General features: G+C 72.2%; 45 protein-coding genes and 3 pseudogenes (1 of these 48 running past the window's edge). 15 read left to right on the forward strand and 33 right to left on the reverse strand.

What is annotated here, in order from left to right:
- Window positions 1-82: 82 nt before the first annotated feature.
- From SCWH03_RS17320 to SCWH03_RS29915, 3 genes are all read right to left on the reverse strand, one after another.
- Complete coding sequence (locus SCWH03_RS17320; protein WP_173265170.1) at window positions 83-559, reverse strand: DDE-type integrase/transposase/recombinase; 477 nt, start codon at window positions 557-559, stop codon at window positions 83-85.
- Window positions 560-808: 249 nt separating this feature from the next.
- Complete coding sequence (locus SCWH03_RS17325; RefSeq protein ID WP_173265171.1) at window positions 809-1,819, reverse strand: sugar phosphate isomerase/epimerase family protein; 1,011 nt, start codon at window positions 1,817-1,819, stop codon at window positions 809-811.
- 313 nt (window positions 1,820-2,132) lie between these two features.
- Entirely contained in the window at window positions 2,133-2,492 is a 360-nt protein-coding gene (locus SCWH03_RS29915) for a hypothetical protein (protein ID WP_173265172.1), read from the reverse strand.
- A 597-nt stretch (window positions 2,493-3,089) separates the two neighbouring features.
- On the opposite strand from SCWH03_RS29915, the gene SCWH03_RS17335 reads away from it, so the two are divergent.
- Window positions 3,090-4,676, forward strand: a complete 1,587-nt coding sequence (locus SCWH03_RS17335) for a CocE/NonD family hydrolase (RefSeq protein WP_173265173.1) — start codon at window positions 3,090-3,092, stop codon at window positions 4,674-4,676.
- A gap of 252 nt (window positions 4,677-4,928) precedes the next feature.
- Here the strand turns inward: SCWH03_RS17335 and SCWH03_RS17340 are convergent, their stop codons facing one another.
- From SCWH03_RS17340 to SCWH03_RS17360, 5 genes are all read right to left on the reverse strand, one after another.
- The gene (locus SCWH03_RS17340; RefSeq protein ID WP_173265174.1) at window positions 4,929-5,369 is read right to left on the reverse strand and encodes a DUF6278 family protein; all 441 of its coding nucleotides are present in this window, start codon (window positions 5,367-5,369) and stop codon (window positions 4,929-4,931) included.
- 83 nt (window positions 5,370-5,452) lie between these two features.
- Window positions 5,453-6,232 (reverse strand): exodeoxyribonuclease III, encoded by a 780-nt coding sequence (locus SCWH03_RS17345; protein WP_173265175.1) that lies wholly within the window; start codon window positions 6,230-6,232, stop codon window positions 5,453-5,455.
- A 96-nt stretch (window positions 6,233-6,328) separates the two neighbouring features.
- A complete protein-coding gene (locus tag SCWH03_RS17350) occupies window positions 6,329-6,961 on the reverse strand; it encodes an MBL fold metallo-hydrolase (RefSeq protein ID WP_173265176.1) in 633 nt (210 codons plus the stop codon).
- Window positions 6,962-7,109: 148 nt separating this feature from the next.
- The gene (gene pcaDC / locus SCWH03_RS17355; RefSeq protein ID WP_173265177.1) at window positions 7,110-8,576 is read right to left on the reverse strand and encodes a bifunctional 3-oxoadipate enol-lactonase/4-carboxymuconolactone decarboxylase PcaDC; all 1,467 of its coding nucleotides are present in this window, start codon (window positions 8,574-8,576) and stop codon (window positions 7,110-7,112) included.
- A gap of 152 nt (window positions 8,577-8,728) precedes the next feature.
- Entirely contained in the window at window positions 8,729-9,091 is a 363-nt protein-coding gene (locus SCWH03_RS17360; RefSeq protein WP_254076814.1) for an IS110 family transposase, read from the reverse strand.
- Between the two features lie 634 nt (window positions 9,092-9,725).
- Between SCWH03_RS17360 and SCWH03_RS17365 the strand changes: the two genes are divergently transcribed.
- Both SCWH03_RS17365 and SCWH03_RS17370 read left to right on the forward strand, forming a co-directional pair.
- Entirely contained in the window at window positions 9,726-14,879 is a 5,154-nt protein-coding gene (locus tag SCWH03_RS17365; protein ID WP_254076830.1) for a DUF6531 domain-containing protein, read from the forward strand.
- Window positions 14,880-14,889: 10 nt separating this feature from the next.
- On the forward strand, window positions 14,890-15,309 hold the full coding sequence (locus tag SCWH03_RS17370) for a DUF7919 family protein (protein WP_173265178.1): 420 nt from the start codon (window positions 14,890-14,892) through the stop codon (window positions 15,307-15,309).
- A 274-nt stretch (window positions 15,310-15,583) separates the two neighbouring features.
- On the opposite strand, the gene SCWH03_RS17375 is transcribed toward SCWH03_RS17370, so the two are convergent.
- The 3 genes from SCWH03_RS17375 to SCWH03_RS17385 all read right to left on the reverse strand — a co-directional run bounded on the left by SCWH03_RS17375 (window position 15,584) and on the right by SCWH03_RS17385 (window position 18,911).
- A complete protein-coding gene (locus SCWH03_RS17375) occupies window positions 15,584-16,093 on the reverse strand; it encodes a hypothetical protein (RefSeq protein WP_173265337.1) in 510 nt (169 codons plus the stop codon).
- 65 nt (window positions 16,094-16,158) lie between these two features.
- Window positions 16,159-17,346 carry an ROK family glucokinase gene (locus SCWH03_RS17380; RefSeq protein ID WP_173265179.1) on the reverse strand — a complete coding sequence of 396 codons (1,188 nt, stop codon included), beginning with the start codon at window positions 17,344-17,346 and terminating at the stop codon, window positions 16,159-16,161.
- 230 nt (window positions 17,347-17,576) lie between these two features.
- On the reverse strand, window positions 17,577-18,911 hold the full coding sequence (locus SCWH03_RS17385) for a DUF2254 domain-containing protein (RefSeq protein ID WP_254076815.1): 1,335 nt from the start codon (window positions 18,909-18,911) through the stop codon (window positions 17,577-17,579).
- Between the two features lie 112 nt (window positions 18,912-19,023).
- Here SCWH03_RS17385 and SCWH03_RS17390 point away from each other — a divergent pair, with 112 nt between their 5' ends.
- Entirely contained in the window at window positions 19,024-20,907 is a 1,884-nt protein-coding gene (locus SCWH03_RS17390; protein ID WP_173265180.1) for a glycoside hydrolase family 15 protein, read from the forward strand.
- Between the two features lie 358 nt (window positions 20,908-21,265).
- On the opposite strand, the gene SCWH03_RS17395 is transcribed toward SCWH03_RS17390, so the two are convergent.
- The 7 genes and pseudogenes from SCWH03_RS17395 to SCWH03_RS17425 all read right to left on the reverse strand — a co-directional run bounded on the left by SCWH03_RS17395 (window position 21,266) and on the right by SCWH03_RS17425 (window position 27,611).
- Window positions 21,266-22,312, reverse strand: a complete 1,047-nt coding sequence (locus SCWH03_RS17395) for a cytochrome d ubiquinol oxidase subunit II (protein ID WP_173265181.1) — start codon at window positions 22,310-22,312, stop codon at window positions 21,266-21,268.
- Window positions 22,309-23,820 carry a cytochrome ubiquinol oxidase subunit I gene (locus tag SCWH03_RS17400; RefSeq protein ID WP_173265182.1) on the reverse strand — a complete coding sequence of 504 codons (1,512 nt, stop codon included), beginning with the start codon at window positions 23,818-23,820 and terminating at the stop codon, window positions 22,309-22,311. Before SCWH03_RS17400 ends, SCWH03_RS17395 begins: the two co-directional genes overlap by 4 nt.
- A 66-nt stretch (window positions 23,821-23,886) precedes the next feature.
- A pseudogene (locus tag SCWH03_RS17405) lies at window positions 23,887-23,976 on the reverse strand (sugar dehydrogenase); the annotation flags it as partial.
- A gap of 315 nt (window positions 23,977-24,291) precedes the next feature.
- Window positions 24,292-25,698 (reverse strand): chloride channel protein, encoded by a 1,407-nt coding sequence (locus tag SCWH03_RS17410; RefSeq protein WP_173265183.1) that lies wholly within the window; start codon window positions 25,696-25,698, stop codon window positions 24,292-24,294.
- Window positions 25,699-25,710: 12 nt separating this feature from the next.
- The gene (locus SCWH03_RS17415) at window positions 25,711-26,079 is read right to left on the reverse strand and encodes an SHOCT domain-containing protein (protein WP_173265184.1); all 369 of its coding nucleotides are present in this window, start codon (window positions 26,077-26,079) and stop codon (window positions 25,711-25,713) included.
- 184 nt (window positions 26,080-26,263) lie between these two features.
- On the reverse strand, window positions 26,264-26,725 hold the full coding sequence (locus SCWH03_RS17420; protein WP_173265185.1) for a DUF6325 family protein: 462 nt from the start codon (window positions 26,723-26,725) through the stop codon (window positions 26,264-26,266).
- A gap of 211 nt (window positions 26,726-26,936) precedes the next feature.
- Window positions 26,937-27,611 (reverse strand): GAP family protein, encoded by a 675-nt coding sequence (locus SCWH03_RS17425; RefSeq protein WP_173265186.1) that lies wholly within the window; start codon window positions 27,609-27,611, stop codon window positions 26,937-26,939.
- 475 nt (window positions 27,612-28,086) lie between these two features.
- Between SCWH03_RS17425 and SCWH03_RS17430 the strand changes: the two genes are divergently transcribed.
- Entirely contained in the window at window positions 28,087-28,656 is a 570-nt protein-coding gene (locus tag SCWH03_RS17430) for a hypothetical protein (RefSeq protein WP_254076816.1), read from the forward strand.
- A 73-nt stretch (window positions 28,657-28,729) separates the two neighbouring features.
- Here the strand turns inward: SCWH03_RS17430 and SCWH03_RS17435 are convergent, their stop codons facing one another.
- From SCWH03_RS17435 to SCWH03_RS17450, 4 genes are all read right to left on the reverse strand, one after another.
- The gene (locus SCWH03_RS17435) at window positions 28,730-30,043 is read right to left on the reverse strand and encodes an MFS transporter (protein WP_173265187.1); all 1,314 of its coding nucleotides are present in this window, start codon (window positions 30,041-30,043) and stop codon (window positions 28,730-28,732) included.
- Window positions 30,040-30,645 carry an ArsR/SmtB family transcription factor gene (locus tag SCWH03_RS17440; RefSeq protein ID WP_173265188.1) on the reverse strand — a complete coding sequence of 202 codons (606 nt, stop codon included), beginning with the start codon at window positions 30,643-30,645 and terminating at the stop codon, window positions 30,040-30,042. The genes SCWH03_RS17435 and SCWH03_RS17440 overlap by 4 nt, the downstream gene beginning before the upstream one ends.
- A 142-nt stretch (window positions 30,646-30,787) precedes the next feature.
- Entirely contained in the window at window positions 30,788-31,333 is a 546-nt protein-coding gene (locus SCWH03_RS17445; RefSeq protein ID WP_173265189.1) for a recombinase family protein, read from the reverse strand.
- A gap of 52 nt (window positions 31,334-31,385) precedes the next feature.
- Window positions 31,386-31,778 carry a hypothetical protein gene (locus tag SCWH03_RS17450; RefSeq protein WP_173265190.1) on the reverse strand — a complete coding sequence of 131 codons (393 nt, stop codon included), beginning with the start codon at window positions 31,776-31,778 and terminating at the stop codon, window positions 31,386-31,388.
- Between the two features lie 174 nt (window positions 31,779-31,952).
- Here SCWH03_RS17450 and SCWH03_RS17455 point away from each other — a divergent pair, with 174 nt between their 5' ends.
- Window positions 31,953-32,681, forward strand: a complete 729-nt coding sequence (locus SCWH03_RS17455) for a phosphotransferase (protein ID WP_173265191.1) — start codon at window positions 31,953-31,955, stop codon at window positions 32,679-32,681.
- A gap of 103 nt (window positions 32,682-32,784) precedes the next feature.
- Here SCWH03_RS17455 and SCWH03_RS17460 read toward each other — a convergent pair whose 3' ends face one another.
- From SCWH03_RS17460 to SCWH03_RS17475, 4 genes are all read right to left on the reverse strand, one after another.
- A complete protein-coding gene (locus SCWH03_RS17460) occupies window positions 32,785-33,597 on the reverse strand; it encodes an ATP-binding cassette domain-containing protein (RefSeq protein ID WP_173265192.1) in 813 nt (270 codons plus the stop codon).
- Window positions 33,594-34,649, reverse strand: a complete 1,056-nt coding sequence (locus tag SCWH03_RS17465; RefSeq protein WP_173265193.1) for an ABC transporter permease — start codon at window positions 34,647-34,649, stop codon at window positions 33,594-33,596. The genes SCWH03_RS17460 and SCWH03_RS17465 overlap by 4 nt, the downstream gene beginning before the upstream one ends.
- Entirely contained in the window at window positions 34,646-35,659 is a 1,014-nt protein-coding gene (locus SCWH03_RS17470) for a sugar ABC transporter substrate-binding protein (protein ID WP_173265194.1), read from the reverse strand. The genes SCWH03_RS17465 and SCWH03_RS17470 overlap by 4 nt, the downstream gene beginning before the upstream one ends.
- A 433-nt stretch (window positions 35,660-36,092) precedes the next feature.
- Window positions 36,093-36,812: a GntR family transcriptional regulator gene (locus SCWH03_RS17475; protein ID WP_272491080.1), complete on the reverse strand. Its 720-nt coding sequence runs from the start codon at window positions 36,810-36,812 to the stop codon at window positions 36,093-36,095.
- A 155-nt stretch (window positions 36,813-36,967) separates the two neighbouring features.
- Here SCWH03_RS17475 and SCWH03_RS17480 point away from each other — a divergent pair, with 155 nt between their 5' ends.
- A complete protein-coding gene (locus SCWH03_RS17480; RefSeq protein ID WP_173265196.1) occupies window positions 36,968-37,972 on the forward strand; it encodes a Gfo/Idh/MocA family protein in 1,005 nt (334 codons plus the stop codon).
- A gap of 47 nt (window positions 37,973-38,019) precedes the next feature.
- A pseudogene (locus tag SCWH03_RS17485) lies at window positions 38,020-38,422 on the forward strand (ATP-binding protein); the annotation flags it as partial.
- Window positions 38,423-38,525: 103 nt separating this feature from the next.
- Here the strand turns inward: SCWH03_RS17485 and SCWH03_RS17490 are convergent.
- Window positions 38,526-39,407: a diacylglycerol/lipid kinase family protein gene (locus SCWH03_RS17490; protein ID WP_173265197.1), complete on the reverse strand. Its 882-nt coding sequence runs from the start codon at window positions 39,405-39,407 to the stop codon at window positions 38,526-38,528.
- Window positions 39,408-39,554: 147 nt separating this feature from the next.
- Window positions 39,555-41,147, reverse strand: coding sequence for an FAD-binding oxidoreductase (locus tag SCWH03_RS17495; protein ID WP_173265198.1), 1,593 nt, complete (start codon window positions 41,145-41,147; stop codon window positions 39,555-39,557).
- A 71-nt stretch (window positions 41,148-41,218) separates the two neighbouring features.
- Here SCWH03_RS17495 and SCWH03_RS17500 point away from each other — a divergent pair, with 71 nt between their 5' ends.
- From SCWH03_RS17500 to SCWH03_RS17515, 4 genes and pseudogenes are all read left to right on the forward strand, one after another.
- Window positions 41,219-41,818: a TetR/AcrR family transcriptional regulator gene (locus SCWH03_RS17500; RefSeq protein WP_173265199.1), complete on the forward strand. Its 600-nt coding sequence runs from the start codon at window positions 41,219-41,221 to the stop codon at window positions 41,816-41,818.
- The gene (locus tag SCWH03_RS17505; protein ID WP_173265200.1) at window positions 41,815-43,371 is read left to right on the forward strand and encodes a glycerol-3-phosphate dehydrogenase/oxidase; all 1,557 of its coding nucleotides are present in this window, start codon (window positions 41,815-41,817) and stop codon (window positions 43,369-43,371) included. Before SCWH03_RS17500 ends, SCWH03_RS17505 begins: the two co-directional genes overlap by 4 nt.
- Window positions 43,372-43,562: 191 nt before the next feature.
- A complete protein-coding gene (locus SCWH03_RS17510) occupies window positions 43,563-46,880 on the forward strand; it encodes an NACHT domain-containing protein (protein WP_173265201.1) in 3,318 nt (1,105 codons plus the stop codon).
- Window positions 46,881-46,922: 42 nt separating this feature from the next.
- Window positions 46,923-47,105, forward strand: a pseudogene (locus tag SCWH03_RS17515) (DUF418 domain-containing protein); the annotation flags it as partial.
- A 144-nt stretch (window positions 47,106-47,249) separates the two neighbouring features.
- Here SCWH03_RS17515 and alc read toward each other — a convergent pair.
- Both alc and allB read right to left on the reverse strand, forming a co-directional pair.
- Window positions 47,250-48,371: an allantoicase gene (alc, locus tag SCWH03_RS17520; RefSeq protein ID WP_173265202.1), complete on the reverse strand. Its 1,122-nt coding sequence runs from the start codon at window positions 48,369-48,371 to the stop codon at window positions 47,250-47,252.
- Between the two features lie 4 nt (window positions 48,372-48,375).
- Entirely contained in the window at window positions 48,376-49,728 is a 1,353-nt protein-coding gene (gene allB / locus SCWH03_RS17525; protein ID WP_173265203.1) for an allantoinase AllB, read from the reverse strand.
- Between the two features lie 339 nt (window positions 49,729-50,067).
- Here allB and SCWH03_RS17530 point away from each other — a divergent pair, with 339 nt between their 5' ends.
- On the forward strand, window positions 50,068-50,874 hold the full coding sequence (locus SCWH03_RS17530; protein ID WP_173265204.1) for an IclR family transcriptional regulator: 807 nt from the start codon (window positions 50,068-50,070) through the stop codon (window positions 50,872-50,874).
- Between the two features lie 383 nt (window positions 50,875-51,257).
- Here SCWH03_RS17530 and SCWH03_RS17535 read toward each other — a convergent pair whose 3' ends face one another.
- Window positions 51,258-51,971 (reverse strand): class I SAM-dependent methyltransferase, encoded by a 714-nt coding sequence (locus tag SCWH03_RS17535; protein WP_173265205.1) that lies wholly within the window; start codon window positions 51,969-51,971, stop codon window positions 51,258-51,260.
- Window positions 51,972-52,082: 111 nt separating this feature from the next.
- Window positions 52,083-52,394 carry a DUF5955 family protein gene (locus tag SCWH03_RS17540; RefSeq protein ID WP_173265206.1) on the reverse strand — a complete coding sequence of 104 codons (312 nt, stop codon included), beginning with the start codon at window positions 52,392-52,394 and terminating at the stop codon, window positions 52,083-52,085.
- A 613-nt stretch (window positions 52,395-53,007) separates the two neighbouring features.
- Between SCWH03_RS17540 and SCWH03_RS17545 the strand changes: the two genes are divergently transcribed.
- Together SCWH03_RS17545 and aceB are read left to right on the forward strand one after the other, a co-directional pair.
- Window positions 53,008-53,619, forward strand: coding sequence for a nucleotidyltransferase family protein (locus SCWH03_RS17545; protein ID WP_173265207.1), 612 nt, complete (start codon window positions 53,008-53,010; stop codon window positions 53,617-53,619).
- 327 nt (window positions 53,620-53,946) lie between these two features.
- The gene (gene aceB / locus SCWH03_RS17550; protein ID WP_173265208.1) at window positions 53,947-55,569 is read left to right on the forward strand and encodes a malate synthase A; all 1,623 of its coding nucleotides are present in this window, start codon (window positions 53,947-53,949) and stop codon (window positions 55,567-55,569) included.
- 243 nt (window positions 55,570-55,812) lie between these two features.
- On the opposite strand, the gene SCWH03_RS17555 is transcribed toward aceB, so the two are convergent.
- Window positions 55,813-57,287, reverse strand: partial view of a hypothetical protein gene (locus SCWH03_RS17555; protein ID WP_173265209.1) — the 3' portion only. The gene runs 739 nt beyond the window's last position; only the last 1,475 of its 2,214 coding nucleotides appear in the window; its start codon lies beyond the right edge, outside the window; it ends in the stop codon at window positions 55,813-55,815.

A 57,287-nucleotide genomic window follows, 5' to 3' on the forward strand; every position in this document is an offset into this window, starting at 1 on the left:
CCCGCCCGGCCCCGACCACCCCGCTCCCGAGGCCGCCCAGGGCATCAAAATCAGCGACCGCATCGCGGCCCGCGAGGCAGCTCTATCCGCACAATCGCAAAGGAGCGCAGTGTGATGACAACGGTTTGTCGTAGGCGTCGCCGACCGAGCCGATGGAGGCGGCGATACCGGCGGCGTCCAGATGCTCAGCGGGCCTGAACGGCGTGTACTGCGACCCGGCGTCCGAATGACGAATCAACTCACCCGGCTGAATGGCCTGTTGGTCGCAGTCACGTTGCCAGACGGCCATCTCCAGAGCGTCCAGGACGAATTCGGTCTCCTTCACGGCGGCCGCTGACCAGCCGACGATCCGGCGGGAGAAGGTGTCCACGACGAACGCAACGTAGACGGTCGCGGACCAGGTCTTCACGTGGGTGAAGTCCGCCACCCAGCACCGGTTCGGAGCGGCGGCGGCGACGTCGCGGTCGGCGAGATCGGGGGCCCGATCGGCTTGCCCGCCGGGGATCGTGGTGATGACGCGCTTGCCGCGCACCGCGCCCTGGATCCCGAGTTCGCGCATAAGCGCTCGACGGTGCAGCGGGCTACTTCGTGGCCCTGCCGCTTCAGCTCGCGCCAGACCTTCCGGGCCCCGTAGACGCGGTAGGTGGACGGGTAGACCCCTGGATCCGCTCTTTGAGCTCCTCATCGCGCACGGAACGGGCGGAGGGAGTGGAGGGTCGTGCCATGACTCAATCCTTACATGGAATCGAGTCTCCACTTCACACGGGGCGGTTCACTGCCGCTGTGCCAGGTGCGTCACCCGACGGCCTCATTCCTTCTGTGCCAGCGCAGCGGCTGCGGCGGTGAGGTGCTCGGCCGCGAAGGTGAGCCCCTCGACACCCCCCATTTCGTCGTCTTCGTGCTCGATATTGACCGCAATGGTGGGGTTCACCGAGCGGAGCGCCTGGAGGAAGCCGGTCCAGTAGGCATCGTCATGACCGCGTCCGACGGCCACGAAGTTCCAGGAAGGCTGTTCCGGGAAGTGGTTGAGGACGTAGCGCCCGCCAACGCAGATGGTGCCCGGTGCGTCGAGGTCCGGAGCGGTGAAGCGGTCGTCGAGCACCCCATTGATCCGGCAGTTCTCCTCGTTGATCCGGGTGTCCTTTGCGGCGGCGTTGAAAACACGGTCCCCAAGGTGCTTGATGGCCTCGATGGGTTCCATTCCCTGCCAGAACAGATGGCTCGGGTCCATCTCGGCGCCTATGTGCGTGGAGTCGGTACGCTCGATGAGCCGGAACAAGGTGGCCGGATTGTACACCAAGTTGTGCGGGTGCATCTCGATGCAGATGCGAACGTCGAAGCGACGCGCTCGGTCTTCGATGTCGCGCCAGAAGGGCACGGCGACCTCGTCCCACTGGTATTCCAGCACTTCGGTCGCGGCGCTGTTCCAGGGAGTCACCATCCATGCGGGGGCCAGGGCGCCGGCGTGGGCACCGGGTTGGCCCGACATGGTGACGACGTTGCGGACCCCGAGCCTTCCCGCCAGTTCGATCGACGCATGCAGGTCGTGGGTGTGCGGCGTGCTGACGCCGAGATCCGGGTGGAGAGCGTTACAGTTGACGTTGAGAGCGGTGAGTTCCAGACCCGCGTCGTTGATCCTCTTGAGGTACTCTTTGCGCGCCTGCTCGCTGGCCAGCAGGGCGTCGACGTTGATGTGCGGAGTGGGCAGATTGCCCCCGGAGTTGATCTCGATGCTTGTCAACCCGAGATCCGCGAGCAGGGGCAGACATTCGGGAAGGCTCCTGTCGTGCAGACATGCCGTATAGGCGCCAAGCTTCATGGTGCTTCCTCCATATCTCTACCGAAGGGCAATTGCGCTTTGGGCGCAGGCGGCCCGGACACCACGTTCTCTCCGGGCGCGTGTTCCGTTCGCCCACCGCCGCTTCGCGTGCGCCGTCCTACCGCCGGACGCTGTACGCGGGATCTGCGCGGCGGCGTCATGTCCGCCGGTCCCTCTCCGGAGTAAACGCACAAGGGATACAGGTGCTCGATATCACCATGAAACAGTATATATTCATCCCCGAATCGAGACTTCCCCAGGCGACGGTCTGGTCTGAAGGCCCTTGGGTGCAGATCCACTGAGGTGCTGTCGATCAGGCGGTGGGTATGACCTGGTCGCGGTAGCGCGTCTGGTGGTTGCGGATGAACTCCTGCTGCTGGTGCCACGCCCAGTAGGCGTGGAAGTCGCCGTTGGCACGGAGGGCACGCGGCTTGAGAACGACTTCGGCTCCGGACAGGCCCCAGCGGGCGCCGGTGATGTCCAGGCGGTCTTCGACCAGGTGTCGGACTCTGCTGCTGCCCGACCCACTGCGCGAGTGGCGATGGATCAGTGATGATCTCTGCTGCGGCTGTTGCCCCCTCGTGCAGCCGTGGAGGTGGTGCGGGTGCCGATGCGACCGACGGGACAGACCAGCGATCTGCTGCGGAGCGTGACGGGCGACTCGGCGACCCATGCGGACCTCCATCCGGCGGACGTCCGCGCAGCGTAACGTCCCGCGCACCGGCCGTCAGGACCGCCTCGGGACCTCCGACGGGCCGCTACGGGCCGCTGACGAGCCACCGGCCGACCGCGCTGGAGCAGCGCCGAGTGACGGCCGGTGGACCGCCATGGGACCGCCGTAGAACGCCATGGAACCGCTGGTGGACCGCCCTCCTCACCGGCCAGGTGACCGCGTCAGGACGGCCCGGGATCCGTTCACGGCCGCGCCGAGACCGGACAGGAAGCGGACAGGAAAGGCATCCGCGCAGCACTCCGGCCGCGCGCCCCGGCCAGGCCACCGCAGCACCGTGTGGCACCGGAGCAGCGCTCCGGCCGCGCCTGCCGACGGGCTCCGCCGTGGTGCCGGCGGGCGATCCGGCGGCAGGCGCCGCGCCGGCTCCCTGACGATCGGTCAGCGGGTGTTTGCGGCGGCGTCGCAAGGCCGCTGACACCACGTCAACGATTGTTACGCTCGCGTAACCCACCGATCGGTTACCGCGAGTAAAGACAAGAGGTTACCGTCGGGTCACTTTGCCGGCACGAGTCGGCCGGCACGAATCAGGAGTGAGCGATGGGACACCCCCACAAAGCCCTGCGCACCTCGACGACCGGCGCCCTCTGCACGGCACTGCTGGCCGGGACGGCCTTCGGGCTCGCCCCGGCCGCTCCCGCGGCGGCGGCCGGGGCATCGAGCGCACCCGGTATACGGTTCGTCGACATCCGCGGCGACGGCGGCACCGTCCTCAAGGCCAACGTCGTCACCCCGGCCGGCGCCGGCGGTTCGCGCACGTACCCGGTGGTCGTACTGCCCACCAGCTGGGCCACACCCCAGGTCCAGTACCTCGCGCAGGCCCGGAAGCTCGCCGGCTCCGGCTACGTCGCCGTCACCTACAACGTCCGCGGCTTCTGGCAGTCCGGCGGGAACGTCGAGGTCGCCGGCCCACCGGACATCGCCGACGCGCGCAAGGTCGTCGACTGGGCGCTCGCCAACACCCCGGCCGACCCGTCCAGAGTGGGTATGGCGGGCATGTCGTACGCGGCCGGGATCAGCCTGCTCGCCGCCGCGCACGACGACCGGGTCAGGGCTGTGGCGGCGCTCAGCGGCTGGGCCGACCTCACCGGCTCCATCTACAGCGGCCGCACCCAGCATCGCCAGGCCGCGGGGCTGCTCCTCGGCACGGGCCGTCTCACAGGGCGCCCCAGTCCCGAGTTCCGGGAGTTCGCCCGGGACTTCCTCAGCGCGAAGCTGGACAAGGAGGACGAGATGGCCGCGTGGGGGGAGAAGCGTTCCCCTTCCGCCCACGTCGACCGGATCAACCGGAACGGCACGGCCGTCATGCTGGCCAACGCCTGGGGCGACAGCATCTTCCCGCCCAACCAGTACGCCGACTTCTACGAGCGGCTCACCGTGCCCAAGCGGCTGGAGTTCCGCCCGGGCGACCACGCGACCCCGGAGGCGCCGGGGCTCCTCGGACTGCCCAACGACGTCTGGGACGGCGCCCGCCGCTGGCTGGACCACCACCTCAAGGGCACCGACAACGGGGTGGACCGCGAGCAGCCGGTGCGCATCATGTCGCGCACCGGCAGGGGTTACGAGACCTACCCGGACTGGAAGTCGGTGGGCGCCGACACCCGCAGGATCGCCCTGCGCGGCACCGAAAGGATCCGCGCGAACATCGACTCGGGAGCCAACGGCGGCACCGCCATGCTCTCCGGCACCATGGACCAGTTCGTGAAACTGCCCCCCACCGCCTCGATACCGCTGCTCCCCCGGTGGTTCGCCGCGGTCTGGCGGTCCGAGCGCTACGGCACCCCCCAGCGGATCAGGGGCACGGCGACGCTGCACACCACGGTCTCCAGCACCAAGGGGAGCGGCACCCTCGTCGCATACCTCTACGACGTGGGGCCGCTCGGCCTCGGCAAGCTGGTCAGCCATGCGCCGCACACGTTCCACGGCCGGACACCGGGCAAGCCGTTCCGCGTAGACCTGGAGCTGTTCTCCACCGCCTACGACGTCCCGGCCGGCCATCGCCTGGCCCTGGTCGTCGACACAGTCGACCCGCTCTACATCGAGCACAACCCGTCCGGCGCACGGCTGACCTTCTCCTCACCCGCGACCGACCCCTCGTATGTGTCGGTCCCGTTGCGCGAGCAGTGATCTCCGGCCGGCGCCGAGCCGGGCGCGGCTCTACGAGCTACCGCCCGGCTCCGGGGGACGCGCGACGCACACACGCTCCATGACGACATCACTCAACTCGATCAGCGGATCGACGGCCATACGCTGCTCTGCCCCAATCTCGGTGGTGTCGAGGTCAGCGCAAACTATCCAGCCCGGCAAGGCACTTCACGACCCGACACGCACCGAATGGGACAAAAGCGGTAATAGCCATCTAAAGGGATCGAATCTGGATCAGGCTTCGGCCGCCTCCGCGTACACCTGGAACAGCTCGGGCGATCCGTGCACCGCCCAGTCGAGTCCCGCCTCCACCACATTGACCTCGCGGCCGGAGGCGAGCCGGACCACGGGGTGACCGCCCGGCCAGACATGCCAGGCGGCGCCCCGCACGGTACGGACGATCACCGTGCCCAGGTACAGGCCCGCGTCGTTCCCCAACCAGGGCAGCTCCTCCTGGTCGTCCCGCCAGCGCGGGGTCAGCTGGTCCAGCGCCTGCAACGAGGACGGCGTGTCGTCCAGTGCGAGCCCCTGCTGACCCACCCGCGCCCGCAGGAGCTCGCACTCGGACAGCAGCTCCGCCATACCCTCGGGATCGCCCCCGGCCGCGGACGCCGACGACTGGCTCATCGGGCCGCCGTGCCTTTTACGCCAGCTGCCCAAGAATGGGATGTTCATATCGATCAGCCTCGCATTCCCTTGCACGGGCGCACCACTGGGCGCGCGGACGCCGGCCGGAGAGCGCGCCTCCCGGGCGGTGGTCAGAGGTCGAGATCGACAACCACGGGGGCGTGGTCCGAGGCGCCCTTGCCCTTGCGCTCCTCGCGGTCGACATAGCCGTCCCTGACGGCCGCGGCGAACGGCTCGTTGCCGTACACCAGATCGATGCGCATCCCCCGGTTCTTGGGGAAGCAGAGCTGGCGGTAGTCCCAGTATGTGAACGGGTGGTCGTACTTCAGCGGGCGCGGAACCACGTCGCTGAGGCCCGTCTCGCGCAGTCCGGCCAGTGCGGCGCGTTCCGGCCCGGTCACATGGGTCATCCCCTCGAAGGAGGACGGATCCCACACGTCGTCGTCGGTCGGCGCGATGTTGTAGTCGCCGAGCACCGCGAACGGGCGGCCGGACGCCGCATCCTCCGCTACCGCGCCCCTCAGCGCCTCCAGCCAGGCCAGCTTGTACGTGTAGTGCTCGTGGTCGACCTCGCGGCCGTTCGGCACGTACACCGACCAGACGCGGACCGGGCCGCAGGTGGCGCTCACCGCCCGCGGCTCCTGCACCCCGCCGTACTCCGGGCCGCCGGGCAGGCCCTTCACGACGTCCTCGAGACCCACCCGGGAGACCACCGCCACGCCGTTCCACCTGCCGTCGGCGTGGACCGCGGACTCGTAGCCCAGCTCTTTCAGGGCGCCCACCGGGAACTGCTCGGCGGTGCACTTGGCCTCCTGGACGCACAGCACGTCCGTGCCGCTGCTCTCCAGCCAGGCCAGCAGCCGCGGAAGGCGGGCGGTGATCGAATTGACGTTGAAGGTGGCGATGCGCATGCCGTCAAGCGTAGCCGCGGGGTCGGACAGTCACGGGCGGCCCATGGCCCCCGGGGGAACCGGCGCGACCCGGCCCTGGCCGCGCTCTGCCGGGCCTCAGAGCTCGATGGACTCCCCGGAGGCGAGTCGGCGGTGGCCGGCGCCGCCGAGGGTGCCGATATGGGTGTCGTAGACGGGGCGGGCACGGTCGGCGAGCAGGGCGTCATGGATGTCGACCGCCCGCACCGGACCGACCGCGCGGACGTAGTCGACGACTTCTGCGACCTTGTTCCACGGGGCCATCACGGGGAGCATCAGCGTCTCCACCGGCTCGTCGGGGACGGTGAGTGCGTCGCCGGGGTGGAAGAGCGAACCGTCCACGAGGAACCCGACATTGGTGATCCGCGGCAGATCGGGGTGGATCACGGCATGCAGTTCGCCGTGCACCTGCACGCCGAAGCCGGCCGCGGTGAAGGTGTCGCCGTCGCCGACGGTGTGCACCCTGCCGGGGAAGGCGGCCGAAAGCTTCCCGGCCACGCTGCGGAGGGTCCAGACCTCGACGGCGGGGTCGGCGTCGAGCGCGACCCGGAGCCGCTCCTCGCTGAAGTGGTCCGGATGCTCGTGCGTGACGAGCAGGGCGTCGGCCCCGGCGGCGGCATCGGGCTCGCTGAAGACCCCGGGGTCGATGACGAGGGTCCGCCCGGCCTTCTCGAGGCGGATGCAGGCGTGCGACTTCTTGGTGAGCTTCACGGGAACGGCCTTCCTCTCACGTCCGGGGCCCGCACGATGCGCCGCACCCGGTTCCACGGGCCGGTCCTTCCCGCCCGCTCCGCTGTCCGCTCCGCCCGGGAGGGGGACGGGGGTGCGGAGGTCGAGGAGGTGGGGACGGGGCGGGCGCTCAGTCGCGCGGGGTGGTCTCCTCCAGGATCACAGACCGGGCGACCCTGAAGGCGGCGTTCGCCGCCGGGGTACCGCAGTAGACACCGGTCTGGATGAGGATCTCGCGGATCTCCGTGGGGGTGAGTCCGTTGCGCAGCGCGGCGCGGGTGTGGGAGGCCAGCTCCTCCAGGTGGCCGCCCGCCGCCAGGGCCGTGAGAGCCACCGCGCTGCGGGTCCGCCGGTCGAGGCCCTCCCGGGTCCAGACCTCGCCCCAGGCGTAGCGCGTGACCAGCTCCTGGAAGTCCGCGGTGAACTCGTCCGCCCCCGCCATCGCCCGGTCGACGTGCGCGTCGCCCAGCACCGCACGCCGGACCTCCATCCCCGCCTCGTACGGGTCGGGCCGCAGCGCACCCTCGGGATGGGGCTGCTCGGCTGCCGGGGCGGTCTCGGCGACGGGGGCCACGGGCCCGGAGGCGCACGGGTCGGAGGGCACGGACGAGGCGGGGGAAGCGGCAGCCGCAGAAGGCGCAGAAGGACCGGCGGCGGCTGAGGAGACGGTGGACGAGGCGGGGGCGGAGGAGGCGGTACAGGGGGTGGGAGGAGCGGGGGCAGAGGGCGCCTGGGGCACAGAGGGCACCTGGGGCGCAGAGGGCGCAGAAGGACCGGCAGGAGCGAACTGAGGCGCGGGGGGCGCGTGGAGGGTCTCCTGCCAGGCCAGGGAGAAGTGCCGGACGAGCAGATCGGTCACCGCGGCCGGCTGCTCCACGGGCGCGAGGTGCGAGGCTCCGGGGACCAGGGCGAGGCGGGCGTCCGGTATCCCGGCGACCAGTGTGCGCGCCTCGGCGGGCCCGGTCAGCTGGTCGTCGGAGCCGACCAGGACCAGCGTCGGCACGCCCAGCCGCCCCAGGTCGGCTCGTACGTCGAAGGCGGCGAGCGCCTCGCAGGCGGCGATGTAGCAGCCGGGGTCGGTGGTGCGCACCATCTGGACGGCCCACTCGACGATGGCGGGCTGCGCGGCGGCGAAGCCCGGGGTGAACCAGCTCTCGGGCGCCGCGCGCGCCATCGGGTCGAGACCGCTGGTACGGACGATCACTGAGCGCCGGCGGAACTCGTCCGCCGTGCCGAACCTCGGGGACGCGGCCACCAGGGCGAGCGAGGCGACCCGGTGCGGGATCCGCAGCGCCAGGACGATGCCGACCGCGCCGCCGACGGAGCAGCCCGCGTAGCCGAAGCGCTCGATACCGAGCTCGTCGAGCGTGGCGACGAGCCGGTCGGCGAGTTCGGGCACCGACCCGGCCGGGTGGGCCGGCGCGCCGCCGTGCCCCGGCAGGTCGAAGCGCAGCACCCGCCACCGCCGCGACAGCTCCGGCACTTGCCGGTCCCACATGTGCCATGTGGTACCCAGTGAGGGACCCAGGATCAGGACCGGGGCCTCTTCTGGCCCGTCAAAGCGGTATTGCAGGGTGTTCGGCGGTGTCTCACTCACGCGTCAGACCCTCTCACGTCTCACGGACGCCCCTATAACGCAGGGGTGCGGGCCTTGACCGCGGAGTCCTTGACTAGTTTGCAGATCCGGGTGGCGTGCACGGGTCCGTCGCCGGATTCGGCCTGGGCCCGGGCGCGACCGCTGAGCACGGCTCACGCTGCGGCCTGCGCGTCGAGCGGGTCCGACTTGCCGAGCAGCCGGCGGGCCGTCCGGTCGGGCCGGTTCACTTCGAACACCTGGATCTGCTGGGTCACCAGGTAGCGGGACAGGCCCGCGCCGAAGGTACCGGTGCCCTCCACACCGGCCCGGCGCACCGTCCCCCGCTTGCGGGCCCAGACAAGCAGTTGTCGGTAGCCGGCCGCCGTGGCTGGAAAGGACTCGGTGCCCAGGGCCTTCCCGAGCGGGGAGATCACGGCGGCGACATGCACCTCGCCGTGCGCGTCCACGCCCAGCACGACCTCGCCCCGATGGGGCGGATCCGTACGGGAGTAGGTGCTGCGCTCTCTGGTCGTCATGGTGGTTCGCCTCGATCTCATGAGTCAGACCCCGTCCGGGACGGCACCGCGCCACCGCTCACTGCTCCCGGCACAACGGCATGACCCGACCACAGTGTGAGCGCCCAGCGGGTCGGCAATCAATCCCTCAGGTGTGGCCGACAGGTGTATCGCCTGCCCGAGGCCGGAGAATGATCCCGCTCAAGCAGCCCCTTCTTCCGTTTCCGGCCCGCTGCCTGCCCTCAACTCACCGTCGAGGGTCCGTCTACCCACGCCGTCTCGCGCTCGGGATCACCTTCGCGCCAAATCGTGCGGCCGCGCGGAGTCCTTCGTCCACTCAGCCAGCAGACCCATGGCCAGGGCGAGGGGGGACCCCGTTGTGTTTCGGCCCCGATTCCCGCAGCACGTTAGTTCGAGGATTCTCCTGATCATGCATCACCGCGACCTCTCTTCACTCCTGACCCGCAGGTGATGCATTGTGCGCACACAAGCGCGAAGACTCGTCACGGCCCTTCTGACCCTGGCTCTCCTGGTGATAGCGGGTGTCGTCCCCTCCTGGGCGTTGCCCCGGGACCGTCTGCCCTCCACAGCCACCGCGACCATCGCACAGGCGCAGGTCCGGACAGCTGCCGACCTGCCCAAGCCCCCCGAAGCCATGACGCTGGCTGAGCGGCGCAGGCAGGTCGACGAGGACCGGCACGAACGGTCGCCGATGCGCGAGTACATGAACGCGCCGGAGAAGAAGCCCAGGGGCGAGCCCCGCAGCCGGCCGGACAAGGACCGCGTGGAGCGTGGGCCCGCCGCCGAGTCGAAGGTGGCTTTGCAGCCTCTCGCGGCGGCGGCCGAGAACCCGACCTGGGTGTCGTCCTGGGCCACCGCGTATCCGGGCATGCTGTCGATCGGCGGGCAGGTGAAGCTGCCCAAGCGGGGAGATTCGTACACCGGAATGTGGCTGTACGTCCTGGACGAGGGCGGCTACCCCGTCGTGCAGCAGGAGATCAAGAAGTCCACGGACGATCCCAGCGGCGACACCCCGGACACCGGGGCCTGGTGCTACGACTGGTGGGCGAGCAACTCCTCTCCCACGGACCGGTGTTTCTGGTGGACCGGCAGCGCGCTGGGCGGAATTCTCGAGGACGGCAAGGAGTACTACGCCTGGGTCTTCCTCAACAGCGCCGACGGGACGTCGAGTCCGGGCGGCACCACCTCGCCGCTGGTGGAAGCGTTCTACACTCCGGTGATCCCCGGTGCGCAGGCGGGAATCTGCACCTGCTACGCACAGGCGCACCGCGCCGACCCGGTCAACACGGCGACCGGCATGTTCTTCGAACAGCTCACCGACGCCTCCCTGGTGAGCCCCGGCGTGCCTCTGACCCTGGAACGCACCTACCGCTCCGACTCAAGTGCCGTCGGCCTGTTGGGGCGCGGCTGGGCAACGCCGTTCGACGCCAAGCTGACCGCGGCGACGGGGAAGGTGACCTACCGGACGGACGACGGGGCGTCGTTCGTCTTCACACAGAACAGTGACGGCACATACGCCGCCCCGGCCGGGTCGGCGGCCAAGCTGGTCAAGGGCGCGAGCGCCTACACGATCACCACGCCGGACCACACCAAGCGGACCTTCAACAGCAGCGGCCGGCTCACATCCGTGGTCGACGGAGCCGGCAAGGGACTGACCCTGACGTACGCGTCCGGCACGCTCGCCTCCGTCAAGGACGCCGCCGGCCGCACCACCACCTTCACGCCCGGTGCCGACGGGCTGCTGTCCAAGGTGGGCCTGCCCGACGGCACGTCGGTGTCGTACGGCTACACCGGCGGTCTGCTGACCTCGGTGACCGACCCGGCCGACAGAACGTCGTCGTACGCCTACGACGCGAACAAGCGGCTGTCCTCCCACACCGACCCGGCGGGCGGCAAGGTCACCAACGTCTACGACACCACGGGCCGCATCAAGTCCCAGACCGACCAGAACGACAAGACCACCACGTTCACCTGGGACGGCAGGAGCGAGTCACACACCACGGCGCCGGACGGCGGCGTGTGGACCGATGTCTACGCCGGCAACGTCCTGATGGAGACGATCGACCCATACGGCAAGAGCATCACCTACGACTACGACCGTCACCTGCGGCCCGTCGCCATCACCGACCAGCGCGGCAACACCACGGAGATGACGTACGACAGCGCCGGGCGGATGCTCACCCGTAGCGCCCCGTCCGCGCTCGGTTACGTGGAGAGCTGGACCTACGACGGTGCGGGCAACATCACCAGTCACACCGACGGCCGCAAGAACAAGACGACGTACACCTACAACACATCGAACCAGCTGACGTCCACCACGGACCCGCTGGGCGGCAAGACCGCCTACACGTACACCCCGCTTGGTTCGCTGGAGACCGTGACGACGCCGCGCGGCAAGGTCACCGCCTACGGCTACGACACGGCCGGCAACCGGACCTCGGTCACCACGCCGCTGGGTGAGAAGACGACGTTCACCTACGACAAGGCCGGCCGGATCCTGACGAGGACGGACCCGCGCGGCAACGCCACCGGCGCAGACCCGGCCGAGTTCACCACGACGTACGCCTACGACGGCCGCGGCCTGCTCAGCTCGGCCACTGACCCGCTGGGCCGCACCACGACCTACCGGTACAACGGAGCCGAACAACTGACGTCGGCCGAGAACCCGGCGGGCGGCACCACCACGTTCACCTACGACGACGCCGGACACCTCACCCGGACCACCGACCCAGCCGGCGACTCCGTCACCCGCACCTATGACGCGAGCGGACGCCTGTCCTCACGGACCGACGCGACCGGCGGCAAGACCACCTACACCTACGACAAAGTGGGACGCCTGCTGAGCAGCGTCTCCCCGCGCGGCAACGCCACCGGCGCCGACCCGGCCGCCCACACCACGAGTTACACCTACGACGCGGCCGGCAACACCATCAAGGTCACCGGCCCGACCGGCGCGTCCACCACCACGACCTACGACGCCGTCAACCGGCCCCTCACGGTCACCGACCCGCTGGACCACACCACCGGCTACACCTACGACGCCAACGACAACGTCACCAAGATCACCGATGCCGCAGGCGAGACGGCCACCTCCGTCTACGACAAGAACAACCGACCGGCCAGCAGCACCAATCAGCTGGGCAAAACCACCACCAACGCCTACGACGCCGACGGCAACCTGCTCAGCCGCACCTCCCCGCTCGGCCACAAGTCGAGCTGGACCTACGACGGTGACGGGCGCCGGGCCACCGCGGTCGACCCGCGCGGCAACGCCACCGGCGCAGACCCGGCCCGGTACACGACCACCTACGGCTACGACCCGGCCGGCAACCCCACCACGGTCACCGACCCACTCGGCGGCGTGACCACCACCGCCTATGACGCCGTGAACAACGTCGTCAAGCAGACGGACGCCGACAAGCGCGCCACCGCCTACGGATACGACACGTTGGACCGGCTGACCGAAGTCACCGCTCCGGGCGGTGCAGTCACCACATACGGCTACGACACAGTGGGCAACGTCACCGAGCGTACCGACGCCAACGGGCACGTCACCACGTACGGCTACGACGCGGCCCGCCGCCCCACCTCGGTCACCGACCCGCTGCAGCGGGAGACCGCCTACGCCTACGACGCCGACGGCAACCTCACCGAAAGGACCACGCCCCGCGGATCCACCGGCTACACCTACGACCCGCGCGGCCTGCTCACCAAGGTCGACTACTCCGACTCCACCCCCGATGCGACGTTCGGCCACGACGCCGCCGGACAGCTGACCGCCCGCGCCAACTCCAAGATCTCCGAGGACTTCGTCTACGACGCGGTCGGAAACCTCACCAAGACGCGCGGCTTCGCCTACACCTACGACGCCGCCGGGCAGATGCTCACCCGCAAGTACTCCGACGGCAGCACGATCACCTACACCTACGACAACGACGGCCGCACCGCCACGATGCTGGCCGACGGCAAGACCACCGCCTACACCTGGGACCCGGCCGGCAACCCCACCAAGTCCGCGCTGCCCAACACCGAGACCGAGGACCGCGCATACGACCGGGCCGGCCGCCTCACCACCGTCACCTCCGCCAAGGCCGGCACCACGGTCACCGAGACCGCGCACACCCTCTCCCCCGCGGGCCTGCCCACCCGCGTCGACATCACCCGCGCCAACGTCGGTACGACCGGCTACGACCTCACCTACGACACCGCAGGGCGCCTCACCTCCGGCTGCTTCCCGCAGCCCTGGGTCGCCGGCTGCGCCGCGAGTCGCGCCACGTCCTACACCTACGACAAGGTCGGCAACCGCCTCACCTCCACCCTCGGCACCACCTCCACCGGTTACACCTACGACGCGGCCGACCAGCTCACCTCCACCACCACCGGCACCGCGACCACCGCCTACGGCTACGACGCCGAAGGCAACCAGACCAAGAAGGGCGCCGACACCTACACCTACGACCTGGCCGGACAGATCTCCGCAGCCACCGTCGGCGGCACCGCCTACACCTACGACCACGACGCCGGCGGTAACCAGGTCGCCACCCTCAAGGACGGCGCGGTCACCCACCGCACCCAGTGGGACCCCAACGCCCCGCTGCCGATCCTGGCCACCGAATACGACAGCGCCTGGAGCATCAAGCAGTCCTTCCGCTACGACCCGCTCGGCCAGCCCACGTCCGTCAAGACCGGTGCCGGGACGCTCTTCTACTACCACCACGACACCCAGGGCTCACCGGTCGACGTCACCAACAGCGCCGGCACCCTCTACCAGCGCTGGGCCTACGACCCGTTCGGTACCCGGGTCCTGGGTACCGTCACCGGCGGCGCCCCCGCGAGCCCTCCCTCCTACACCGGCGCCCGCTACGAGACCACCACCGGCAACCTCGACCTCCACGCCCGCCAGTACGACACCGCCACCGGCCGCTTCACCCGGCCCGACCCGGCCACCCGCGCCCGGACGACCCCGCACATATCGCCCTACGCCTACGCCGACAACGCCCCCACCCTGCTGACCGACCCCAGCGGTCTGACCCCCGACGACCCGAACAACGGCCGGGTCGACAGCCTCGGCGAAGCGGCAGGCATCTTCGGTGACGCCTTCGTCGACGTCTTCACGTCCCCCTTCGTGTTCCTCGGGGACGTACACGACGCGTTCACCGGCGAGAACGGCGGCGCCGGCGCCTTCGTCGACAAGTACCTCCCCGTCCGCCCCGCCTACCGCCTCTACCGCGCCGAATACCTGCTCCGCCAGCAGGGCTGCGACGCCCTCGCCGACCTGTACGCCGAAACCGCCGAAGAACTCAGCCAACAGATCGCCCTCGTAGGCATCGGCGGCCTCACCGGCTGGCGACGGGCGGCTGTGGCGCCCGAGGTACGCGGGCACGACATCCCCACGCACGGCAAGGGTGTCGGCCCGGCCGCCGAACGACTCCCCGGTGGACGTCCTGACGGCCAAGCCGTGATCGCAGGTCACGGCTGGTACGTCCGTGGCACCGGCGATACGCAGATGCCAAGCGGCACCTGGGGCTACTTCTACGTGGAGGACGGCCTGGGCCTTCGCCAGTCCGTCGGACTCGCAGTCGAACAGGGAAAGAAGATCAAGCCCACAGAGATCGTCGGTCCCGGTAAGACACTTCCCGACTACACCGTGGCTCCGGGCAACGACCTCAGGATGATGAACGGCTCGATCACGGTGAGCAAGGACACGCTGCTCAGTGAGATCCTCAAACCCAACATGGGCCCGGTACACCTGGCGATCTGCCGGAAGCACTGCGACCCCCGTCGTTGAGGAGCGACGCATGACCTACTACCCCGACCTGACCCGTTACTCCTACGACGAGTCGGACCAGGAGATGCTCAACGTCGGCTGGCTGGCGCCGGAGCACGGCTACCGCACGGGAGTCGTGGATGAGCGCGTAGTGGACGCGTTGAAGATCCTCAGCGCCGCCTACGACAACCAGATGCGCGGCGTCCACCACTGTGAGTTCTGCGGCATCGACCGTCCCGTCGTCCTCGGCGGCCCCGCCGGGGACACTGAGGTGTGGCTCGGATCGGCGGAGATTCGGGTGCAGGGAGCCGACGGCACGCGCTACGCGGCGCCGAACCTGGTGGTCCACTACATGACGGCGCACCATTACTGCCCGCCCGAGGAGTTCTGCCGCGCGGCAGCACGGACGGCAGGCATCGAAACGGCTGGAGAACTGACCCTGGCCGATTGATCCGCGTCGGATCGCGGCCTCCGGCACCTACGGAAAGGCCGCGATCCGACGGCGGTCCCATCCAGCCGGTGACCTGCCACGGCACAGGCAAGGCCGCGGACGAAGCGGCCGGCCGCGGTCTGGTACGTGGGGCTGCCCGCGCTCGGCTCCGCCCGGTCCCCCGCGGCAGGCCCCGCGCTGCCGGAGCACTCGAAGGCCTCAGGGCCGGGGGCCCGGCCGTCGAGCGTGTGCCGGGCCTCATGCCGCTCCGCGCGGTCGCGGTCGCGGTGCCGGATCAGGGGGTCGCGGTGGAGACCACGAACACCATGGGCGCGGACGGGTCGGTCAGATCCACGGCGATGTCGTGGCTGGGGCGGGGGCCGGGCTGCCGGTGCGAGACCCCGGCCCATGCGGCATCGGGCCTGAACACCCAGCCGACGGTTTCGGCGTCGCGCGCGCCGACGGGCACCACCCCGGTCTTCAGCCGCGCACGGCTGGTGCCGATGTCGTTCAGGAAGGCGTCGAGCCCGTCCGCGGTCGTCCGGAACTTGACGTACAGCCGGCTCGACTTCCAGTTGCTGGTCTCGTAGTAGGCGACCTCGGTGGACCGGGCGGGGATCGGCACTTCGAAGACGCGGCGCTTCATCCTGGACGGCCAGTGGTCGCGCAGCCCGGTCGCCGACGACTCGGCCTCCTTGTCCCGGCCGCTGTCCCTGCTCTGCTCGGCGGAGATGACCAGGTATCCGGCGGGGATGCCGATCAGCAGGACGATGACGGCCGCGGTGAGCGCCCGGCGCCAGATCATATGCCGGCGAGCCTCGGGAGGGTGCATGTTCTCTCTCACGGGTGCCGTCTGCCGGGGCGAGGTCCTCACTCGGGGTCCTGGCGGGTGGGGCGGTCGCTGTCGCCGTTGGCCCCGGGGCCTCCGGCGCCGCGGAGGACCTGGGCGTAGCGCTCGAATCTCTCGTGCCGCTCGACACGGCGGCGCTTGGCGCGGCGGAACCGGCGGGCGACGAGCCGGGCGAGGTCGGCGGCACCGACCATACCCGCCTCCGGGCCGAGCTGGGCCCTGGCGATGCGGGCCTCCGGCCGGTAGCCGCGACCGGTGAGATGGCGGCGGAACGCGTCCCGGGCCGGGACGATCAGGAGGTCGTCGGCGGCGCTGACCCCACCGCCGATGACGAAGCACGACGGGTCGAGGGCGGCGGCGAGATTGGCGATGCCGACGCCGAGCCACTGCCCGATGTCCTGGAGGAGTTCGACGCACATGGCGTCGCCCTCCCGGGCCAGCTCGGTGATCAGCGGGCCGGTGATGTCGGGGATGTGGCCCTTGACCCGCTCGATGATGTCGTACGCGACCGGCGAGTCGGCGGCCGCCAGTTCACGTGCCTCGCGGACCAGGGCGTTTCCGGAGCTGTACTGCTCCCAGCAGCCGCGGTTCCCGCACGGGCAGCGGTGCCCGCCGGGCACCACCTGCATATGGCCGAACTCGCCCGCGACGCCGAACTTGCCGCGCTTGACCCGGCCGTCCTCCAGGATCGCCCCGCCGATCCCGGTGCCGAGCGTGATCATGACGAGGTGGTCCTCGCCCCGGCCGGCGCCGAAGCGCCACTCGGCCCAGGCGGCGGTGTTCGCGTCGTTGTCGACCATGACGGGGACGGCCAGCCGGTTCTGCAGCGAGTCCCGCAGCGGCTCGTTGCGCCAGGCCAGGTGCGGGGCGAAGAGCACGGTGGAGCGGTCGGCGTCCACCCAGCCGGCGGCGCCGATGCCCACGGCGTGCACATCGTGCCGGTCGGAGAGGTCGAGCACCAGTTCCACGATGGTGTCCTCGACGACCTTGGGGCTCTTGGACCGGTCCGGGGTCTCGGCGCGGATCTTCTCCAGGATGAGCCCGTCGGCATCGACCACACCGGCCATCACCTTGGTGCCGCCGATGTCGATGCCCACGGTGGGGACGCGCGGCGCGGTGAGGAGCGAGCGCCGCTCCCGATGGCCGACGGTCCGCAGGACGGTGGCCCGGGCGGGGTTCCGGTGGGCGAAGTCGCGGTACGTGCTCAAGGCGTCCCTGCGGGTCGTGGCGGCGGGTCCGGGTCATCGGAGGCGGGCGGCGCCCGCCGTGCCCGATTGTGCCATCCGGACCCCGCACCGGCCCGGGGCACTCTCCGGTGGGCGCGGGATGGTGGGCGCGGGATGGTGGGCGCGGGATGGTGGGTGGTGGGCGCGGGATGCCGCGGGGCTCCGGCGGAGCGGTGACGCGACCGAGCGGTGACGCGGCGAGGCGGCCCCGCTCAGGCCCGCGCCCCCGTGCCGCCCCCGATGCCCTGGCGGTCCGCGGTCAGCGCGGAGGCCCGGCGGGCCGGGTCCGGGTAGCGGGCCTCGACCGCCGCGTCGAGGAGGCGCAGCTCGGTCCGTACCGCCCCGAGGTGCCGCCGGGGCAGCCCGGCGGCCAGGAGTCCGTCGAGCAGCGCCCTCAGGCGTCGGGGGACCTGCAGGGAGCCGGCGCCGTACTCGCGGATCTCGGTGACGGCGAGCTGGAGGAAGTCCTCCCAGGAGCGGCCGGGGACCCGGAGCCGGGGCACGCCGCCGACGTCGCGCAGGGTGTGGTGTCCGCTCAGCTCCAGCCGTCCGAGCGTGTGCAGGAAGCCCTCGATGTGGTTGAGGACCTGTACCGCCGTGGTGGGGTCGTTGACCGCAGGGGAGAGCGCCCTGACGGCGATGTCCACCAGGATGCGCAGCGCGAAGGCGGGATCCTGTTCGATGGTGCGCTCGACACCGAGGGCGACCAGCCCGGTGAGCTCCCGCGGTGGCGGCGGTGTGGCGCCGTGCACCTCGAACAGTGTGGCCCCGGGCGGCACGAAGTCGCCGACGGGGTGGGTGAGCACCACGAGGCAGTCGTACCGCTCGGCGAGCGCGGCGAGCCGCTGCGGGGCGAACCCCTGGAGCGCGCCGCCTGTCGGGCAGGGCACCCGTGTCAGGGGCCCCTCGGGCGCCCGGGGGGCGTCCGAGGGGCCGAGGGCGCCGCTCGCGGCGAGCAGCGCCCCCTGGTGGACGACGCGCCGTCCCGCCCGCGTGACGAGGGCGGCGATGGCCACGGGCCGCAGGTTGTGGATGAAGCGGTTCAGGTACATCAGCAGCAGCACCAGGCTCACGGCGACCGCCGCCCCGGCGAGGGTGACGCCGAGGTCGGGCACGAAGTCCGCCTCGATGCTGCGCAGCATCGAGAAGGCGAAGGAGAAGGTGCCGGTGAAGGTCGCGAGTACGGCCTTCTGGAGCCGGTCCCGGTACCACAGCCGCATATAGCGCGGCGACAGGGTCCCGGTGGCCTGCTGGACGACGAGGATGCCGATGGTCACGACGAAGCCGAGCAGCGCGACCATCGCTCCGACGATGGAGCTGAGGACGCTGCTCGCGGTGGACGGGGAGTACCGCCACTGCTGCGGCACCCGGACGGCTCCGTCGAGCGCCACGGCGGCCTCCGCCAGGAGCGAGCCGAGGACGATCCCGAGCAGCGGGACGATCCAGAGGCTCGCGATGGCGTACTGGCGCAGCGCGAAGACCCTCGCCCAGGGCAGGGGCGCGGGGACCCGGCGTCCAGTCTTCCGTCGTGCGGTTCTCGCCTCCACGTCAGAGCCCTTCCCCGCGGCGGGCAAGTCGTCCCGAAAAGCCCGTATTACGGGAACTGCCTAAGCTGAGGGGGCGGCATCCGCTCGCGACCCGGCGCGAAAGGGGCTCGGGATGGGCGACGACCACCCCCTCATCGAGGACCACGGGCTGATCGGCGACCTGCAGACGGCGGCGCTGGTGAGCACGCGGGGGACGATCGACTGGTACTGCACACCGCGGTTCGACTCGCCGAGCGTCTTCGGCTCGCTGCTGGACGGCGAGAAGGGCGGGCACTTCACGGTCGTGCCCGTGGACCGGAACTACGCCACCAAGCAGTTGTACCTTCCCGACACCGCGGTCCTGGTCACCCGTTTCATGACCGAGGCGGGCGCGGGCGAGGTCGTCGACTTCATGCCGGTCACCGGCTCCACGGCCACCCGGCGGCACCGTCTGGTGCGGCTGCTGCGCTGCGTCCGCGGCAGCCTCGCCTTCAGGGTCGACATCGCTCCGCGCTTCGACTACGGCCGCTCCCCGCACAAGCTGCGCTACACCGAGCGCGGGGCGGTGTTCGCCGCCGACGGCCTGGAGCTGACGGTCCACGCGCTCCGCGGGAGGGGGGACGACCGGCTGGCCGCCGGCGACCTCGGCGACCTCGGCGACCACGACATGCGCTTCGGTATCACCCTGGAGGCCGGCCAGGAGCGCGGGGTGGTGCTGGAGACCTTCGCCGACGGACCGCCCCGCCATGTCCACCACACCGAGTTCCTGCGGCTCTTCGACGAAACGGTGCGGTTCTGGCGCGGCTGGCTCGGCCGGTCCCGCTACTCGGGCCGCTGGCGGGAGGCGGTGGAGCGGTCGGCGATCACACTGAAGCTGATGACGTACGCGCCGAGCGGCGCGATCGTGGCGGCCCCCACGGCCGGGCTGCCCGAGCAGCTCGGCGGCGAGCGGAACTGGGACTACCGGTACACCTGGATCCGCGACGCCTCCTTCTCCGTGTACGCCCTGCTGGGCCTCGGCTTCACCGACGAGGCCCAGGCCTTCATCGGCTGGCTCCGCGACCGCGTCCAGGAGAAGGCCGGCCGCGACGGCGGCTCGGGGCCGCTGAACGTCATGTACCGGGTCGACGGCTCCTGCGACCTCGAGGAGGAGATCCTCGGGCACTGGAAGGGCTACGAGAACTCCAGCCCCGTCCGGATCGGTAACGGCGCCGCCTCCCAGCTCCAGCTCGACATCTACGGCGAGGCGCTGGACAGCATCCTCTTCGCGCACCGTCGGGGCATCCAGCTCGACCACCGCGGCTGGACCTCGCTGCGTACCCTCCTCGACTGGCTCAGCGACCACTGGGACCAGCCCGACGAGGGGCTGTGGGAGACGCGGGGCGGGCGCCGGGACTTCACCTACGGGCGGGTGATGTCCTGGGTCGCGTTCGACCGGGCGCTGCGGCTGGCGAGGGCGAGCGGCCGGCCGGCCTCCCTCGAACGCTGGGCCGGGGAGCGGGACAGGCTGTACGAGCAGGTCCTCACCAGGGGCTGGAACGAGCAGCGGCAGGCGTTCGTCCAGCACTACGACACTGATGTGCTCGACTCGTCGCTGGTGCGGATGTCGACGGTCGGCTTCATCACCCCCGACGACCCGATGTGGACCGCCACACTGGACGCCATGGACCGCGAACTGGTGAACGACAGCCTCGTCTACCGGTACAACCCCGAAGCCTCCCCCGACGGCCTGCGCGGTTGCGAGGGCACCTTCTCGCTGTGCACGTTCATGTACGTCGACGCGCTGGCCCGGGCGGGCCGGCTGAACCAGTCGAGACTGGTGCTGGAGAAGATGCTCACCTACGCCAACCACCTCGGTCTGTACTCCGAGGAGATCGCCCTGACGGGACGTCAATTGGGCAACTTCCCGCAGGCGTTCACCCATCTGGCGTTCATCGACACGGCACTCACCCTGGACGCGGAACTCAACCGCGCGTGCGGGGACGGCCGGAGGGGGCCGTCGGAGTCCGACCTCTGAGCCCCGCCCCGGCCCGGCCCCGCGGTGCGGGCCGGGACTCGGACCGGTCGCGGGACGGCCCGTGCCGCCCGGCGCGAAGAAGGCTGTCGCCGCGAGCCGGCGGCGGGCGCTCGCCGGCGTCCCCGCTGAAAAGCGCGCCCCCGGCCGTGGCGGCACCCCGGCCGTGGCGGTCCCCTGACTGCGCGGGTCCGCCGGCGGCGGCCCGGCCGTGGTCCGGACCGCGGAGCATGTCCTGCCGGTGCGGGCGGCGCGGTCGCGGTCCGGCACGGGAGTGCGGTCGCCGTCCGGCACGGTGGACCGGTCCGTGGAGGGTGTACCGCCCGACGGTGGGGACCGGTGTGTCGGCCTCGCGCCGCCGTCAGCCGCTCCCCGCGGTGCCGCTGCCCCCGCGCAGATCGGACTCGGAGAGGGACTCCAGCTCCGCGTGGGTGTCGAGCCAGTAGAGCAGGACGAGGGCGGGTCCGACGAGGACCAGCGCGACGGCGGTGACGACCAGCAGCCACACCATCGTCGACGGTGCACCCGCGGCCTGCTCGATGGTCAGGGAGGTGGGAATGAGGTAGGGGCGCTGGGCCACCCCCCAGGCCACGACGGAGGCGGCGACGATGCCCGCTGCGGACCAGCGGGACCAGCGGGTGCGGCCCCGCAGGAGCATCACCGCCGTCGCCACCGTGCAGGCCACGGCCACGAGGGCGAGGGCCAGCCCGGCGCCCCGGGTGAGCCCGTTCCACAGGTGCGGGGCGTCGGTGGGGACGACGAAGAGCGCGGCCACGCCGAGCAGCGCGGCGGCGGCCAGGGCGCCCAGGGCCCGGCGCCGGAAGTAGCCGACGAGATCGGGGGCGTTCCACCGCTCGGCGTCGCGGGAGAGGAACACCGCGCCGAGGAAGGCGGTCCCGGTCACCGTGAGCAGCCCGAAGAAGAACGACGTCGGGTTCGCCCAGGCGTCCGCCGACGCGGTGGTGCCGGGCGCGACCCGGCCGGAGGCGATGCCGCCGACGGCGGCGCCGAGGAAGTACGGGGTGAGCAGCGAGGAGACGGCGAACAGCGCCCCGTACAGCCGCCGCCCGGCCACCCGCTTGATCGGCTTGCGCAGCGCGAAGCCGGCGCCGCGCAGGACCAGGCCGACGACGGCGAGGGCCAGGGGCAGCCACATGGACGAGAACACCGTCTGGAAGAGCACCGGGAACCCGGTCCACATGATGACGAGCACGAAGATCAGCCAGACGTTGTTGACCTCCCACACGGGTGCCATGGCGTGGTCGATCAGCCACCGGGGGCGCCTGCCGCGCTCTGCGCCGCCCGCGGTGAGGTCCCAGAACCCGGCGCCGTAGTCGGTGCCGCCGGCGCAGGCGTAGGCGGCGACGGCGAGCAGCAGCACCAGCGCGACGATGCCCCCGGTCGTCATGGCGTCCCGTCCTCCCCCGCCCGGGCCCCGGTCCGGGCGGCCGGGCCCGGCACGGCGGCGCGCGGGCCGTAGGGCGTCTCGGTCTCCGGGCCCTCGGCGGGGGAGGCGGCCCCCGCCGCCGCGTCCTCGAGCCGCCAGCGGGTGCGCAGCTTGAGCAGCACCGCGAGGAGGGAGCCGAAGATGAAGGCATACACGACGATCACCACGCCGAACATGGTCCAGAGGGTGGCGGGGCGGGTCGACGTGACTGCCTCGGCGACCCTCATGTTCTGGTACACGATCCAGGGCTGCCGCCCCACCTCGGTGGCGATCCAGCCGCACTCGACGGCGACGACGGACGCGGCTCCGGCGCAGGCCGCGCCGCGGTAGAACCAGCGCGACCCGGGCAGCCGTTCGGCCGCCGGCCGCTTCCGCCTGCGCCACACGGCCCACGCGTAGCAGAGCACGAGCAGCCCCAGCAGCGAGCCGATGACGACCATGATGTCGAAGGCCCAGTGCACGATCGTGGCCTCGGTGGGGTCGGGCCGGTCGGACGCGGGTACCGAGGTGAGTCCGGTGACCTGGGTGTCGGGCCGGAACCCGGCCAGGACGGAGTCGAGTTGCGGGATCCTGATGCCGCCGGTGACGGTGCCGTCCGGGTGCAGGCGGCCGAAGATGTACTCCGGCACATGGGTGTCGGTCTCCCACACGAGCTCCATCGCGGCGAACTTGATCGGCTGCTGGTGGAAGACGGAGCGGGCGATGAAGTCGCCGAGCACGAACTGGACGGGCGTGAGGATCGCCGCGACGGTGAACGGGACGGCGAAGCCGATCCGGTGGTAGTGGTCCCTGCGGCCTTTCAGGATGCCGACGGCGTAGACGCCCGCGACGACGAACCCCGCGGTCATGAACATCGCCACCACGAAGTGCCAGAACTGCGGCCCGAACATCGGGGTGAAGACGGCCTTCCAGACGTCGACGTCCACGGGGTTGCCCGTGGAGTCGAGCCGGAAGCCCTGGGGGGTGTTCATCCAGGAGTTGGCCGCGAGGATGCCGAAGGTGCCGAGCAGCGCGGCGGCCGGCAGCGGCAGTCCGAGGAGGAAGTGGGTGCGCGCCGGCAGCCGCCGCCAGCCGTAGAGGTAGACGGCGATGAGGACGGCCTCCAGGAAGAACGCCCACGCCTCGACGCCGAAACCGATGCCGAAGACGTCGCCCCAGCGGCCCATCAGCCCCGGCCAGAGCAGCCCGAACTCGAAGGAGAGAACCGTGCCGGTGACGACGCCGACGGCGAACTGGAGGGCCATGACGGCCGACCAGCGGCGGGCGAGCAGCAGGGCCGTGGGGTCGCTCCGGCGCAGCCCGCGGTAGTGCATGATCAGTGTGATGAGCGGCAGTGCCACCCCCAGCGGCACCAGGATGATGTGGGAGGCGAGGGTGAACGCCATCAGCTCCCGGGCCGGGAGCAGTTGGGCGGGTGCGTCCGCGACCAGCAGATGCGCCCCGGGCGGCAGGGATAGCGGATCGTGCATAGGTGCCTTCGGTCGTCGGAACCCTCCGGATCGCGCGCCGTGTCAGCCGCCGGCGGCGAATCCGTCGTCCGCACCGGCCCGGCCGAGGGCGATCGCCGTCGCCTTCCCGATGCCCGAGTTGGCGCCGGTGACCAGCGCCTTCTGGCCCTTGAGCAGCTGCGGAACCGGGTACGGTACCGCTCCGGCCTGGGAACTCACGATGCCTCCTTGGAGCGCGCCCGCCCGCGGCCCGGGATCCCCGGCGGCGCTGGACGGGCCCGCGCGCAACGGAACCACCGGGGCGTGCCGCCCGGCGGACAGCGCACGGCCGTGTGGTCCGTTGGGTGCCCGATGTTCGCCCGGTCGGCTCAGCCGGGGAACCGCTCGCAAGGGTGGTCGCCGGGGCGGGGGCGTCCGCGGCGGCGATGCCCGCCCGCGTCCGGAGCGCGTGGGACTCCTCGGTGCGCGGGCGGCGTCCCTCTCGTGGTCCGCTCACCGGGTCCCCGGGGCCGCGTCCGCCCCTGCCGGGGCCTCCGGACCGGCCTGGGCCGGCTCAGGGGGCGGCGCGCCGTGCGCGCCCGGCAGCAGTTCGGTGGTGACGATCGCGACCACCGCGGCCAGGATCACCACGGGCGTCATCGCGGCGCTGCCGAGCAGCAGGGCCACCAGCACCACACTGCTGACGGGCAGCCGCAGTGCGGCGCCGGCCGAGGCCGCCATCCCGGCCGCCATGCCCGGGATGACGCCGAACCCGGGCAGCGGCGCCAGCAGCACCCCCGCCGCGGCCCCCAGGAACAGTGCCGGGAAGATCGGTCCGCCGCGGAGGCTGCCCAGGCACAGCGCGTAGGCGATGCCCTTGAAGGCGAGGACGGCGAGGAGCGCACCGATCCCCCAGGAGGCCGGCTCGGACGCCAGCCGCGCCATGGTGCCCTCCCCTGACGAGGCCACGTCCGCCGGTGTCCGGCCGGTGATCCCGGTGTAGAGGGCCGCGCAGGCTCCCGCCCCCAGGGCGCACAGGACGGTGAAGGGGACCGGCCGGGTGCGGACGAGCCCGGCCGCCAGCCGCCCGACGCACTGGATCATGTGGACCAGCGTGCCGACGAGCACGCCCACGAGCAGGGTCCAGCCCACGTCCCCCGTATCGAGATGCGGGAACGGCCCGGAGAGCGGCAGCCGGAGGCTGCCCGTCTGCAGCCCGGTCCACCGGCCGAAGCCCGTGAACACGAGCGATCCGACGCCGCTCGACAGCAGCGCCGGGAGCATGACCGCGACCAGCCGGGGCCCGCCCACGCCGATGATCTCCATCAGCAGTACGGCGGCGATCACCGGGTTGCCCAGGACCACGGCGATCGCGGCTCCGGCGCCGGCTGCGCCCAGCAGCGCGGTGTTCTGCGACTCCGTACTGCCCCGGGCGAGGTCGCGGAACATCAGCGCGAGACCGCCGCCCAGGGCGATCAGCGGCGCCTCGGGCCCCAGGGCGGCACCGAGCGGCAGGCTCGCCGCCGCCGCGATGACCACACCGGGCAGGGCCCTGGGGGAGGCGCCGCCGGGCTGGAGCCCGTACGCGGGGACGTGGCCGCCCGCACCGGGAAGCCGGACGACGACCAGGCCGACAATCAGGCCCGCGAGGGGCAGCAGCACCAGCGGCCACCACCACGGCGGGACCGGGTTGCCGAGCAGCGTCTTCGGCAGGTGGTCCCACATCAGGTGCTCGAGCTGGTGCAGCGCGACGAGGAACCAGAAGGCGATCAGCGAGATCGGGATCCCGAGGAGCGCGGAGAACAGCAGAACGCGGCGGTAGGAGGTGCTGAGCAGGAGTCGGCGCAGCACGTCGGGCTCCGGCCGGGGACTGCCGGGCGCGGTGTCCTCCCGCTCCGGCCCGGCCTGCGGCTGCGTCATCGGCGTCGGGCCTCAGCCGAGGATCTTCTGCTTCTCGGCTGCGAACTCCTGCTCGGTGAGCAGGCCCTGGGCCTTCAGCTCACCGAGTTCCTTGAGCCTGTCGATCTTGCGGCCCATCTCGTCGTCGGGCGGCATCGGCGGGGGCACGGCACCCCGGGAGGCAGCCGGGTCCGCCCCGGCCGGATCCCCGGTCTGCTGCTGCGGCTGCCGGTGCTGCGCCTGCTCGCCCTGGCGCCGGTCCTCCCCCTGGCCCTCCTGCTGCCGGCCCTCCTGCTGCTGTGCCCATCGGCCCGACTGACGGCGTGACACGCGATGGGAGACCGCCGTGGCGGTACCGGCCACGGCGGCCGTGCGGACCACTCTGCGGATGAGGCGGGGCATGTCGTCCTCCCGTACGGATAGCGGTGACGTCTCCGTGCCGGTGGCGGTCGGCAGCGGCGGGTGGCAGGTGGTGGCGGGTGGCGGGTGGCGGGATATCGGGACGTCCGGAGTGTGGACGACGGCGGCGGGTCCGTCCGCCGGACCGCCGATACGCCGATACGCCGACGCGGGACCGTCCGGGCGCTCAGGCCGCAACTCCCTGCCCGGACCCACCCTCGACCTCGTCCAGGGCGGCCAGCAGCTGCTGGACGGGGATGCGTCCCCCCGCGGCCAGCTGGGCCCCGCTGCGCCGCAGGGCACGGGCGAGTGGCGCGGCCCAGGTGTTCTCGTACACCAGGACGGCGGCGGAGTTGCCGGGTTCGACGGCCGAGGCGGCCTCTTCGAGGTCGTCCCGGCCGAGCAGTCCGGAGGACACTCCTTGGAAGACGGCCAGATCGAGGGTGCCGTCGCCGTCCAGGTCGGCCAGTTCCAGGGCCGCTACGGTGCCGTCGGTGTCCTTGCGGACGAACAGCAGGTCGAGAATGCGGATGATCCCGCGGTCGACGAGGTCGACAAGCAGCGGAAAGCCCTCACCCGTCATGCGGTTGCCGGGGAACTCCACCACCAGGTAGTCGACGGGTCCCATTTCTTCGAAGTCATCGCTCATGACCACTCCCTGCGAGCGCACCTGCGGTCCGGGGCGGCTTGCCCGCCGAACGTACGGCAGCCCTTCCGGGGCGTCCCGTAAGCCATTGGAGCACTCGCCCGAGTGCTTCGCACCTCCGGCGGCGCGGCCCCAAGGGGCCCGGAGCCCGGAGTGCGCGCGCCGGCAGCAGGGCGGGCCGGTCAGCCGGTCAGCTGGTCAGCTGGTCAGCTGGTCAGCTGGTCAGCTGGTAGATGCTGCTCCCCGTCAGCCACAGCCCCAGCACCAGGCAGCCGACGACGATGGCCGGCTCCTGGTGCTCCTGCAGCCGGTTCCGCAGCCGCGCGAGCCGCACGCCCGCCGCCTCGGGGGCGAACACCGTGTACAGCTCGGCCGCGAGCAGGCCGGCGGTGGCGAGCAGGACGAACCCGAACAGGGCCGCGAACGACGCGGCATGGGAGAGGTCCGCGCGGACCACCACGGTGGCGGCGGCCGCGACGAGGCCCCAGGGCTGGAGGAACACCGCGAGCGCGGCCGCCGACCAGGGCGATATCCGGCCGGAGCCGCCGTGCGGGTCGGACGCGTGCCTGGCCCGGCCCTTCGCCTCGGTGGCCGCTCCGGGCGCCCTGGGGCTGCGCCGGCGGTGCGCGCCGTACAGGACCAGCCCGAGGCCGATCGCCAGTTTGGCCGCGAGTGCGGCCGTGGAGGGCGGTGACCTGGGCGGTGGCGGCTGACCGCCGGTGAACAGCAGCACCAGCGCGATCACGGCGACGAGGCAGGCCAGCCAGGCGAGGATGAACGCCAGCCCCCGCCAGACGCCCCGGTAGGAGGACAGCACCAGCACAAAGGCCATGATGGGCAGCGGGTCGAGGGTGATGGCGACGGCGATGAGCAGCAAGTCGAGGACCATGTCGCCCTCCCCTCCGGCGGGTTCACGCGCCCGTACGGGCCGCGTCCGAGCGGGCCCGGAGCCGACGGCCGCCCCGCTCGGACGCGAGCGGCGGCCGGCCCGCCCACCGACCATGGTCGCCTCCGGTGGCGGCCTCCCGCAAACAGAGTCCGGTGGTCCCCCGGGCGGGGCGTGCGCGGCGTCCCGGGATGCCGGTGCGGGACGGCGGTTGACGCGTCGCACCGTCCTCTGTCCCGAAGGGCTGCGGGCGTCTCGCCGTCCCGCCCCAGCCCCCTGCACGGCGTGGTGCCGGGGCACGGCCCATGTGCGACATCCCGTGAGTTCCCCGGAGCCCCGCTGAGTCTCTGGCCCCGTGGCCAGGGGCTTCTCCCTTCTTCGAGTGCTCTGCCGCCTTGTGACGTAACTTCGGGTTTCTTGAAGCGTTCTCATCTCGTCCGACCGATCCGCAGTCGGGCTGAAGGCGAGGAGGCTCCGGTTGGCAGCGCTGGCGGTCGTACGGGACCTGCGTGAGCACTGGGCGCCCGCCTCGGCGGAGGAGCTGGAGCGGTTCGAGACCGACGTGCTGTCCGGGTTCGTCCTCGCGAGAGCGTCAGCGGGCCTGGCGGACGGCACCATCCGCGGGGACGTCGGGCACCTGGAGCAGATCCGCACGTGGTTCGGCCGGCCGCTGTGGGACATGGAGCCCGCAGACGCCGACGTGTACTTCGGGAAGGTGCTGCGGAACTCACCCAGCGGTACCCGGCTGGCCCGGTCGCAGGCGCTGACCACGTACTTCATGTTCATGGAGCTGCGGCATAAGGTCGAGCTCCACCGGATGACCGGCCGGGTGGTCGAGTGCCCGATCGACGAGATGAACCGGCCGCGCGGGGCCAAGGATGCCCAGCTGCGGATCCCGCCGAGCGAACCGGAAGTCGGGACGCTGTTCACCGGCTGGGGTGGCGAGCTGGCCACCTGCCGCAAGTTCGCCCCGACCGCCAGGAACTACACCGCTTCGAAGCCTGTGAGTGGGCGACGGTGTCTCAGTTCATCGTGTCCATGGGTGTGAAGTCTCCCTGTGAGATCCGGCGGGGAGGTTCTGGTGCTCGGTTCTGAGCGGCGATTGCCCGGTGCGGTCGTGGTCAATGACGAGGTAGAGCCTGCTCGCCATCAGAATCCAGCGGCAGTTGGGAACTACTCGTTGGCTGGCGGGAGGTCGGCAGGTCTCGGGATCGCCGGATCGGGGAGAAGACCAGGATCAGTGCGGCGAGCGGGATCCCCGCTGTCGTGATGGCCATGGCGGTGCGGAGGCCGAGTGCGGTTCCGAGCGCGCCGCCGAGCAGTGCTCCGAGAGGGATCGTTCCGTAGCTGAGGAATGCGGTGCTTGCGGTGAGGCGACCGAGGAGATCCGGCGGGCAGTAGCGTTGCTGGAAGCTCGCCTTGATGATGTTGCCGGCCACGACGCCTGCGGAGACGCTGAAGCCGCCTGTCACGAAGAGCAGGATCCCGGCTCCATCGACGGTCAGCGGGATGAGCAGAGCGAGCATGGGAAGTCCCAGTTCGAACAGCAGTGTCGCGCGGGCAGTGCCGATCCGGTGGGCGACCCGGCGTGCGGCGAATGCCCCGGCCACGCCTCCGGCGCTGGTGGCTGCGATGAGTGCGCCGACGGTCCCTGGGGTCAGGCCGACGCTCCGGACCAGGAAGACCACCTGGATTGACTGGTATCCCATAAGAGCCAGGTTGGAGGCGGCCCCGAAGAGTGTGAACGTGCGCAACCAGGGGTCGACGGCGACCAGCCGCAGACCTTCGCGGACTTCACTGACCAGTGAATTGGGGCGAGCTTCGGTTCTGGTGACGCGTGGCTCGCGATGCCGGATGCCCGCGAGGCAGAGGAGGGAGACGAGGAATGTGGCGGCGTTGGCGAACATCCCGTTCACCGCACCTGCCAACTGCGCGATCAGGCCGCCGGAGCCGAGCCCGGCAATCTGCGCGGCGGACGCGCTGCCGTGCAGTTTGGCGTTGCCTTCGGGCTGGTCAGCGGGTTCCAGAATGCTGGGGAGATAGGCGCTGTAGGCGGTCTGGAAGAACACCGCTGCTGTGCCCGTCAGCAGGGCGACGGCCAGTAGCGGTCCGATACTCAGCCAGCCGGACCATGCGGCGACCGGGACGCCGGCGAAGAGTAAGAGGGAGACCGCGGCGGCGGCCAGCATGATCGGTCTGCGCCGCAGCCGGTCCACCCAGACACCGACTGGGAGACCGATGATCAGCCAAGGAGCCCAGGTGGCGGCGCTCAGCAGGCCGACCTCGAACGTGCTGGCGTGCAAGGTGGAGACGGCAACCAGCGGCATCGCCACCCCGGTGACGGACGCGCCGAACTTGCCGGCTGTCTCGCCGCACCACAGCAGACGGAAATCGCGGTGGCGGTGCAGGAGGCCACCGTGTATCCCATGGCTCATGCGGTGCCACGCTCCCTGCGGGGGAAGGACTGGAGCTGCACGACGACGGGGAGCGCGTCCGGGGCGGGCTCGGCTTCTGGGGCGGGGGTATGGCGGGCGATGACAGCCATCAGCTCCGCGTTGAGCGCCTCCAGCTGAGTCGGGGTCATCCGCAGGTCACTCCAGTCCGAGACGGTGCCGGCGCTTCGCCACGTGTCGTCCCAGTCCTCGCTGATGTAGTTCACGACCCGGCTGAAGTACTGCTGCACCAGTTCATGCAGGTAGACCGAGAGCGCGCCCCGGGTGTCGGGATCGTCGCGGAAATCGGCAGTGTTCAGCTCATTCGTGACGTCGGCCCTTCTCCACCAGCGCTCGCGTTTCGTGCCCCGTCCGGTTTCCTCCTCGATGAAACCGTGCTCGGCGAGGTGGCGCAGGTGCCAACTGATCGTGCCGGTGTTCTCCCCGAGACGTTCGGCGAGTCTGGTAGCGGTGGCGGGGCCGTCCAGATTGAGCAGCTCAAAGATGTTCATTCGCAGCGGATGGGCCAGCCCCCGCAGGCTGCGCGCATCGAGGCGCCGGGCGGGCTTGGCGGGCTGTGGTGTGCCTTCGGGTGTGTCGGACATGCCAACAGCGTAGATTGCAGAGTTTTCTCTGCATAGGTTTCTCTGCAGAGAAAACTCTGTAGATACTCACCACAGCCTGGCGTGGGCTCGCTGCTGGCTCGGTGTGCCGTATGAGGGGGCGAGACGGCATTCGATGAGAGCTTCATTTCGCGGCTTTGGGTGTGATGTAGCCATAGATTGGGGATCTTCCGATCTTGAAGGTCTGGGCGATCTTCGGGATGGGGGTGCCGGAGTCGTAGAGCTGTTGTGCCTGCTCGGCCTGTTCAGGAGTGAGTCGTGGCGGTCGCCCGCCGGTCTTGCCGCGCGCTCGGGCGGCGGCCAGGCCGTCGTTGGTGGCGGTGAGTACGAACTCGCGGTGCAGGGTGGCGAAGGCGGACATCATGCCGAAGAAGTCGCGTCCTTCGAGGGTGTTGCTGTCGATGTTCTGCTCGACGGCCTGGAACCGGATGCCGCGGTCTCGTGGTTCGGTGCCCACGATGATGAGGTTCTGGACGGAGCAGAAGAGCCGGTCGAGCCGGGTGACCGTGATGGTGTCGCCGGAGCGGAGTCGGGGCAGCAGCAGGTCTCTCTCTGGCCACGCGATCTTGTGCCCGTTCGTGCACCCGATGTAGACGTCCTCCTCCGCGACGCCGGCGCGGATGAGTGTGGTGATCTGCGGGACTGGGCTTTGGCCTGCGGCCGTGCGCACGTAGCCGACGACAGCGGGGGCCGACGGCGTCCGCCGAGCGAACACTCGGTCGTCATGAAACGCTCACCTGCTCAGGGGCGGAACGGCCCGGAGGGCGCCAGGGATAGAAGGGGAGGCCGCGGTCGGAGGGTTCTTCCTCAATCCAGCGGATCAGAGGGTCGCGTTTGCCGGCGGCGTCGAGGCTGTAGCCGGTGGCGGCCCGCTCGCGGACCTCCCGGATGAACCGCCGCAGGTCACGTTCCTTGCCCGTGAAGGGCAGAAACCGCAGATGCGGCGAGGCGAAGAGACCGGCGAGGGCGACGATGTCCGGGTAGGTGCAGGCGACGAGTTCGATGTCGTCCTTGAAGGCGTGCCATTTCGGGCCGCTGAGCTCGGTTATGCGGCGGCGCCATCGCCGGTCGAACCGGTCGCTGTCCCACGGTGACCTACAAGAGCAACGTGGCATCCGGTGCGCGGGACAGCTTCCAGACCAAGTACCACATGTACGTCACCACCACCGGTGGTATCCCCACGCAGCCGAACGTGAACTGGGACAGTCCGGTCGAGGCGAAGCTACTGCCGCGTCAGGCAACATTCGCCCTGTTGGCGAGGGATGGGCCGTCAATGCAGACTGCACCGCATGGAGTTGATCGCGCGGGGCCGGGATGCTGATGTGTATGCCCTGGATGAGTCCAGGGTGCTGCGGCGGTACCGGCACAGGGGGCCCACCGGTCTGGAGTCACGCTTGATGACGCACCTTGCGGCATGTGGGTATCCGGTGCCTCGGGTGTACGAGATCACCGAAACGGACATGGTTCTTGAGCGGCTGGCCGGGCCGACGATGTTGGATGTCCTGGCCCGGCGCCCGTGGCGGGTGGGTTCCCTCGGCCGGGAGCTGGGCCGCCTGCACGATCGACTGCATGCGCTGCCGGCACCGGAGTGGCTGCCCAAGCGGTTCGGCACGGCAGGTGGTGACCGGGTGCTGCATCTGGACCTGCATCCAGGCAACGTCATTCTGACCCGGCGGGGCCCGGTAGTGATCGACTGGTGCAATGCGGGCGCTGGTGATCCGGCTGCCGATGTGGCGATGACCATGGTGACCGTGGGCAGTGCGGACGTGCCGGGATTCGCCTTCCGCCTGGGGCGGGGGCTGTTGCTGCGCGGTATCCGCAGCGGTTGCCGGACCGACCCGTCCGGACGGATGCAGGAGGTGGTCCGGGTGAAGCTGGATGACCCGAATCTGACGCCCGCGGAGGCGGCGTGGTTGCGGCGGCATGCCGCTGTCGGCGATGGACCGGGTGTGGGCTGCACGGATCGGTCAGGCTGGCTGATCTGTGGCGGAGCGGGTGCGGGTACGCGAGATCGATGATGACGAGGGCAGACGGCTGCTGCGGATCATCCGCAGGGGCACCGGGTCGAGCACCTCTACGCGATCGCCGACGGCGACGTCGTACCCGAGACGGGCGAGCCCCTCAGTGCCCCAGGTCGTGCCCGCCGAGATGGCGTGGCGCGGGGGCGCGCTCCAGCTCGTGGCGCAGGTCGTCCAGTTCGCTGCCGCCCGCCATCTGCCGGGTCAGCTCGTCCAGGCCGATCTCCGGCTTCCGGTGGCTGCCCGCCATCGCTCCCCGCTTGAGCAGGACGAACCGGTCGCCGACGAGATAGGCGTGGTGCGGGTTGTGGGTGATCAGCACCACGCCGAGTCCCGCGTCGCGCGCCGCGGCCACGTACTTCAGCACCACGCCGGACTGCTTGACGCCCAGTGCGGCGGTGGGCTCGTCGAGGACGAGGACCCTCGCGCCGAAGTAGACCGCCCGGGCGATCGCCACGCACTGCCGCTCACCACCGGACAGGGTGCCGATGGGCTGGTCCACGTCCCGCAGGTCGATCCCCATGCGCAGCAGCTCGGCGCGGGTGGTCTCGCGCATCGCGCGGACGTCGAGCCGCCGGAAGGGGCCCCTGCCCCTGGTCGGCTCCGAGCCGAGGAAGAAGTTGCGCCAGACCGGCATCAGCGGGACCACGGCGAGGTCCTGGTAGACCGTGGCGATGCCGCGGTCGAGGGCCTCGCGGGGGGAGCCGAGCGAGGTCTCCTCCCCCTCGATGGAGAAGGTGCCCGAGTCGTGCCGGTGCAGCCCCGCGATGATCTTGATCAGGGTGGACTTGCCGGCCCCGTTGTCGCCGAGTACGCAGGTGATCCGGCCCGCGTGGACCTCCAGCGACACGCCTTGCAGGGCGCGTACGTTGCCGTAGTACTTGCTGACGTCGTCGAGTTCCACGAGGGCCGTCATGCCGTCGCCTCCGCGCGCTTGCGGACCCATGCGTTCAGCAGGGCCGCCAGGAGCAGCATCGCTCCGAGGAAGAACGTGAACCAGTCCGGGTTCCACTGCGCGTACACGATGCCCTTGCTGGTCATGCCGAAGATGAAGGCGCCGACCGCGGAGCCGATCGCCGAGCCGTAGCCGCCGGTGATCAGACAGCCGCCGATCACGGCCGCGATGATGTAGATCAGCTCGTTGCCGACGCCCTCGCCCGACTGCACGACGTCGAACGAGAACAGCAGGTGCTGGCCCGAGATCCAGGCGCAGAAGGCCACTCCTGTGTAGAGCAGGATCTTGGTCCGGGACACCGGGACACCCACGGCCCGTGCGGCGCCCGCGCCGCCGCCCACCGCGAAGATCCAGTTGCCGAACCGGGTGCGCAGCAGGATCCAGGTGGCGACGGCGACCAGGCCGATCCACCACAGGATCGTCGTCCTGACATCGACTCCGCCCACGGTGAACGAGGCGAAGACCGCCTTGGCCGCGGGGAAGCCCTCCATGTCGGCGACGGTCTTCGTCGACACCGTGCCGCTGATCAGCTTGGTGAGGCCGAGGTTCATGCCGGTGAGCATCAGGAACGTGCCCAGCGTGATGATGAAGCTCGGCAGCCGGGTGCGGACCAGCATCACGCCGTTGAAGGCGCCGATCGCGAGCGTGACCAGCAGCGACACCAGCACGCCGACCCACACGTTCGCCGTCATCTGGTAGCTGAACATCGAGGAGACCAGCGCGGAGCTGGTGACCAGGACACCGGCCGACAGGTCGAACTCCCCGCCGATCATCAGCAGGGCGACGGGCACGGCCATGATGCCGATGGTGGAGGCCGCGTACAGCACGGTGCCCAGGCTGGACGTGCGGAGGAAGGCGTCGGCGACGACCGAGAAGAAGAGGAACACGGCGGCCGCGCCGACGACCGAGCCCAGTTCGGGGCGGCCGAGCAGCTTCCGCCAGGGCGAGGTGTGCAGCAGCCGCTCGTCCGGGCGGCCGGTCCTGTCGCCGGCCGGTGGCGCGGTCGCGGTCATCGGGTCCCCCGCTGGGTGTACTCCTGCAGTTCGGCGGCGTCCTTCCCGGTGATGATCTGCGGGCCGGTCAGGACGGGCCGTCCGCCGCCCAGCACATCGGCGTTGTAGCGGTAGAGCCACAGCAGGTCCACCGCCTCGTAGCCCTGGAGGTAGGGCTGCTGGTCGACGGCGAACCCGAGGTCGCCGGCCTTCAGCCCGGCGGCGACCTTCGCGTTGAGGTCGAAGGTGTCGATCTCGGCCTCGCTGCCCGCGGTCCGCTTGGCCTGCACGGCGGCGTCCGCGAACGGGGCGCCCAGGGTGACGACGGCGTCGATGGACGGGTCGGTCTGGAGCTTGGCCTCGATCGCCGCCCGGACGTCGGGCATGTTGGTGCCGTCGACGTACAGGTTCCGCAGATCGCCGCCGAAGGTCTTCGCCGCCCCGGAGCAGCGCTGCTCATGGCCGACGTTGCCCTGCTCGTGCAGGACGCACAGGGCCTTCTTCCGCCCGCGCCGGTCGAGCTCGTCGCCGACGGCCTCGCCCGCGACGGTCTCGTCCTGGCCGATGTGGGTCAGCGCGCCGTACGCCCTGGACTCGGCCGATCCGGAGTTGACGGTGATCACCGGGATACCGGCCCGGGTGGCCTTGGCGACGACGTCCTTCATCGCCTCGGGCTTGGCGAGCGTCACGATCAGGCCGTCGACCTTCTGGTCGATGTACGTCTGGACGAGCTGGGACTGCTGCTGGGCCTCGTCGCTGTGGGCGTACAGGAAGTGGATGTTGTCCTTGGCCGCCGCCTGCCGGGCGCCCTTCTGGACGATGTCCCAGAAGGTGTCGCCGTCTCCCGAGTGGGTGACCATGGCGAACGTCCAGCGCGGTGTGTCGACCGCGGCCCGCCCTTGCGCCTCGGCGGTCCTGCGGGCCTCCTCGGCGCGCTTGCCGCCGGTGGCGCTGCACCCCGCGAGGGACGCTCCGAGCACCGCCGCCAGCACGGCGCCGATCGCGCGCACCCCAGTCCGAACCCTTGCCACGACGCCGCGCCCCTCCTGCTGTCCGCTGTCTCTGCCGTATTCCCGGGCAAGTATCCCCGAGCCCGACCGCCGGGGTGACGGGCGGGTGGGCATCTCGGGCTCGGCGGGGGAGGCGACGGCACCTGCGGGCCACCGGGCCACCGGGCCACCGGGCCGATGTACTCCGGACGAGCCGGCCCCGCTCCTCGGCCCCCCTTGACCGCGGCGTGACGGCGGGGCCCGCCTCGCCGCCCGGCCGCCCGGCCGCGGCCGGGTGGGCCTCCACGGGACCGGCGCCGGACCCTCCGCGCCCGGTCTGAGCATTTCCGTGCATATGCGGGTATATGCGGGTATATCCCGTCACTTCCGGCTGCTGCCGGGCGTTCCGGTGCAGTGGGAGCGGGTGGGGCAGGGTCCGCCGGTTGCGGGCGGCGCAAAAGCCGCGGCGGCGGCGCTACGGACGCACCAGGAGCTGGAACTCGAAGGCGTACCGCGAGGCCCGGTAGACGTGGGACCCGAACTCGACCGCGCGTCCGGTGTCGTCGAAGGTGGTCCGCTCCATCGTGAGCAGCGGGGCGCCGGCCGCCTCGCCGAGCAGCAGTGCCTCGTCGCCGCCGGCGGCACACGCCCCGACCGACTGCCGGGCGCTATGCAGGGTGATGCCGGCGCCGCGCATCAGCCGATAGAGCCCGGTGGACTCCAGTTGCCCGGTCTCCAGCGGCAGCAGCCCGGCCGGCAGGTGGTTGCGCAGATGCGCCATGGGCTCGCCGTGCGCCGAGCGCAGCCGCTCCACCAGGTGGACGTCCGCGCCCTCCGGCACTCCGAGGGCGGCCGCGACCTCGGCGGTCGCCGGCTCGACGAGGTTGCGCAGGACGCGGGTGGCGGGCCGCCGCCCCGCCGCCTCCAGGTCGTCGTAGAGACTGCTCAGTTCCAGCGGGCGCCTCACCCTGCTGTGCACGACCTGGGTGCCTACCCCCCGGCGCCGCACCAGCAGCCCCTTGTCGACGAGGGACTGGATGGCCTGGCGGACGGTGGGCCGGGACAGCCCGAGCCGGCCGGCCAGTTCGATCTCGTTGCCGAGGAGGCTGCCGGGTGCCAGCGTGCCCTGTCCGATGGCCGCCTCCAGCTGCTGCGACAGCTGGAAGTACAGCGGGACCGGGCTGGTGCGGTCCACGCTGAGCCGGAGTGGTGCGGTGGCGTCCGTCGGTTCTCTGGGCTGCTTGGGCACGCTGCGAGGGTAGTCGCAGGGTCTGTTGACGGAAAGTTGTGTCGTTCGATTGTCAGGACAAATGCTTGACAGGTCACCGCGGCGGCCTCCACCTTTGGGCCATGCGCATCGGACTCATCGGAACCGGACGTATCGGCGCCTTCCACGCGGGCGTCCTCAGCCGCCACCGCGATGTCGGCGCCCTGGTGGTCGCGGACACCGACGCCCGGCGGGCCCGCGAGGTCGCGGCCCGGATCGACGCCACCGCGGCCCCTTCCGTCGACGAGGTGTTCACCTGGGGCGTGGACGCCGTCGTCATCTCCTCGGCCACCGCCGCCCACGCCGAGCTGATCGGCCGGGCCGCACGCACCGGGCTCCCCGCCTTCTGCGAGAAGCCGATAGCGCTGGACCTGCCGGGGACCCTGGAGGCACTGCGCGAGGTGGACCGCGCCGGGACCGAACTCCAGCTCGGCTTCATGCGGCGCTTCGACGCCGGGTACGTCAGGGCCCGCGAGCTGGTGCGCTCGGGCCGGCTCGGCAGGCTGCACAGCGTACGGGCCGTCACCGCGGACCCGGCCCCGCCGCCCGCCCCGTACCTTCCGCTGTCCGGCGGGCTCTACCGCGACTGCCTCGTGCACGACTTCGACATCCTGCGCTGGATCACCGGACGGGAGGTGGTGGAGGTGTACGCCACCGGCTCCGACGCCGGGCACGCCATGTTCCGCGAGGCGGGCGACGTCGACACGGCGGCGGCCGTGCTGGTCCTCGACGAGGGCGTGCTCGCGACCGCCACGGCCACCCGCTGCAACGGCGCGGGCTACGACGTCCGCATGGAGCTGTGCGGCGAGGACGACACGGTCGCCGTCGGCCTGGACGACCGTACGCCGATCACCTCCACCGAACCGCAGGGCCCGCCTCCCGCCGACAAGCCCTGGCCGGGCTTCCTGGAGCGCTTCGCCCCCGCCTACGAGGCCGAGCTGGACGCGTTCGTCCGCCTCGCGACGGGCGAGGCGGACAACCCCTGCGACGGCCGGGAGGCCCTGGAGGCACTGCGCGTCGCAGAGGCGTGCGAGCTGTCCCGGCGAGAGCACCGCCCGGTGCGCCTGGAGGAGATCCCCGGGCTCTGACCCGGCCGGCCCCGCCACCGCCCATCAGCCCCGGCCCGGGCACCGGCACGGACCCGGTGACGGTGCGCGGCGCCGACGGCCCGGTACGGGTGTCGCCGCGTGACGTCGTCGCCGCGTGACATCGTCGCCGCCTGCCTGCCGGACCCGGCCGCGCCCCGCGACCGGATGCGGGGCAAGACGTGCGCGAGGACATGGGTGAAGGGCGTCAAGGACGGCCGGCCGCGCGAGGTGCACCCGTACCACGTCGTCGACAACGAGTGGTCGATGAAGGAGTACGGCAGCCAGGCCGTGGTGTGGCAGACCGCGTTCAACCCGGTCGTCGCCCTGGAACCGCTGGCGGGTGGCGCGTGGTCCGGGACCGGCGTCCTCGGCCCGGAGGCCTTCGAGGCGCGCCCCTTCCTGGATCTGCTGACGGATCACGGCACCCCCTGGGGGATGCGCGAGCAGTGAGCGTGCACCGCTCACGGGTGCGCGGCGCACGCACGGATGCGCGGCGGGCGAGGGCAGCGGCCCGCGGCGGCGCGGCGAGCCGGCGCAGCGGCCCGCCGCGCGGTCAGGCCAGCACGTTCAGCGCGCCCGGCTGCACCCGCAACCTCACCGGCAGGGTCGCGTCGACCTCGCCGTCCGCCCCGTAGGGCAGGGGGCGTTCGGCCTCGATGCGGATCTCCTCGCCGCGCAGCACCTCGATCTCGGGGCGCCGCAGATGCGCACCGGTCTTGAGCTCGTTCATCATCGCGAAGAAGAGGCGCTTGGGAGCGTGCCGGATGACGACGACATCGAGCACGCCGTCGTCGAGGCGGGCCCCGGGGGCGATGTTGCGGCCGAAGCCGTAGTAGCCCGAGTTGGCGGCGACCACGGTGTAGCCGCGCCGCTCGTGGAGTACGCCGTCCACGGTGACGCGGTACTCGGCCGGCCGCCAGGCCGCCACGGCCCGCAGCCCGCCCGCGTAGTACGAGGCCGCGCCGCGCAGCAGCCTCGAGGTGTTGGCGTACCGGTTGGCGACGGCGTCGACGCCGGCGTACACGCTGCCCAGGACGGACTCCCCGGCGTGCACGGACGAATCGACCCGGATGGTGTCGACCGCGCGGGGCGTGCCGTCGAGCAGGAGGGCGGCGAGGGCGGTGGTGCCGGTGGGCAGGCCCAGCGCCCGGGCGAAGTCGTTGCCGCGTCCGGCGGGCACCAGCCCGAGGACCGTGCCGGTGCCGCTGAGCGCACCGCCGACGCATCCCGCCATGCCGTCGCCGCCGACGGCGAGCACGACGCGCCCCCTGCGCCCGGCCTCGCGTGCCAGCTCCCGGGCGTGCCGGAGGTTGCGGCTGTAGCGGGTGTCGAGGCCGGCCCCGGCCTCCCTCAGGAGGCGGGCCAGCGGGAGCAGGGCCGCCGTGCCGCTCGAGCCGCCCGCTGCGGGGTTGACGACGGCGGTGAACTGTCGCATGGATGGCGCCTTTCGGAAGGCAGGGGCGGGCGGGGGCGGGGGAGAGCAGGTCCGGTCAGCGGAAGCAGAGCCGGCCGGCAGAGACAGGTGACGGAACCGGAACCGGAACCGAAGCCGGCCGGCGCAGACCGGCGCAGACCGGTCCGGTCAGCGGACGGGGATCAGCACACCGGGGTTGAGGATGCCGCTGGGGTCGAGTTCGGCCTTGACGGCCTGCAGCACGCGGACGCCGACGGGCCCGATCTCCCGGGTGAACCAGTCTCGGTGGTCGGTACCGATGCCGTGATGATGGCTGATGGTGCCGCCGGAGGCCAGGATCGCGTCGCCCGCCGCCCGCTTGGCCGGGGCCCAGTGGGCCACGGGGTCGCCGCCCTGGGCGGAGACGACGGTGAAGTAGAGCGAGGCGCCGTTCTCGTACACGTGCGAGATGTGGCACATGACCAGCGGCGGGGTCCCCGCCTCGGTGAGGGCGGCGGTGAGGGCTTCGCGCACCGCCTCGTACAGGCCGGGCAGCGCGGACCAGAAGGCCGCGGTCTCCACGGTCTCCACGAAGGCGCCCGCGTCGAGGAGCGCGTCGCGCAGATAGGGGGCGTCGTAGCGGCCGTGGGCCCAGCGCTCGCCGGGCTCCTCGCCCGCGTACTCGCCGCCGCAGGCGAGGAGGACCTCGCGGGCCCGGGCGCGCCGGTCGGCGGTGTCCTCGGCGGTGCCTTCGTACCCGGCGATCGCCATGCAGCCGGTGGACCGCGCGTCCTCGCCGCCGATCCGGTCGGGCTGGGCGAGGCCGATAAGGGACTCGGTCTCGTCGGAGAGCCGGAGCACGGTGGGGCGCGGCCCGTCCTGGGCGAGTCTGCGGAGCGCGGCGGTGCCGGCCTCGAAGGAGGCGAAGCGCCAGCCCTCGTAGACGCGCACCTGCGGCAGGGGCCGGATGCGGACGGTGAGCGAGGTGATCACGCCGAGCGCGCCCTCGGAGCCGAGCACCAGCTGGCGCAGGTCCGGTCCGGCGGCCGAGCGGGGGGCGCGCCCGGTCTCCCAAGTCCCCTCGGGAGTGGCGACGGTGGCGGCGAGGACCATCTCGTCGAAGCGGCCGTATCCGGCGGAGGCCTGGCCGCTGGAGCGGGTGGCGGCGAACCCCCCGATCGACGCCCACTCGTAGGACTGGGGGAAGTGGCCCAGGGTGAAGCCCCGTTGGCCCAGGAGCGCCTCCGCGTCGGGCGCGCGCAGCCCGGGCTGGAGCACGGCGGTGCGGGAGACCTCGTCGAGGGAGAGGAGTCCGTCGAGACGCCGCAGGTCCAGGGCGACGAAGGCGTGCCCGGTCTCGGGGGCGAGGCCGCCGACGACGGAGGTGCCGCCGCCGAACGGCACGACGGCCAGGCCGTGTTCGGCGCAGGCCCGCAGCACCTCCAGCACCTCGTCGTGGTGGGCGGGCAGCACGACGGCGGCGGGGATGTCGTCGACCTCGCCGGCGCGGATCCGCAGCAGGTCCGGGGTGGACTTGCCGCGGGTGTGGCGGATCCGGGACTCCGCGTCGGTGCGCAGCTGCGCGGGGCCCCCGACGGCCGCGGTGAGCGCCCGGCGGGCCGCTCCGGTCAGTGCGGAGCCGGGTACCGCGATGTCGCCGAGGGCGGTGGGGCCGCTCTCGCGGGGGGTGACTCCGAGCAGATCGCGCAGGAGGGCGATCACCGAACCGGGCAGCGGTGCCGCCTTGGCGGGGTCGCCCCAGCCGCTCCACAACATGTCCACGTCGTTCGTCCTCCGCCGTCTGTTCGCGGGGCGCGGTGGCGCGCGGCCCGCCCTGCATTACACTGTGACAGATGGCGCACATTCGTCACAACTATGAGGGCGGAGACGCCGTCCTCGACGCGGCACGAGACTGCGTCCTGGCCGTCGGCGTACGCCGGACCACCCTGACCGACGTGGCCCGGCGAGCCGGGGTGTCACGCATGACCCTCTACCGGCGCTGGCCGGACGTACGGACCCTCGTCGGCGATCTGATGACGCGGGAGTGGATCGCGCTCGCGGTGAACGCGATCCCCCCGGCCGCGCCGGACGCCACGACCCGGGCGCGGCTGGTCGACGGACTCGTCGACGGGGTCGCCGCGTTCCGCGCCCACCCCCTGTTCCACAAGATCGTCGACGTCGACCCCGAACTGCTGCTGCCCTATCTGCTCGACCGCCGCGGCGCCAGCCAGGACGCACTCCTCGGGCTGATCACCGGCACCCTGGCCGAAGGCCACGCCGACGGCTCCGTCCGGCGGTGCGGCCCCGATCTGCAGGCCAGGTCGCTGCTGCTCGTCGTGCAGTCGTTCGCCATGTCGCTGCGCACCATGACCGAACCGGACGACCCCGGGCTCACCGACGCGGCCTTCCTCCAAGAGCTGCGGACCCTGCTGGAGAGGACCCTCTCGCCATGAGCACTCCGCGCCCCACCTCCTCGCTGAACGCGGCGCGCCGCGCGCGGGAACTCGCCGCACTCGCCGACGGGTCCGAGGTCGACGTGCTCGTCGTCGGCCTCGGCGCGACGGGCGCTGGAGCAGCCCTCGACGCCGCCTCCCGGGGACTGTCGGTCGCCGCCATCGACGCCCACGACCTCGCCTTCGGCACCTCCCGGTGGAGCTCCAAGCTCGTCCACGGCGGACTGCGCTACCTCGCGAGCGCCCAACTGGACGTCGCCCGCGAGAGCGCGGTGGAACGCGGCATCCTCATGGAGCGCACCGCCCCCCACCTGGTGCGCGCCCAGCCGTTCGTCCTCCCGCTGACGCCGCTGGTCCCGCGCGCCCAGGCCGCGCTGGCCCGGGCGGGCTTCCGCGCCGGCGACCTGCTGCGGGTCGCCGCCCGCACCTCGCGCACGGCCCTGCCCGCACCGCGCACCCTGTCCGCGGTGGAGACCCGCCACCTCGCACCCGCACTGCGGCCGGCCGGGCTGCGCGGCGGACTGCTGTCCTGGGACGGCCGGCTCACCGACGACGCCCGGCTGGTGACCGCCGTCGCCCGGACCGCTGCCGCGCACGGCGCCCGGATCCTCACCCGGGTGCGCGCGCTCTCCGCCGGCGGCCGGGGCGCGGCCGTACGCGACGAACGGACCGGCGAGGAGCTGCGGATCAGGGCCCGCGCGGTGATCAACGCCACCGGCGTCTGGGCGGGCGGACTCGTCGGCGACGTGCGGCTGCGGCCCTCGCGCGGCACCCATCTGGTGCTCCGCTCCGAAGCCCTCGGGGGCCTCGCGGCCGGCCTGCACATCCCGGTCCCCGGCGAGGCCAACCGCTTCGTCCTCGTCCTGCCGCAGGGCGACGGCCGGGTGTACGTGGGCCTGACCGACGAACCGGTCGACGGCGACGTGCCCGATGTACCGGAGGTACCGGAGACGGACATCGGCTTCCTCCTCGACGTCCTCTGCTCCGCGCTCGACGTGCCCGTGACCCGCGGCGACGTGGCCGGCGCCTTCGCCGGGCTGCGCCCGCTGCTGGACGGCTCCGGTGGCGGCGACCCGGGGCGCACCGCGGACCTCTCGCGCAGGCACGCCGTCCTCACCTCGCCAGACGGCGTCGTCACCGTCGTCGGCGGCAAGCTCACCACGTACCGGCGGATGGCCCAGGACGCGGTGGACGCGGCGCTCGCCGCACACGGGCTGCGCGCCGGCCGGTGCCGGACCGCCGTGCTGCCGCTGGTCGGCGCGGCCGGACCGGACGCGCTCGCCGCCCTTGACGCGCCCGCCAGGCTGGTCGGCCGCTACGGCTCGGAGGCGCCGGCCGTCCACGCCCTCGGCCTCGCCGACCCCGCGCTGGATCGCCCCGTCGTCCCCGGCCACCCGGTCACGGGGGCCGAACTGCTCTGGGCCGTACGGCACGAGGGCGCCCTGGACGAGTCCGACCTCCTGGACCGCCGCACCCGGATCGGCCTGGTGCCGCACGACCGGGAGACCGCGCTGGGCGCGGCACGCGAGGCACTGGCCGCCCGGGTCGGCTGACGGGGCGGGCGACCCGGGCAGGGCCGTGCGGCGCGCGCGGGACAGACGGCGCGCGCGGGACCGCCACCGCGGCGGCCCCAGGCGGGCGGGCCCACTCCCCGGTCCGCCCGCACATGTCCGGCAACGCCCCGCCACCGCCCCGGTCGTGCCAGAGTGGAGCCCGGGCGAGGTGGACGACCCGGGGGTGGGCCATGGTGTTGCGCAGGCAGTTGTCGTTCGGCGACGCGTTGGCACTCCTGGGGCAGGACCCCCCGGCGGTGCAGGCCCTGGACCGGGCTCTGGGCGGGGCGTTGGACCTCGCGACGGGCGGGACGGCCGGGGCCGTCCTGGACCTGGCCGACGCGCGGGGCCGCCTCATCGGGCTCGGCCGGGACGCGGTGCGCGGTGCACGTCAGCGCATGGGCCGGGCCGGGAGCCGTGCGGAGCGCAGCGACCTGCTGCTCGCCGCGCACAAGGTGATCGTGCTGGTGGCCTGGTTCGACGCGCTGGGAGAGGCCGAGCTTCCGTTCACTCTCGAGGAACTGGCTCTCACCCGCGCCGAACAGGTGGCACTCGCCGGCGGGGAGGCGCCCCCACCGAGCGGCTTCGCCGCGTTCGCCCAGGCGCTCACGGCCGTCGAAGCCCCGCACCCGATGCCGCATCTCCCGTTCGAGGACACCGTGCACGCCATGGAGGGATGGTACGACCGGCTCTCCATGGCGCTGCTGCGGTTCGTCGCCGGGCTGCGCGTGGGCGAGGAGCTCTCCGTGGACCAGCGGCGGGACGCCGGGCACCTGCTGCGCACCCGGGTCAGCGTGGCGGCGGTCGAGCGGTACAAGGAGCTGTACTCCCAGCTCGCCCGGCAGGCACCGGAATTCGCCTTCTGGGCGGAGCAGACCGAGCACCAGGCCACCCGTGCACAGGTCGGACGCGCCCTGAGCGGCATCGAGTCGCTGCTGACGGGGGTGGCCGGCTCCCTGCGGCCACCGGTGGACGTCGCGGCAGCCCTCGCCCGAAGTCACGAGGCGGTTCTGCGCCAGCCCGTCCTGGACGCGTCGCGTGCGCCCCGCGGCATCCGTGTCCCCACGCTGTCCGAGATGTACATCGACCCCGATTTCCGCGTACAGGCGGTCACCGGGCAGGTCAGCCCCGCCGACGAGGTGTGGTGGGAACAGGTGCCGGTCCGTCGCGACCTGACGACGTACCTCGCCGGAGCGCTCGCCACACCCGGGCACCACCACGCCCCGCTGCTGATCCTGGGCCAGCCCGGGGCGGGCAAGTCAGTACTCACCCGGGTGCTGGCGGCCCGGCTCCCGGCCGCGGGATTCCTTCCCGTCCGGGTGCCGCTGCGCGATGTGCGGGCGGAGAGCGAGCTGCAGGACCAGATCGAGCAGGCAATCCGCTCGGCGACCGGGGAGACCGCGTCCTGGCCGTCGCTCGTGCGCGCGGCCGGCGGACTCGTGCCCGTGCTGCTGCTGGACGGCTTCGACGAACTCCTGCAGACCACCGGCGTCCACCACAACGACTTCCTCACCCGGGTGGCCCGCTTCCAGCAGCGGGAGGCGGACCAGGGACGCACCGTGCTGGCCGTGGTGACCAGCCGGACCGCCGTCGCCGACCGGACCCGCTCCCCCGAGGGGCTGGTGGCGCTGCGCCTGGAGCCGTTCCGTCCGGAGCAGGTGCAGGTGTGGCTGTCGGTGTGGAACGAGGCCAACGCACCGGTTCTGGCCGCTCGCGGACTGCGCCCCCTGCCGTGGGACCTGCTCGCCCGCCACTCGGCACTCGCCGCCCAGCCCCTGCTGCTGACCATGCTGGCCCTCTACGACGCCGCCGACAACGGACTCCAGCGGGACGGGGAGGAACCGCTCGACGAAGCCCACCTCTACGAGGACCTGCTCACCTCGTTCGCCCGGCGCGAAGTCGGCAAGGACACCGGGGACGCCCTGCCGGGCGTCGACGAGGCGGAGCTGGTCGAGCGGGAACTCCAGCGGCTGTCGCTGGTGGCGTTCGCCGCGCTGAACCGCCAGCGGCAGTGGGTCACCGCCGACGAGCTGGACAGCGACCTCGCCGAGCTGCTGCACCTGGAACCCGTCCGCCGCGCCACGTCGTTCCGCAGCCCGCTGGCGGCGTCCGACGCGGCACTGGGGCGCTTCTTCTTCATCCAGCGCGCCCAGGCGCTGCGCGACGAACGCGAGCTGTCCACGTACGAGTTCCTGCACGCCACCTTCGGGGAGTACCTCGCGGTCCGGCTGGCCGTACACGTGCTGCGCGGTCTCCTGGCCCAGCAGTCGCCCGTCAGCCTGGGCCACAGTCCGGTCGGCGACGGCTTCGCCTACGCCCTCCTGTCCTACGCCCCGCTCTCGTCCCGTCAGATGCTGCGCTTCGCATCCTCGCTCGTCGAGCACATACCCGCGCAAGAGCGGCAGCGGCTGACCCTGCTGCTCACCCGGCTGCTGTACGAGCAGTCCAACCGGGCGGACGACCCCTTCCGCGGATACCGCCCGAGGCGACTGCGTACTTCTTCCCGGCACGGGATCTACGGTGCCAACCTCACCCTCGTGGTGCTGCTGCTGACGGGTGGCACCACCGCTTCGGAGCTCTTCCCCGGCTCGGAGGATCCGGCCGACTCGTGGCACCGGCACGTGCTGCTGTGGCGCTCCTCGTTCACCGAGTTCCAGTGGACGGAGTTCGCCCTGTCGATGACGGTCCGCCGCACGTCCCGGCACGAGCACGGGCGTGACCTGCAGCTCGCGCCGCGCTCGGGAGAGCTGAAGGCGCCGGAGCCGGTGGACAACCGCTGGCTCTTCCCCGTGCCGCCTGCAGGCCCCGTGCACTGGGCACGGTCCTACTGGGACGAGTTATGGCACAAGATGGACGTGTCCGGCGGCACCGGCGACACGGTGGTCCGGCACGCCATGGATCCCGTCTTCGCGGCGCTGGGGCCGGCGGTCACGACGATGAGCGCAGGGGTCGGGGAGCCCGCCACCTCGCTCGCGCACGACCTGCTGCGGCTGTGGCTGGGGCCGCGGTCGGGCATGGCCGACGCGGAGCTTGCCTCGCTGTACCGCTCGGTGGGGGCCACGCTCCTCGACGCCGGGCTGACGGACGACTTCTGCCTTCTGGTGTCGGACCTGCTGCGAAGGGACCGGCGGCGCCTCGACGCCGACACCTACAAACGCGTCCTGACACTCCTCTGCCAGCACGCCTCCTCGCCGGCGGCAGCCGAGATCGCCCGCCACATCATCGACGAAGCCGTACTCTTCGGGGCACCGCAGCCGTCCCCCTCCCTCTCCGCGGCTCTCTTGGCTCTGCTCCGCCATGCCCCCGCCGAGGCGGTCGCCGTCTGGGCCGCGGCGCACGAAAGCGGCGGCGACCACCCCTGGGGCGACGACGCCCGTCCGGTCGCCGCCTGCCTGCGGGAGCAGCGCCTGCCGCGAGTCCTGCGCGAGCGTGCCCACGGCGTGCTCGCCCGGCGGTATCCGTCCCTCCACCAGGAGATCGCGCGGGCCGGCGGCTTCGGCGGCGGGTGACGCGTCGTGGCGGCGGTCGTCCACGGGTTCCGGAGCGAGCGGCTCGTCTCCTACGGCATCGGCCTCGGCCTCGCGGAGCGGCTTGGCGGGTCCGGGCGGCCGTGGTGGGTGATGGCGCTGTGGGCGGCGGTGTGCGCCGCACTGATGGCGGGTTCCGCTCTGTGGCTGCGGCGGTTCGCCAGGGGCCCGCTGGAGTCCGTGCAGCACCGGCTGCTGCGGCGCTGAGCACGCGCGGCGGCGCGGCTCTGCGGCGGCACGGCGGAGCCGTGGGAACGGGCCGGCCCCGCACCGGGGCGGTGGCCGCCGGACGCGGGAGCGGCACGCCCCGCTCCGCGGGACCCCGTGCGGCACCGGGCCGGGAGCCCGCGGTCAGCCACCGAGTTCGCGGCGACGGGCCGCCAGGGCCGCCGCGCCCCGCTCGGTGAGCGAGCCGAACAGACGCAGCCGGGAGAAGCCTCCGTCCGGGAAGACGTCGATGCGGACATGCGTGCCGCTCACCGGGGTGTCCAGCACGAAGCGGTGGTTGGTGTCGGGCTGCAGGCGGGTGCGCGGCAGGAACTCGGCCCACGCCCCGTCCTCGCCCGTCCTGACCGAGAGGGAGGCCCAGCCGGCGGAGTTGCCCTTGAGGTAGGCGGTGTCGATCTCGACGGCGCGGATCTGGGAGTCGGCGACCAGCCGGTACCGGATCCAGTCGTTGCCCCGGTCACGGCGGCGCGCGGTCTCCCAGCCGTCGTCCATCTTCCGGGAGCGGCCCGGGTTGATGGTGTTGGCCGGCGGCGAGTAGAAGCGGTCGGAGGCGTCCTCCACGGCACCGCCGTTCTCCAGTGCCACGACGTCGACGGTGCCGAGCGCGGCGAGCCACCTCGGGTCCGGGACGACCTCTCCGTACACCCGCAGCCGTGCAATGCCGCCGTCGGGGTGCTGGTTGAGGCGCAGATGGGTGAAGCGCTGCTCGGCGGTCACCTGGAAACCGTTGGCCGCGTGACCGGCCACCGGGGCCCGGGGTACGAGCGTCGTCCACTTCACGCTCTCGGAGAGCAGTTCCTCCGGGGCGGGTGCGCCGTGGGGCCCTTCCCAGGCGGTTGCCTCGACGGACACGGCCCCCGGCATGTTGCCGCGGAAGTGCGCGGTGTCGACGACGATGCCGCGGATCACGCCGGGCGCGCCGAGCCTGATCAGGGCCCAGTCGTGGTCGTCGGCCGTGGGCCAGGGCTGCTCGGCCGAGGCACCGCGGCGGCGCCGTGTCTCCCAGCCGTCCATGATCTTGCCCTTGTGGCCGAAGTGCTCCGGGTCGAACGCGGCGGGCTCGGGCACCAGCAGGTTCTCCCGCTGGGCGAAGAACTCGTCGTTCGCGGCGATCACACCCGCGCCGAGCCGGCGGTCGGCGAGGTTGGCGAGACCGGTGAACGGGAAGTTGGCGGTGCGGTAGTCGGCATACGGGTCGCCGCCCCCGTACGGGCTCGCGTTGCCGGTGAAGGGCGGTGTCGCCACGGTGTCAGTCGTTCCTCTCGAGCAGCCGGCCGGTGGGCTCGGCGACGGTGCCGTTCGCCACGATCCGCGTGCCGCGCAGCCATGTCGACTTGACGACACCGTGCAGGGCCTTGCCCGCGTAGGCGGTGACCCGGTTGCGGTGGTGGAGTTCGGCGGGGTCGACGGTGAAGGCCTCGTCGGGGGCGAGGACGGCGAAGTCGGCGTCGCGTCCGGCTTCGATCGCCCCCTTGCGGGTGAGGCCGGCGAGCTCCGCCGGGGCGGCGGACATCCAGCGGACGACGTCCTCCAGGGTGTGGCCGCGCCTGCGGGCCTCCGTCCAGAGCGCCGGCAGGCCGAGCTGGAGCGAGGAGATCCCGCCCCAGGCCGAGGCGAAGTCGGGGGTCTTCAGGTCGCCGGTGCAGGGCGAGTGGTCGGAGACGACGCAGTCGATGGTGCCGTCGGCGAGACCCTGCCAGAGCACATCCCGGTTGGCCGCCTCGCGTATCGGGGGGCAGCACTTGAACTCGGTCGCGCCGTCGGGTATCTCCTCGGCGGTGAGGGTGAGGAAGTGCGGGCAGGACTCGACGGTGATCCGCACTCCCTCGGCCCTGGCCCGGGCGATCTGCGGCAGCGCGTCGCCCGAGGACAGGTGCAGCACGTGCACCCGCCCCCGGGAGCTCCGGGCCTGGGCGATGAGGTGGGCGATCGCGGTGTCCTCGGCGCCCCGGGGGCGGGACGCGAGGAAGTCGGCGTAGCGGGGGCCCGGCCGCTGCGGGGCGGCGGACAGGTGGTGCGGATCCTCGGCGTGGACGATCAGCAGTCCGTCGAAGCCGGCGATCTCCGCGAGGGCGCGGGAGAGCTGCTCCCGGTCGAGTTCGGGGAACTCCTCGACGCCGGACGGCGACAGGAAGCACTTGAAGCCGAAGACGCCCGCCTCGTGCAGCGGACGCAGGTCCTTGACGTTGCCGGGGACGGCGCCGCCCCAGAACCCGGTGTCCACATGGGCCTTGGGCCGTGCCGCGTCCTGCTTGACGCGCAGGCCGTCGACCGTGGTCGTGGGCGGGAGGGAGTTCAGCGGCATGTCCAGCAGCGTGGTGATGCCGCCGGCGGCGGCCGCCCGGGTGGCGGTCCAGAAGCCCTCCCACTCGGTGCGGCCGGGGTCATTGACGTGCACATGTGTGTCAACGAGACCCGGCAGGACGGCATGGTCGCCCACATCCTCGAGCAGGGCTCCGGCCGGCACCACGGCGTCGTACGGAAGCACCGCCGCGATCCTCCCGGCGGCGACGGCGATCGAGGCGGGGCGCGCGCCACCGGGGGTGACGACATAGGTCGAGCGCAGCACCAGGTCCACGTCCGTGACGTGCGTATCGGACACCCTGCCCCTCACTTCCGTATCGCGGAACTTCCGCAGAGCGAAATTCAACGAACTGTTGAAGGAGTCTTCCCTCCCGCCCCCGCCCCGTCAAGACCCCGCGGGTACGGCGGGAACCCGGTCGGAGATCACCAGACATTTTCACGAAGTGGAACTATTATTTCGCCAAACAGAACGCGATGTATGCGGCGAGGCGCCGTCCCGGAACCGCAGGAGAGGGCCGGACCGCTGCCCCGGCCGGACCGCCCCGCCCGGCCGCTGCGCCCGCGCAGCGGCGGTGTGCGCCCACGGCACCGCCCGGTAGGCTGCTGACCTGCCCGCCCGCCTGAAAGGACCGTTGACGTGCCGACGTCCAGCGCCAGCACCACCGACGCCGCCAAACCCACCGCAGGCAGCGGCGGGGTCCAGTCCCTCGAGCGGGCCTTCGACCTGCTGGAGCGGATGGCCGACGCGGGCGGCGAGGTCGGGCTGAGCGAACTCTCCGCGAGCAGCGGGCTCCCCCTGCCCACGATCCACCGGCTGATGCGCACCCTGGTCGCCTGCGGCTACGTCCGCCAGCAGCCGAACCGCCGCTACGCACTCGGCCCCCGGCTGATCCGTCTCGGCGAGAGCGCATCCCGGCTGCTCGGCACCTGGGCCCGGCCGTACCTCGCCCGCCTGGTCGAGGAGACCGGCGAGACGGCGAACATGGCGCTGCTCGACGGCGACGAGATCGTCTATGTGGCGCAGGTGCCGTCCAAGCACTCGATGCGGATGTTCACCGAGGTCGGCCGCCGGGTGCTGCCGCACTCGACCGGCGTGGGCAAGGCGCTCCTCGCCCACTTCCCGCCGGACGAGGTCCGGGCGCTGCTGGCCCGCACCGGCATGCCGGCCGCGACGGAGAAGACCATCACCACTCCCGACGGCTTCCTGCAGGCGCTGGAGCAGGTCCGCCTCGCGGGCTACGCCGTCGACGACAGCGAGCAGGAGATCGGGGTGCGCTGCCTCGCCGTCCCGGTGCCCGACTCCCCGACGGCCGCGGCGATCTCCATCTCGGGACCGGCGGGCCGCGTGACGGAGGCCGCGACGGAGAAGATCGTGCCGGTCCTGCGGACGGTGGCGAAGGAACTCTCGCAGGCACTGGCGAACACGTCGGAGCCCCGGGACTGACACACGGCGAAGGGACCCGGTGGCCATCGGGCCGGGCGGCACCGCCCGGGGGCTCTTCGGGAGCCGGCGGCCGGGCCGGACTCCGGCCCGGCGCGGGCGCTGACCCGGCCCCGGCGCAGGGCGACGCAGCGATCCGCGACCGCGCCCTGGGGGAGGACGCGCCCCGGACCGCACGGGCACCACTCAAGAGCCGCACGGGCACCGGGCGGGCACCGGGCGGGCACCGCATGTCGACCCGACGGCCCTGGCGAGCCCGCCGGCTCTCCCACTCCCCCGCACCCGCGCGGCGCCCCGGCGGCCGACGGCCCGCCCTCGCGCCCTCGGCTCCGGTCACGGGCGCGACCGCGCGGTTCCGGGCGCCGCGCAGCGCGCAGGCGGCCCGCTCACGCCTTGCGCCGCGCCACCGCCACCGCGCAGCGCGGGGTGCCGTCGGGGCGCCGCCCGAGGCCTTCGAGCGGCGTCAACTCCACGTCGAATCCGGTCCCTCGGAGCTCGGCGAGCACCTCGCCCAGGGGAAACGTCCGGTAGTACATGACGAAGCCGGGCCGCCACACGCGGTTGCGGAGGCGCATCACCGTGTCGAAGCCGACCATCGCCCAGTACGGCAGCGTGCCGAAGCGGGGCGGCGCGCCGACGGGGAACGCGAAGACCCCGCCGGGGCGGAGCGCGGAGTGCACCTGGGCGAAGAGTCCGGGGCGTTCGCGTGGCAGGAAGTGCCCGAAGGCGCCGAAGCTCACCGCCAGATCGAACACCGGACGGAAGGGCAGGGCGCGGGCGTCCGCGCGAACCAGGACGCCTGCGGGGTCGGCGCTGCGCGCCTCGTGAAGCATCCCGGCACTGAAGTCGACTCCCACGACCCGCCCCTCGCAGAGTGCGCGCAGCACTCGCGCGCCTGCGCCGGTGCCGCAGCAGACGTCCAGCCCGTCGCGGAAGGGTCCCAGCGGTCGCAACGCTCCCGCCGTCCCGTCGAGTACCCGGTCCGGGGTGCGGAACGGGGTCAGGTCGAACTTGGGCGCGAGCAGATCGTACCCGCGCTCGACCGACGACAGCGCCTGTACGGCCAGTTCGCGGAGGCTGGGACCCCGGGAGGTGAACATCGGCTCCCAGGGTACGGGACGGCCCCCCGTCGGCGCCGAGCCGGAACGGGGGCCGGGAAGGGGCCGGGAAGGGGCCGGGAAGGGGCCGGGCCGACCCCTGACGGCATGTCCTCAGCCCTTGGGCTCACCGAACAGCTCCACCGCGTGCCGCACGTTCGCCAGCGCGGCCGCCAGCGCGCTGAACGAGCCGACCGCTCCGGCGGTCAGCAGCAGCGACCGGCGGAGCCGCCGGACCTCCGGCACGCCGCCGACCGCCATCGCGTCCATCGCCGCCAGCTCGTCCTCCGCTATCGCACGGTCGGCGAACTCGGCCGGGTAGGTGGCGAGTTCGCGTCGGAGCCGGGAGACGGAAGCACGCAGCTCCGTCAGTCTCGGATCCTCGCCGCTCTGGGTGTCCCGCGTCTGCCCCACGCTCCGCAACAAAGGTCTTCCCCCTCGCACGTCGTTGTGCTGCCCGGTGAACGACACGTCGGACGGTGGTCCGACGCCTGGGGTTGCGGGCCAGTTAACGCCATTGCGTAGGCGTTTGGCCACTCCGTGGTACGAAATTCAGCTTGACGTGTCCCCCTTGGGGACCTCTTTCGACACAGTGCACGGCCTCCGGCTCCGCACCGGCCTCCCGGCGGGGCCCGCTGCGGCGCCGCGGAACCGTGCGGAACGACGGCGGCGACGGGGTCAGCGCAGCGCCGAGGGCCGGCACCACGGCCGGGACCGGCGCAGCGGCCGCGGGAACCGCACGGCGGCGGGGCCGGCACGACGGGGCCGGCACGATGGGACCGGCACGACGGGACCGAAGGATCCGGCGGAGGCCCGCCGTACGCGGAGCCTCGACCGCGGGCACGACCACAGTGGCCGGACCGGCGGCAGCCGTCTCACGAGCGGCCGCGGAGGAAGCCGGCGCTCCGGCCCCCGCCTGCCGCCTCCCCCGAGCAGAGCCGCTGCGGCGCGGGGCCCCGGCCCCGGCGCCCGGCACGCCGGTGCGGCGCACGGACGGTTCACCGCGCCGCACCGCCACCCGATGGGGTAAGCAGGGAACATGGCTCACACTTCAGACAAGCCGCAGGTCGCGGGGCTGGTATTGGCAGCGGGCGGCGGCCGCCGGCTGGGCGGCCGCCCGAAGGCGCTGCTGGAGCATCGCGGACGCCCCCTGGTGGAGCACGCGGTGCGGGTCCTGCGGGCGGGCGGCTGCCGATCCGTGCACGTCGTCCTGGGGGCCGCGGCGGACGAGGTGCTGCGACGGGCCGACCTGGCCGGCTGCGTCGTCTCCGTGAACCCGGACTGGGAGGGGGGCATGGGCTCCTCGCTGCGCGCCGGGCTGGAGTCGCTGGCCGCCGCGGGCGGCGCCCAGGACGCGGCCCTGGTGTCCCTGGTGGACCAGCCCGGCATCGGGGCGGCGGCGGTGGCCAGGATCGTGGCGGCCTGCGACTCGCCGTCCGCGCTGGTGTCGGCGGCGTACGACGGCCGCCGCGGGCATCCCGTGCTGATCGGCGCCCGCCGCTGGCAGGTGGTGGCGGAGCGCGCCTCGGGCGACCGCGGTGCGCGGGACTACCTGGCCGAGCACGAGAAGGAGATCACCCTCGTCGAGTGCGGGGATGTGGCGGAGGCGTACGACATCGACACACCGGAGGATCTGACGCGCCTCGAGTGAGCCGCGGCCCAACGCCCGGCGGTGGCGAAGCCCCTGCTTCCGCGCACCGCAGCGGATCGCGCCGCACGCGTCACCGCAAGGGGCGTCGCGTCGCGTCGCGTGAGGTTCCTGGCACCGAGCGCCACGGTCTGTCGAGAGGGAGAATCTCGACGTCAACAAACCTTGCACTTCCACCATGCGATAACTAGTATCCACAGATCAGAAGTGTCTCACCGCCCAACGGCGCCCTCGGCCGCACTTCCGGAAACCTGGCACCGAGTGCCGTTCCACTGTGCGCCGACAGCCGTTCCCCCGTCCCGTGCAGCTCGCTGAAGGAAGTGACAGCTCATGTCCGCACCAGCGCCGTCACCGCTGGCCACCGTCGACGCCCGGCCACTGCCCCGGCAGGAGGAGGTGCTGACCGACGCCGCGCTCGCCTTCGTGGCGGAACTGCACCGGAGGTTCACTCCCCGACGGGACGAGCTACTGGCCCGGCGCGCCGCACGCCGCGCCGAGATCGCCCGTACCGGCACCCTCGACTTCCTCCCGGAGACCGCCCGCATCCGCGAGGACGAGGACTGGAAGGTCGCCCCGGCCCCGGCCGCGCTCGACGACCGCCGCGTCGAGATCACCGGCCCGACCGACCGCAAGATGACCGTCAACGCCCTGAACTCCGGCGCCAGGGTCTGGCTCGCCGACTTCGAGGACGCGTCGGCGCCCACCTGGGAGAACGTGGTCCTCGGCCAGCTCAACCTGATCGACGCCTACGAGCGCCGCATCGACTTCGCGGACCCGCGTACGGGCAAGTCGTACGCGCTGCGGCCCGCGCAGGAACTCGCCACCGTCGTGATGCGGCCCCGTGGCTGGCACCTGGACGAGCGCCATCTGCTGGTCGACGGCCGCCCGGTCCCCGGTGCCCTGGTCGACTTCGGCCTGTACTTCTTCCACAATGCACAGCGGCTCATCGACCTCGGCAAGGGCCCGTACTTCTACCTCCCGAAGACGGAGTCGCACCTGGAGGCCCGGCTCTGGAACGACGTCTTCGTCTTCGCCCAGGACCACGTCGGCATCCCGCAGGGCACCGTCCGCGCCACCGTCCTGATCGAGACGATCACGGCCGCGTACGAGATGGAGGAGATCCTCTACGAGCTCCGCGACCACGCGGCGGGCCTCAACGCCGGCCGCTGGGACTACCTCTTCTCCCTCGTCAAGAACTTCCGTGACGGCGGGGCCGAGTTCGTCCTCCCGGACCGCAACGCGGTGACGATGACGGCGCCGTTCATGCGCGCGTACACCGAACTGCTGGTCCGCACCTGCCACCGGCGCGGCGCGCACGCCATCGGCGGTATGGCGGCCTTCATCCCGTCCCGCAAGGACGCCGAGGTCAACAAGGTCGCCTTCGAGAAGGTCAAGGCCGACAAGGACCGCGAGGCGGGGGACGGCTTCGACGGCTCCTGGGTCGCCCACCCCGACCTGGTCCCCATCGCCATGGCCTCCTTCGACGCGGTGCTGGGCGACAAGCCCCACCAGAAGGACCGCCTGCGTGAGGAGGTGCACGTCACGGCCGCCGAACTCATCGACATCGCCTCGCTCGACGCCCACCCCACCTACGAGGGCCTGCGCAACGCCGTGCAGGTCGGTATCCGCTACATCGAGGCCTGGCTGCGCGGTCTCGGTGCCGTCGCGATCTTCAACCTGATGGAGGACGCGGCCACCGCCGAGATCTCCCGCTCCCAGATCTGGCAGTGGATCAACGCGGGCGTCGTCTTCGAGAACGGCGAGACCGCGACTCCGGAGCTGGCCCGCCGGGTCGCCGCCGAGGAGCTGGCGGCGATCCGCGGGGAGATCGGCGAGGAGGCGTTCGCCGCCGGCAGCTGGCAGCAGGCGCACGACCTGCTGCTGCACGTCTCGCTCGACGCCGACTACGCGGACTTCCTCACCCTGCCCGCGTACGAGCAGCTGGTCGGCTGACCGCCCGGGGCGAGCAGCGGGGGGACACCGGCACACGGCAACCCGAGCGGGCGACCGGCGCGCGGCAGCCGAAGCGGGCCACCGACGGCACCGGGCCGCCGTACCCGCGACGGCACCGGGCCGCCGCCGTACCCGCACCACCGCCGACGGGCCGCCGCTTCCGGCTCCGCACCACACGCACCGCACCGCACCGCACCGCGCCCCGCTCCGGCCCGTCGCCCGAAGCGGGGACCCGTCCCGCCCTCACCTTCCCGGCCGGTGGTGGCGCGGCGCGCCACCCTTCGCCTTCGCCTTAGTCTTCGTCTTCGCCTTCGCCTTCGCCTTCGCCTTCGCCTTAGTCTTCGCCTTCGTCTCCTTCAGGGCGTGTGCCGCCAAGTCAGCCACCCTGCCGTCAGGATGGCGTCCGCGCAGGTCCTCCAGGATGTGGACCGCGGTCGCCGGGTCGGCCGCCGTCAGCGCCGGCAGCAGGGCGGCCGCGCCGCCCGGCCAGCCGGCGGCGGCCGCGTCGAAGGCGTCGGTCAGGGCGGTGGGGGCCGGTTCCTGGACGCCCTCCCCGGCGACGGCCACGATGGCCCTCATATCGGCCGCCCAGCAGGCGTCCAGTTCCTCGAGCAGGAGCGTGGCACGGGCTTTGCCGGGCACAAGGCCGTGGTCTGCGGGTTCGCCCCGGGCGTGGAGGAGGAGGCGGGCGTGGGCGCCGGTGAAGGGGTCGGCGAGCGCGGCCCGCAGCGGCCCGCAGGGGATGCCCGCGCGGTCCAGGCGGGAGAAGAGGTCCTTCGTCAGCGTGCAGTGGAGGCATACGGACATCGCCGCCGAGACGGCGTCCAGCAGCTCGCTCCACACCTCGTCGGTGGCGCCCCTGGCCGCCGTCCAGGCGGTGAGGGCCTTGGCGGCGACGGCGGGCGGCCAGTGCTGGACGGCCCTGACGATCCCTGCCGCGTCCCAGGAGACCGGCTCGTCCTCGCCGGGGGCGGCGACATGGTCCGCGGCGAGCAGATGGCGGACGACGGCGTTGCCCAGCGGGGTGAGCCCGTACGCATCGCCGGTGCGGAAGACACAGCCGGTCCCGGCCAGCTCGTCCACGACGGCGGCGAGCGCGCGGGCCTGACCGTCGACCTCCGACCAGTCCTCCCCGGTGAGGTCGGGGAGGCCGAGCAGTGCGGACAGCTCCCCGAGCGGGGGCGTCCGGTACGCGGGCGGGGCCGAGGCCGGGACGTGCGCCGGGGCGTCCTCCATGTCGCGCGGGACGAGCAGGTCGGTGTGGCCGGACGCCTTGCGGGCCACCGAATCGGGGGCGCCGCCCCTCGTGTACAGCCCGTAGAGCACATGCGCGGCGTCGAGGGCGTATGCCTCGCCCGCGGAGACGTCCGGGTCGGAGCGGGAGGCGATGCGCTCCACGACGGCGGCGAGCACATCGGCGCCGAGTTCCACGAGCTCCTGCGGAGTGCCGTCGTTCCAGACGGCCTCGGCGGGTCCGGGGAGACCGCACAGCTCGCTGAGGTCGCGGACGTCGTCGTTCCCGGCCGCGAGCGCTGCGGGCAGCGGGGCCGCCCGCAGCAGCGCCCGGATCTCACCGGGGTCGGGCAGCTCCCCGGGCGGGGGCACCGGCACCGTGGTGTCGCCGTAGTAGTCGAGGTGCTCGTCGAGGAAGCGGTCGGCGAGGACGAGGTGCGGCAGCGCATCGGGCCCGGGGGCGAGGGCGGAGTACGGTCCGGACA

It is taken from the genome of Streptomyces pacificus (genome assembly GCF_011766325.1).
GTDB lineage: Bacteria > Actinomycetota > Actinomycetes > Streptomycetales > Streptomycetaceae > Streptomyces > Streptomyces pacificus.

What these genes read in the sequence shown, in the direction of transcription:
- SCWH03_RS17320 (WP_173265170.1), bottom strand. Translation starts at nt 559, where the DNA reads ATGCGCGAACTCGGGATCCAGGGCGCGGTGCGCGGCAAGCGCGTCATC.
- SCWH03_RS17325 (WP_173265171.1), bottom strand. Translation starts at nt 1,819, where the DNA reads ATGAAGCTTGGCGCCTATACGGCATGTCTGCACGACAGGAGCCTTCCC.
- SCWH03_RS29915 (WP_173265172.1), bottom strand. Translation starts at nt 2,492, where the DNA reads ATGGGTCGCCGAGTCGCCCGTCACGCTCCGCAGCAGATCGCTGGTCTG.
- SCWH03_RS17335 (WP_173265173.1), top strand. Translation starts at nt 3,090, where the DNA reads ATGGGACACCCCCACAAAGCCCTGCGCACCTCGACGACCGGCGCCCTC.
- SCWH03_RS17340 (WP_173265174.1), bottom strand. Translation starts at nt 5,369, where the DNA reads ATGAACATCCCATTCTTGGGCAGCTGGCGTAAAAGGCACGGCGGCCCG.
- SCWH03_RS17345 (WP_173265175.1), bottom strand. Translation starts at nt 6,232, where the DNA reads ATGCGCATCGCCACCTTCAACGTCAATTCGATCACCGCCCGCCTTCCG.
- SCWH03_RS17360 (WP_254076814.1), bottom strand. Translation starts at nt 9,091, where the DNA reads ATGACGACCAGAGAGCGCAGCACCTACTCCCGTACGGATCCGCCCCAT.
- SCWH03_RS17365 (WP_254076830.1), top strand. Translation starts at nt 9,726, where the DNA reads ATGACGCTGGCTGAGCGGCGCAGGCAGGTCGACGAGGACCGGCACGAA.
- SCWH03_RS17370 (WP_173265178.1), top strand. Translation starts at nt 14,890, where the DNA reads ATGACCTACTACCCCGACCTGACCCGTTACTCCTACGACGAGTCGGAC.
- SCWH03_RS17375 (WP_173265337.1), bottom strand. Translation starts at nt 16,093, where the DNA reads ATGATCTGGCGCCGGGCGCTCACCGCGGCCGTCATCGTCCTGCTGATC.
- SCWH03_RS17390 (WP_173265180.1), top strand. Translation starts at nt 19,024, where the DNA reads ATGGGCGACGACCACCCCCTCATCGAGGACCACGGGCTGATCGGCGAC.
- SCWH03_RS17395 (WP_173265181.1), bottom strand. Translation starts at nt 22,312, where the DNA reads ATGACGACCGGGGGCATCGTCGCGCTGGTGCTGCTGCTCGCCGTCGCC.
- SCWH03_RS17400 (WP_173265182.1), bottom strand. Translation starts at nt 23,820, where the DNA reads ATGCACGATCCGCTATCCCTGCCGCCCGGGGCGCATCTGCTGGTCGCG.
- SCWH03_RS17410 (WP_173265183.1), bottom strand. Translation starts at nt 25,698, where the DNA reads ATGACGCAGCCGCAGGCCGGGCCGGAGCGGGAGGACACCGCGCCCGGC.
- SCWH03_RS17415 (WP_173265184.1), bottom strand. Translation starts at nt 26,079, where the DNA reads ATGCCCCGCCTCATCCGCAGAGTGGTCCGCACGGCCGCCGTGGCCGGT.
- SCWH03_RS17420 (WP_173265185.1), bottom strand. Translation starts at nt 26,725, where the DNA reads ATGAGCGATGACTTCGAAGAAATGGGACCCGTCGACTACCTGGTGGTG.
- SCWH03_RS17425 (WP_173265186.1), bottom strand. Translation starts at nt 27,611, where the DNA reads ATGGTCCTCGACTTGCTGCTCATCGCCGTCGCCATCACCCTCGACCCG.
- SCWH03_RS17435 (WP_173265187.1), bottom strand. Translation starts at nt 30,043, where the DNA reads ATGAGCCATGGGATACACGGTGGCCTCCTGCACCGCCACCGCGATTTC.
- SCWH03_RS17440 (WP_173265188.1), bottom strand. Translation starts at nt 30,645, where the DNA reads ATGTCCGACACACCCGAAGGCACACCACAGCCCGCCAAGCCCGCCCGG.
- SCWH03_RS17450 (WP_173265190.1), bottom strand. Translation starts at nt 31,778, where the DNA reads ATGCCACGTTGCTCTTGTAGGTCACCGTGGGACAGCGACCGGTTCGAC.
- SCWH03_RS17455 (WP_173265191.1), top strand. Translation starts at nt 31,953, where the DNA reads ATGGAGTTGATCGCGCGGGGCCGGGATGCTGATGTGTATGCCCTGGAT.
- SCWH03_RS17460 (WP_173265192.1), bottom strand. Translation starts at nt 33,597, where the DNA reads ATGACGGCCCTCGTGGAACTCGACGACGTCAGCAAGTACTACGGCAAC.
- SCWH03_RS17465 (WP_173265193.1), bottom strand. Translation starts at nt 34,649, where the DNA reads ATGACCGCGACCGCGCCACCGGCCGGCGACAGGACCGGCCGCCCGGAC.
- SCWH03_RS17480 (WP_173265196.1), top strand. Translation starts at nt 36,968, where the DNA reads ATGCGCATCGGACTCATCGGAACCGGACGTATCGGCGCCTTCCACGCG.
- SCWH03_RS17490 (WP_173265197.1), bottom strand. Translation starts at nt 39,407, where the DNA reads ATGCGACAGTTCACCGCCGTCGTCAACCCCGCAGCGGGCGGCTCGAGC.
- SCWH03_RS17500 (WP_173265199.1), top strand. Translation starts at nt 41,219, where the DNA reads ATGGCGCACATTCGTCACAACTATGAGGGCGGAGACGCCGTCCTCGAC.
- SCWH03_RS17505 (WP_173265200.1), top strand. Translation starts at nt 41,815, where the DNA reads ATGAGCACTCCGCGCCCCACCTCCTCGCTGAACGCGGCGCGCCGCGCG.
- SCWH03_RS17510 (WP_173265201.1), top strand. Translation starts at nt 43,563, where the DNA reads ATGGTGTTGCGCAGGCAGTTGTCGTTCGGCGACGCGTTGGCACTCCTG.
- SCWH03_RS17535 (WP_173265205.1), bottom strand. Translation starts at nt 51,971, where the DNA reads ATGTTCACCTCCCGGGGTCCCAGCCTCCGCGAACTGGCCGTACAGGCG.
- SCWH03_RS17545 (WP_173265207.1), top strand. Translation starts at nt 53,008, where the DNA reads ATGGCTCACACTTCAGACAAGCCGCAGGTCGCGGGGCTGGTATTGGCA.
- aceB (WP_173265208.1), top strand. Translation starts at nt 53,947, where the DNA reads ATGTCCGCACCAGCGCCGTCACCGCTGGCCACCGTCGACGCCCGGCCA.